39 protein-coding genes and 1 pseudogene are annotated in these 48,344 nt (G+C 41.5%); 26 read left to right on the forward strand and 14 right to left on the reverse strand.

Going from position 1 to position 48,344, the window contains the following annotated elements:
- Window positions 1-54: 54 nt before the first annotated feature.
- The 3 genes and pseudogenes from HWQ44_RS33555 to HWQ44_RS12900 form a co-directional block, all read right to left on the reverse strand.
- Window positions 55-2,278 (reverse strand): annotated as a pseudogene (locus tag HWQ44_RS33555) (CHASE2 domain-containing protein); the annotation flags it as partial.
- Entirely contained in the window at window positions 2,271-3,254 is a 984-nt protein-coding gene (locus tag HWQ44_RS12895; protein WP_366931377.1) for an AAA-like domain-containing protein, read from the reverse strand. The pseudogene HWQ44_RS33555 and the gene HWQ44_RS12895, both read right to left, overlap by 8 nt.
- A gap of 499 nt (window positions 3,255-3,753) precedes the next feature.
- Window positions 3,754-4,353 (reverse strand): hypothetical protein, encoded by a 600-nt coding sequence (locus tag HWQ44_RS12900; RefSeq protein ID WP_292719033.1) that lies wholly within the window; start codon window positions 4,351-4,353, stop codon window positions 3,754-3,756.
- A gap of 335 nt (window positions 4,354-4,688) precedes the next feature.
- Here HWQ44_RS12900 and HWQ44_RS12905 point away from each other — a divergent pair, with 335 nt between their 5' ends.
- Window positions 4,689-5,609, forward strand: coding sequence for a lysylphosphatidylglycerol synthase domain-containing protein (locus HWQ44_RS12905; protein ID WP_292719035.1), 921 nt, complete (start codon window positions 4,689-4,691; stop codon window positions 5,607-5,609).
- 12 nt (window positions 5,610-5,621) lie between these two features.
- Here HWQ44_RS12905 and HWQ44_RS12910 read toward each other — a convergent pair whose 3' ends face one another.
- Window positions 5,622-6,944, reverse strand: a complete 1,323-nt coding sequence (locus HWQ44_RS12910) for a hypothetical protein (protein WP_292719037.1) — start codon at window positions 6,942-6,944, stop codon at window positions 5,622-5,624.
- 1,111 nt (window positions 6,945-8,055) lie between these two features.
- Between HWQ44_RS12910 and HWQ44_RS12915 the strand changes: the two genes are divergently transcribed.
- The 7 genes from HWQ44_RS12915 to hetF all read left to right on the forward strand — a co-directional run bounded on the left by HWQ44_RS12915 (window position 8,056) and on the right by hetF (window position 17,580).
- The gene (locus HWQ44_RS12915; RefSeq protein ID WP_069069200.1) at window positions 8,056-8,268 is read left to right on the forward strand and encodes an NAD(P)H-quinone oxidoreductase subunit L; all 213 of its coding nucleotides are present in this window, start codon (window positions 8,056-8,058) and stop codon (window positions 8,266-8,268) included.
- 24 nt (window positions 8,269-8,292) lie between these two features.
- Complete coding sequence (locus HWQ44_RS12920) at window positions 8,293-8,604, forward strand: DUF3007 family protein (RefSeq protein ID WP_292719040.1); 312 nt, start codon at window positions 8,293-8,295, stop codon at window positions 8,602-8,604.
- Window positions 8,605-8,755: 151 nt separating this feature from the next.
- Window positions 8,756-9,583 (forward strand): tryptophan synthase subunit alpha, encoded by an 828-nt coding sequence (gene trpA / locus HWQ44_RS12925; protein ID WP_292719108.1) that lies wholly within the window; start codon window positions 8,756-8,758, stop codon window positions 9,581-9,583.
- A gap of 236 nt (window positions 9,584-9,819) precedes the next feature.
- Window positions 9,820-10,488: a heterocyst differentiation related protein gene (locus tag HWQ44_RS12930; protein ID WP_292719042.1), complete on the forward strand. Its 669-nt coding sequence runs from the start codon at window positions 9,820-9,822 to the stop codon at window positions 10,486-10,488.
- Between the two features lie 1,326 nt (window positions 10,489-11,814).
- Window positions 11,815-12,549, forward strand: coding sequence for an FHA domain-containing protein (locus HWQ44_RS12935; protein WP_292719044.1), 735 nt, complete (start codon window positions 11,815-11,817; stop codon window positions 12,547-12,549).
- Between the two features lie 169 nt (window positions 12,550-12,718).
- Window positions 12,719-12,874: a hypothetical protein gene (locus tag HWQ44_RS12940; protein ID WP_292719046.1), complete on the forward strand. Its 156-nt coding sequence runs from the start codon at window positions 12,719-12,721 to the stop codon at window positions 12,872-12,874.
- 2,162 nt (window positions 12,875-15,036) lie between these two features.
- Window positions 15,037-17,580 (forward strand): cell division protein HetF, encoded by a 2,544-nt coding sequence (hetF, locus tag HWQ44_RS12945; protein WP_292719048.1) that lies wholly within the window; start codon window positions 15,037-15,039, stop codon window positions 17,578-17,580.
- Window positions 17,581-17,611: 31 nt separating this feature from the next.
- Here the strand turns inward: hetF and HWQ44_RS12950 are convergent, their stop codons facing one another.
- From HWQ44_RS12950 to HWQ44_RS12965, 4 genes are all read right to left on the reverse strand, one after another.
- The gene (locus HWQ44_RS12950; protein ID WP_292719050.1) at window positions 17,612-20,449 is read right to left on the reverse strand and encodes a COR domain-containing protein; all 2,838 of its coding nucleotides are present in this window, start codon (window positions 20,447-20,449) and stop codon (window positions 17,612-17,614) included.
- A 417-nt stretch (window positions 20,450-20,866) separates the two neighbouring features.
- The gene (locus HWQ44_RS12955) at window positions 20,867-21,490 is read right to left on the reverse strand and encodes a Uma2 family endonuclease (protein ID WP_292719052.1); all 624 of its coding nucleotides are present in this window, start codon (window positions 21,488-21,490) and stop codon (window positions 20,867-20,869) included.
- A gap of 85 nt (window positions 21,491-21,575) precedes the next feature.
- Window positions 21,576-22,394: a type 1 glutamine amidotransferase gene (locus HWQ44_RS12960; RefSeq protein ID WP_292719054.1), complete on the reverse strand. Its 819-nt coding sequence runs from the start codon at window positions 22,392-22,394 to the stop codon at window positions 21,576-21,578.
- A gap of 49 nt (window positions 22,395-22,443) precedes the next feature.
- A complete protein-coding gene (locus HWQ44_RS12965) occupies window positions 22,444-23,781 on the reverse strand; it encodes a Mur ligase family protein (protein ID WP_292719056.1) in 1,338 nt (445 codons plus the stop codon).
- Window positions 23,782-24,067: 286 nt separating this feature from the next.
- Between HWQ44_RS12965 and HWQ44_RS12970 the strand changes: the two genes are divergently transcribed.
- From HWQ44_RS12970 to HWQ44_RS12985, 4 genes are all read left to right on the forward strand, one after another.
- Window positions 24,068-24,655 (forward strand): thylakoid membrane photosystem I accumulation factor, encoded by a 588-nt coding sequence (locus HWQ44_RS12970; protein ID WP_292719058.1) that lies wholly within the window; start codon window positions 24,068-24,070, stop codon window positions 24,653-24,655.
- A 176-nt stretch (window positions 24,656-24,831) separates the two neighbouring features.
- Window positions 24,832-25,440 (forward strand): hypothetical protein, encoded by a 609-nt coding sequence (locus tag HWQ44_RS12975; protein WP_292719060.1) that lies wholly within the window; start codon window positions 24,832-24,834, stop codon window positions 25,438-25,440.
- A 136-nt stretch (window positions 25,441-25,576) separates the two neighbouring features.
- Window positions 25,577-25,768, forward strand: a complete 192-nt coding sequence (locus tag HWQ44_RS12980) for a type II toxin-antitoxin system HicA family toxin (RefSeq protein ID WP_292719062.1) — start codon at window positions 25,577-25,579, stop codon at window positions 25,766-25,768.
- Window positions 25,768-25,992, forward strand: coding sequence for a type II toxin-antitoxin system HicB family antitoxin (locus tag HWQ44_RS12985; protein ID WP_292719064.1), 225 nt, complete (start codon window positions 25,768-25,770; stop codon window positions 25,990-25,992). Before HWQ44_RS12980 ends, HWQ44_RS12985 begins: the two co-directional genes overlap by 1 nt.
- Before the next feature lie 235 nt (window positions 25,993-26,227).
- Here HWQ44_RS12985 and murD read toward each other — a convergent pair whose 3' ends face one another.
- The 3 genes from murD to HWQ44_RS13000 all read right to left on the reverse strand — a co-directional run bounded on the left by murD (window position 26,228) and on the right by HWQ44_RS13000 (window position 31,384).
- On the reverse strand, window positions 26,228-27,721 hold the full coding sequence (murD, locus tag HWQ44_RS12990; protein ID WP_292719066.1) for a UDP-N-acetylmuramoyl-L-alanine--D-glutamate ligase: 1,494 nt from the start codon (window positions 27,719-27,721) through the stop codon (window positions 26,228-26,230).
- Between the two features lie 84 nt (window positions 27,722-27,805).
- Window positions 27,806-29,959: a glycine--tRNA ligase subunit beta gene (gene glyS, locus HWQ44_RS12995; protein ID WP_292719068.1), complete on the reverse strand. Its 2,154-nt coding sequence runs from the start codon at window positions 29,957-29,959 to the stop codon at window positions 27,806-27,808.
- Window positions 29,960-30,241: 282 nt separating this feature from the next.
- Window positions 30,242-31,384: a hypothetical protein gene (locus tag HWQ44_RS13000; RefSeq protein ID WP_292719070.1), complete on the reverse strand. Its 1,143-nt coding sequence runs from the start codon at window positions 31,382-31,384 to the stop codon at window positions 30,242-30,244.
- A gap of 182 nt (window positions 31,385-31,566) precedes the next feature.
- Between HWQ44_RS13000 and HWQ44_RS13005 the strand changes: the two genes are divergently transcribed.
- Window positions 31,567-31,710, forward strand: coding sequence for a hypothetical protein (locus tag HWQ44_RS13005; RefSeq protein WP_292719072.1), 144 nt, complete (start codon window positions 31,567-31,569; stop codon window positions 31,708-31,710).
- Window positions 31,711-31,936: 226 nt separating this feature from the next.
- On the opposite strand, the gene HWQ44_RS13010 is transcribed toward HWQ44_RS13005, so the two are convergent.
- Window positions 31,937-32,440, reverse strand: a complete 504-nt coding sequence (locus tag HWQ44_RS13010; protein WP_292719074.1) for a hypothetical protein — start codon at window positions 32,438-32,440, stop codon at window positions 31,937-31,939.
- A gap of 1,027 nt (window positions 32,441-33,467) precedes the next feature.
- On the opposite strand from HWQ44_RS13010, the gene HWQ44_RS13015 reads away from it, so the two are divergent.
- Entirely contained in the window at window positions 33,468-34,133 is a 666-nt protein-coding gene (locus tag HWQ44_RS13015) for a phosphoribosyltransferase (RefSeq protein WP_292719076.1), read from the forward strand.
- 311 nt (window positions 34,134-34,444) lie between these two features.
- Here HWQ44_RS13015 and HWQ44_RS13020 read toward each other — a convergent pair whose 3' ends face one another.
- Window positions 34,445-34,675 (reverse strand): hypothetical protein, encoded by a 231-nt coding sequence (locus HWQ44_RS13020; RefSeq protein WP_292719078.1) that lies wholly within the window; start codon window positions 34,673-34,675, stop codon window positions 34,445-34,447.
- Between the two features lie 108 nt (window positions 34,676-34,783).
- Here HWQ44_RS13020 and HWQ44_RS13025 point away from each other — a divergent pair, with 108 nt between their 5' ends.
- The 8 genes from HWQ44_RS13025 (at window position 34,784) to HWQ44_RS13060 (ending at window position 42,939) form a co-directional block, all read left to right on the forward strand.
- On the forward strand, window positions 34,784-37,702 hold the full coding sequence (locus HWQ44_RS13025) for a COR domain-containing protein (protein ID WP_292719080.1): 2,919 nt from the start codon (window positions 34,784-34,786) through the stop codon (window positions 37,700-37,702).
- A gap of 195 nt (window positions 37,703-37,897) precedes the next feature.
- Complete coding sequence (locus HWQ44_RS13030) at window positions 37,898-38,638, forward strand: hypothetical protein (protein WP_292719082.1); 741 nt, start codon at window positions 37,898-37,900, stop codon at window positions 38,636-38,638.
- Between the two features lie 115 nt (window positions 38,639-38,753).
- A complete protein-coding gene (locus HWQ44_RS13035; protein WP_292719084.1) occupies window positions 38,754-39,815 on the forward strand; it encodes an aromatic ring-hydroxylating dioxygenase subunit alpha in 1,062 nt (353 codons plus the stop codon).
- Window positions 39,799-40,704 carry a ferritin-like domain-containing protein gene (locus HWQ44_RS13040; protein ID WP_292719086.1) on the forward strand — a complete coding sequence of 302 codons (906 nt, stop codon included), beginning with the start codon at window positions 39,799-39,801 and terminating at the stop codon, window positions 40,702-40,704. The genes HWQ44_RS13035 and HWQ44_RS13040 overlap by 17 nt, the downstream gene beginning before the upstream one ends.
- 39 nt (window positions 40,705-40,743) lie before the next feature.
- Window positions 40,744-41,949 carry a P-aminobenzoate N-oxygenase AurF gene (locus tag HWQ44_RS13045; protein ID WP_292719088.1) on the forward strand — a complete coding sequence of 402 codons (1,206 nt, stop codon included), beginning with the start codon at window positions 40,744-40,746 and terminating at the stop codon, window positions 41,947-41,949.
- A gap of 18 nt (window positions 41,950-41,967) precedes the next feature.
- Window positions 41,968-42,267, forward strand: coding sequence for a 2Fe-2S iron-sulfur cluster-binding protein (locus tag HWQ44_RS13050; protein ID WP_292719090.1), 300 nt, complete (start codon window positions 41,968-41,970; stop codon window positions 42,265-42,267).
- Window positions 42,268-42,298: 31 nt separating this feature from the next.
- Window positions 42,299-42,544 (forward strand): type II toxin-antitoxin system Phd/YefM family antitoxin, encoded by a 246-nt coding sequence (locus HWQ44_RS13055; RefSeq protein ID WP_292719092.1) that lies wholly within the window; start codon window positions 42,299-42,301, stop codon window positions 42,542-42,544.
- Window positions 42,541-42,939, forward strand: coding sequence for a type II toxin-antitoxin system VapC family toxin (locus HWQ44_RS13060; RefSeq protein ID WP_292719094.1), 399 nt, complete (start codon window positions 42,541-42,543; stop codon window positions 42,937-42,939). Before HWQ44_RS13055 ends, HWQ44_RS13060 begins: the two co-directional genes overlap by 4 nt.
- Before the next feature lie 229 nt (window positions 42,940-43,168).
- Here the strand turns inward: HWQ44_RS13060 and HWQ44_RS13065 are convergent, their stop codons facing one another.
- Window positions 43,169-44,083, reverse strand: a complete 915-nt coding sequence (locus HWQ44_RS13065; RefSeq protein WP_292719096.1) for a DUF6602 domain-containing protein — start codon at window positions 44,081-44,083, stop codon at window positions 43,169-43,171.
- Between the two features lie 227 nt (window positions 44,084-44,310).
- Here HWQ44_RS13065 and HWQ44_RS13070 point away from each other — a divergent pair, with 227 nt between their 5' ends.
- From HWQ44_RS13070 to HWQ44_RS13085, 4 genes are read left to right on the forward strand one after another with little or no spacing between them, the layout of a single operon-like run.
- The gene (locus tag HWQ44_RS13070; protein WP_292719098.1) at window positions 44,311-45,333 is read left to right on the forward strand and encodes an aromatic ring-hydroxylating dioxygenase subunit alpha; all 1,023 of its coding nucleotides are present in this window, start codon (window positions 44,311-44,313) and stop codon (window positions 45,331-45,333) included.
- Between the two features lie 49 nt (window positions 45,334-45,382).
- Window positions 45,383-46,135, forward strand: coding sequence for a sterol desaturase family protein (locus HWQ44_RS13075; RefSeq protein WP_292719100.1), 753 nt, complete (start codon window positions 45,383-45,385; stop codon window positions 46,133-46,135).
- Window positions 46,132-46,740, forward strand: a complete 609-nt coding sequence (locus HWQ44_RS13080; protein ID WP_292719102.1) for a DapH/DapD/GlmU-related protein — start codon at window positions 46,132-46,134, stop codon at window positions 46,738-46,740. The genes HWQ44_RS13075 and HWQ44_RS13080 overlap by 4 nt, the downstream gene beginning before the upstream one ends.
- Window positions 46,740-48,257, forward strand: coding sequence for a GH3 auxin-responsive promoter family protein (locus tag HWQ44_RS13085; protein WP_292719105.1), 1,518 nt, complete (start codon window positions 46,740-46,742; stop codon window positions 48,255-48,257). The genes HWQ44_RS13080 and HWQ44_RS13085 overlap by 1 nt, the downstream gene beginning before the upstream one ends.
- Window positions 48,258-48,344 lie beyond the last annotated feature (87 nt).

Genomic DNA, 48,344 nt, shown 5'->3' on the forward strand with positions numbered 1-48,344 from the left:
TCAGTACCTCTGCCATAATCCCCCTGTCAATAGGGTTTGAGACGCGCTAACCCTGGATACTACACTCCCACTTGTAACCACCAATGCCAACGCTGACGGAACTAATGGCACCCATCCAGCTTGCAAAAATAAAGCAACGCAGATTACTACTAAGCCAAATAGAGTTATCCCTACCACCACTAGCAAAAGCAGCGGATTTTGCCACCTCCATGCTAAAATACCACCTAATAGCGACCAGCCCCATACCCAAGTAAATTCCGCCCAGTCGGGCCAATACCAAAACAAGGGTCGCCCATCCAACACTGTACTGATGAGTTGACTTGCTATCTGTGCATGAATAAACAGAGCAGGCATTCTGGCTGGTTGATCTTGCAAAGCGCTGTAGGGCGTATAAAAGCCACCTGGAGGGAGATTAGCTGCTGTGGTGCCAATAATCACAAGACGGTCTTTGAATAAACTGGGATTGACTCGACCATTCAGAACATCTGTGAGGGTTACTTGGTCGGCGAGGCTGTTGAGGTGACGGTAATTTAATAATATTTGATAGCCATCTGCATCCAAATATCGGTAGCCACCAGAATTAGGTTGTAAACGTGGAAACAGGGTTTTACCTAATAGAAAATCTCCTTTTTTAGTGAAATCGTATTCAATGCCTTGTTTTGCCAGATAATTAATTGCTATTTGGGCACCAAATGCAAATGATGTTGTACATTTCTTGTCTGTAGAGTTAGCAAATAACAAACTGCGGCGGAGAATTTGGTCGTTTTCGTTGTCAGCAACCACATCGCTAAACCCAACATTATCTATAGGGACATTCGGCGGCGGGGGAATTTCATCTCTACCTAAGCTGCTGAACAAACAGGTAGTGACAAGGTTATCTTGATTTTGGAGATTAGCCGCCAAATTATTGTCTTCTGGTCGGAAAAGATATAAACCAACAATTCGCGGTTGATAAGACTCTATTTTCTTTAATAGCTGATTGATTGTCCGATCTGATAGAAGCCATTTCTCTCGTTTGAGATCCTCATCAGTAATTTTTACTAGCAAAATCCGCCGATCGGGTGCTTCTGATGGACGCGATCGCAACATCTGGTCATAAACTCTTAACTCCCAAGGCTGTAACCATTGGAGTTCACGTATACTTAGAGTCAAAAAAGTTACAGCTATACTTGTAATAACCACTGTCAACATTTTCAACTTAACTGGCAGATGTTCTTTAAGCCACCTGTCATCAAATACTTTCCTGTAGATCAAATTGCGTACACACAAGCTAGCGTGTTCACGGCGGACGATAATACCTGAGAGTTTGAGGTGGGACTTGACCAACGACTGCTCCTCATCCAAGACAATGCGTTTTCCACGGCGGATCTCGCTATAAGTAGTCAAGACAGCGAACAGGTCAGGTGCCCGTTTGGTAAGCATATCCCGCACAAACTGTAAGTTATTGTCTTGTTTACTCATTGCACCAAAGAACGTACTATTTACAACGCGGTCAACTTCGGCTTGAGACCAATTGTTGTTGTCTTGCTCTGTTATGGCCCGGCAGAGACGCTGCGTTGGGATGTCCCCCTGTCCAGTTCAGTACCCACTTGAGCATCTGCTGTGACTGTTCTAGTGGTAAACCCAGTCCATCAGCAAGAGTTAGTGCTTCCTGTAAGTTAAAGTCGGTTAACTCTACGCGCTGTCCAATATTAAAGGGCGTCCGCTTAGAGTCGCGGATTAAATCGCCTGGTGTTGCTACGCCGATAAGGACAAAAGAGAGACGCTGAAATTTAGGTATACGGGCACGCCCATTGTAGAGATATCGAATAGCCGCAAAAAAGTCATCGGTGAAGTCCAGGCTGAGAGTTGTGTCGATTTCATCAACGAAAATCACCAAAGGTATGGCAATTTCAACCAGCAAAATTTCCTCAAAAAACCTGGTTAACCGTTGAGTAATACCCAAATGCTTAAGAGACTGCCACCACACAACCACATCGGTATCCAGCATAAGTTGATCGGCAATGATTGTGAGCAAACCTAGATACCATTCTTCAGCAGTAACCTGTACCCCCAGCTGAGTCAGATCAATAATCATCGACTGGATACCTTCATCAGCTAGTTGTTCGGCAGTCCGCACCATCAAGCTGGACTTGCCTACCTGCCGTGGTGCAAGAATATAAGCGAAAGTTCGGGCACGGCACAGTGCTAAAAGTTCCTCATCGGCTTGGCGGGGAATGTAAATGCCACCGCCAGCTTGCACAGTCCCGCCTACAGTGTAAATGCTTGGATTAGCCACGCAGATGCTCCCAGAAATAATCGGTGTAAAGTTGACAACGGGGAAACACTACACGCCCTTCGCGGCGCACTAAACCTGCACCCCGCAAGCGGAAAAAGATGCGCTCATCTTCACAGGTGTTCTGGCGAATTACTTGGAACATACCGTGAACTAACTCCTGTTTGTTATGTAGCCGGAAGAGGTGGTTACGCAAATGATTGCCAAAGGGGCCATTATCTGCGATCGCATTGGCAAATAGTTCGGTAGGATAGAGGCGATCGCTAGCAACTGAGTAAAGTGCAAGGCGTACTAAATAAGGATGTCCACCCAGCAACGCTATTAATTGCTTTTCTTCACTAGCGTTGAAAGGTGAACCATGACGGCGGTTTAAATCAGCAACCTGTGCTGCTGTAAAATCTTCCAAATCAATTACTAGCCCAACATTAAAGGGGGATTGGTTGAGATTATCAATTAGCTGGTAGGGTTCAGTGGAAGTAACCAGCGCTAAATCCAGTTGCTTCCAGATGGGAGTAGTAGCGCGGCTGTTGTGCCAGCTTCGCAGCATTCCAAAGAAATCAGAACGAAAATCTGTATCAAAGACCCTTTCCACTTCATCCATCGCTAAAACAATAGGGTTGCCAAACTCTTTCAGCAAATAGCGACCGACATAGCGGGTGCAACGCTGACTATTGCCCAAGGGTGTATTCCAATACTCATCAACTTTGTCCGTCATTTCCAGTTCATCGGTTAACCAAGTACAGAACTGGCGAAAGAAAAGGTCAGCATTAGTTAAGGCGGCTTTATCAAACAATTGGAAATCTAGCAAAGCAACCCGCTTCCCTGCATTCACAGCAGTATGAATCGTGCGGATTAACAACGAACTTTTGCCCATTTGCCGGGGGCCTTTAATTGTAATTGTCACACCCTGCCGCTCAATAGTCTGCAAGGTAAGTGCATCAGATGAGCGTTCCATGTAAAAAGCAGATTGCGATTCCATTGTTCCTTCCGGCATTTCCAGCGAGACGGGCTGTGCTGAAGGAAAGGGACGGGGTAGGGGTGACGGCTGACTTATCTGAAGATCAGGATTTTATTCACAGCGCTATCAATTAGTTACACTCTACTACAGCGCAGTTGCAGGCAATTACCGACAGCAGAAAAAAATTGCTCACGGAGATAAAAGACTCGTTAACGGAGTTCAAACACTCATTAACGGAGATAAAAGACTCGTTAACGGAGTTCAAACACTCGTCAACGGAGCTAAAAGACTCCTTAGAAATCTGGTAAAAAAGAATGTAGAGACGTAGCACTGCTACGTCTCTACAAGGGTTCTGAATAAAACATATTTAATTTATAGAGATATCTATTAATAGAGTTCAAGGGAATTAAACCCACGTAAAAACCAAACAAAGCCTGCGTAGACAGGCTTTGCTTTAGTAGCACCAGACTATAAGTCTGTGGGCGCTTTGATATTTTTACAACAGATTGAAAGGCTAATTTCAATCAACGTTTCTGACTGCTCCCTTCACTGCATCGCCTGCATCTTCAGCTGTGCGCTTAACATTTTTAGTAGCATCGTCAGCCCCACGCTTCACATTTTTTGTCACGTCTTCGGTAGCATTCTGGGTATTACCCTTGATATTTTCAATTCCTCGCTGAGTCCCCTTTACAAGACCTTCGCGTAATTCATCAGCGGAGCTGCCGATATCTTCACCCAGGTTTTTTACTCTTTCGCCAAGGGGTGTACCTTGTTGGAAATTTCGGCCATATTGCCCTGGGCTGTCAGCTCCTTTCTGATCAATATTCTTTTGAGCATTTTTCACTAACGCCTTAGCTCTGTCATTAGCTGCCTTTTCATCTATCGCTCTAGGATCTACATCACTAAAGTTATTCATCCCACCGGCAGGAGAATTCAGAGGATAATCTTTTGTGGAATCAGTTCGCTCGATATTAGGTGCTTGAGAACCAGGCTGTGGTGGCTGTGTTGCTATTCCTGGAGCACCACAAGCTTGTGTCAGAAATAAGAATATTCCTGCTAAAAAAACAGTTAAAACTTTCAAGGGACGAATGTTTTTCAGCCAAGTCATTGCTTTTTTCATAGTTTCACTCCTTGCATTTTTGTGACTAGTTAAACTTCAACCAAGATAGCATTTGGAATTAATTTTGTATCCCAAGCATTCAGAAAGAATAATAACTTTAATTAATAGTATGAATAATTAAATAAGTTTTACCTCTAGCGCAAGTCACATTTTAATTAGCGCAAAAGGAATATTTTTATCTAACCCTAGGGAGATATAAACTAAAATAATATGGTTGTCGTCAAAAGAGCTACATCAACCTGTTTGAGACTTCCAAAGCTTTGGATATACAGCTAATGTCCCATAATATTTGAGATATTTAGCCTTTGTTGCTCTACCGTTAAATGACTAAATTCATGAAGCAATTTTTACGCTGGATAATTTTGGGGGGGACGCTGTTTTTTTTAGGAAAAGCTCTGAAGGATAATTGGATTGAGGTGACAGCTATCCGCATTGATGGGGTAGGATGGGCAATTATGGCGATCGCTACAGGGGTAACTTTACTAGCTCATACTTGGGCAGGCTGGATCTGGACTTGGATTCTCCAAGAGTTAAATCAACCTGTATCATCTCCCCAGTTCATCCAAGTTTACCTAAAAACGAACATCGCTAAGTATTTACCAGGTAATATCTGGCATTACTACGGGCGAATTGTCGCCGCCAAAAATGCCAATATTCCTACTGGTGCAGCTACCTTAAGCGTTTTACTAGAACCGCTACTCATGCTAGCTGCTGCTTTAATCATCATTGTCTTATGCAGTAGCCAATTTGCGGCAGTTAATACTACCCTTGTTATACAAATACTACAATTTCTGAGTTTAGCTGTAGTCCTTGGTGCGATTCATCCCTGGTTTTTAAACCCAGTTATTCGCTTTTTATACAAATTGAAAGCAAAAAAGTCTGCTGTCACCACTGAACCAACTGTTCCCTTCAGTCTTAAAAGCTATCCTCTACGCCCTTTGTTAGGAGAAGTGGGCTTTATGGGACTACGCGCTACTGGGTTTATATTAACTATGTTCGCTCTGGGTTCGTTGAATGCGAATCAAATTCCTTTATTGTTAGGGGCTTTTAGTTGCGCTTGGTTGTTGGGGCTAGTTATTCCGGGTGCGCCTGGTGGGTTAGGTGTGTTTGAAGCGACTGCGTATGAACTTTTACGACACCACTTTCCATCTGCCTTAGTATTCAGTGCGATCGCTCTATATCGCCTCATAAGCATTCTAGCTGAAACTGCGGGTGCTTCCCTCGCTTGGTTAGATGAACGCCTTGCGAAATCATGAATCAGACAAAATTCATTTTTGTCTATCTACCTTCATCTGGGAAAACACACGATAACCATCCAGATTTAACTGCGGATTACTGCTTTGCTCCTCTTCTTCCATCTTAATCAAGTTATATTCTACATTCTCTGCATAAATTGCAAAGGTGATATTAAAAATCTCCATAAAATTTATTACCCCCTTGCATTCCTCTTCCGAATATTTTTCGTAAAAACGAATCAGATGAGCAATCCGAGTTTCTAAATGTCTGCGGGAATTTTTACAAATCAAAATAATCTTTAAAAGGATAATCACCAATGTTAGAGAATGACCTTGGTTAATTAATAATATAAATAATGACGAAGGTTCTTCTCCATTTTCTATTGTTAAGCAATCAATCACTCGATTACAGGTTCTTAGGAACAATTCTTTAGTGATAGTTTCTTGATTATAATCTTTCTTCCATAAAGATAAAATCTCTGTAAACTGCTGCTGCAAAATCTCGACCGATTCTTGATTTTCTACAGAAAAAAATAGATATTTTTCTAGATTTATTTTAAATTCTTTCAGAGTTTGATTTTCAGTTTGCTTGATAAATATATGGGCAATATTCTCATGACTAAATACACCTCTTTTTAAGACAATTGCTTTTATTAAACGCAGAGCTTGATCTCCCAAAATACTGGGATTTCTGTAGCGGGCTGTGCTTGATACGGCAGATTGAGAACGAGCAATATACATTGCTAGTTCAAACTTAAATTTGTCTTTTATCTGTTTAGAAAGCTTTCTAGCAGCCTCTTGTTGCTCTCTGGGATTCTTCTGATTAACAGATTGATCAATTAATAAATAGGAAGTGTAGCGATTAGCCCAATGACCTTTAGATGATTCCTCATATTTAGTAGCAAATAATTTCAGATCCTTGTAATCTTTGCTATTGACAAAATTCTCTAGCCAGCTTTTACAAATCTTTACTACTGGATGATTATTGGTCTTGATTTTCAGATTTTCATTAATAAATAAATTAACTAATTCTTGGATATATTTGTCTTTTCGGTTGGTTTTCCAATTATTAACTATGATGTAGCAACACCGCTTAAGTGTATTATATAACTCCTGTTCTTGATCCTCTAAGAAAATGCTGTATATTCCTGGTATATAATCGGAATCCTCTAAATCAAGACCGTCTATAAATAAACCTTTGAATTCCTGTAAAACATCCTCTGGTGGCAATTTTTTGACAATTTCCACAAAGAAGCTATAAACCTCCTCTTGGGCAATTTGCACATTTAGCTGTTTAGAGTTAGACGTAACACAATGGGGATCTTCCTGATTAATTGATAAACTATTAGCGGTCATTTCAGTTATCAGGACAAAAAGGCTTCCTGTTCATATTGTTACCAGCTTAACCTTGGTGAACAGTAGCATCAATCTATTCTTCAGAGATTCAGTCATCTTTTTACACAAATTTGATTAACTAAGACTATAAATAAAGTATTCAAGACAAATTGTTTAATACTTCATCAAATGGTTCGGTGAAATTACTTACTTGTAACCATCAAAGACCATACATAAACATATGGGCGAGTTAATCTATGATTAGATACAACCCGCCCATACCTTCTATCGAAGCCTTTGGGTATTTTAAATTTTTAGTGGGGGTGGAGGGACTTGAACCCACACGACCTTTTACGGTCAACGGATTTTCATTCTCCTGCAATTTTCATTGCTACCTGATGACAATAGCCAGATCAGATTTTGAGAATTGGACTCTCCCTTTACCCTCGACTTAACGTTAGGGTAGCTCCCGTCGGGTCTCTGCACCTTCCGAACAGTTATGAGTTAGGAGTTAGGAGTTAAGAGTTTTAAATTTACTCAGCACTCAGCACTCATGACTCAGGACTTTCTTCGGCTTGGCTCAGGATTGCCATGTCTGTCACCAGATTTAGGTTTCCCTGAGTTTGAGAGCTTCCACTTGAGGGATTTCTCCTTCAAGGCTCAATTATTTAAGTCCGTAGCGTCTACCATTCCGCCACACCCCCGCAGGTGTTTGGCAACTAGTACAACTAGTTATTTTGTAGAGGCAGCAAATACCTCCTCATCTATTCCACCATCAATTGTGTCTTTTGTCCAACTAGATTGAAAATATTTTTTCCAGATTGGGCGATCGCTTAAAAGAGTTGGAAGTCTTCTTTGTTTTTTCGTAATCAATCTGGATGAGTTTTCGATCTTGTCTGACTAGAGCATTTGTTTGCTAGTAGATTTACCATAATAGCATGATATTAGCTTTTGTTATGATGTCCGTTGAATTTCCCATAGTATAAGTAAGTAGAAGTACCCCACCCCGCTAAAGCGCAGCAGGATTCTGAAGAATTCTGGCGCAGTTATGTTGAAAGCATTATGACTATACTTCTCTCTTGTCTGTCTCTTCAGCCTATGATGGAAAACAGATGCTTAAGACTTGAAAGTTATGATTGTCGCCCTGCTATATCTGATTTTGGCTGGAGCTTACCTTCTGGTAATCCCCATTGCTGTATTGCTGTACCTGAAACAGCGTTGGTATGTAGCTAGCTCCATTGAGCGTGTCTTGATGTACTTTTTGGTGTTTTTCTTCTTTCCGGGTCTGTTGGTTCTATCGCCGTTTGTAAATTTTCGACCCCAACGGCGACAAATTCAAGTTTAACGAGATTGGTAGGTCATAACTCTCATGCGACGGATTGACGCGATTGGAATTGGCTTGGGTGTTTTTATTGCCGGCGGCTTGGCTTATCTAGGATTGCAGCTAGTCGGTTTCGATAATCAGAAAGCTGGTATATGGAGCCAAGTCTTATTAGTCAGTGGGTTAGTTGGCTGGTTAGCCACCTATTTTTTCCGGGCGGTGGGACAAAAAATGACCTACCACCAACAGCGGGAACAGTATGAGCAAGACTTTCTGCAAAAGCGGCTAGACGAGCTTACTCCCGAAGAACTAGCACGAATTCAAGCCGAAATAGAACAAGAAGAGCAATCTCAGGTGTAAAGTTATCATTGGTCAGTTGTCTAATTTGTCCTTTGTCATTTGTCTTTTGTCATTTGTAACTTGCCTAAAGCTAATGACCAATAACTAATGACCAATGACTAATGAGCATTGACCAATGACCACTGACTATTGACACTTGACACTTGACAAAATGACTGCGATTTCTGATTGCTTTGAAACCCTTGGGCACAATCGTGAGTGCGCTCTAATTCCGTTTATCACTGCTGGCGATCCAGATTTAGAAACAACAGCAAAAGCCTTACAGGTTCTAGATCGTAGTGGAGCCGACATTATTGAACTGGGTATACCCTACTCCGATCCTCTGGCTGATGGGCCAGTAATTCAAGCTGCTGCTACCCGCGCCTTACAAAGGGGTACGAAGTTAGAGCAGGTGCTAGAAATGTTGGAAGGGATTACTCCTAAATTGCGATCGCCCATTGTCCTATTTACCTACTACAACCCAATTTTGCATCGGGGAATTGACAAATTCCTCTCTTTAATTGCTGCGGCTGGGGTCGCAGGATTGGTAATACCTGATTTACCCTTAGAGGAAGCAGCAGATTTGCTCCAATCAGCTAGTGATATGGGAATTGACGTAATCTTATTAATTGCTCCCACCAGTTCTGCTGAACGGATAGAAGCGATCGCTCGTTCTTCCCAAGGATTTATTTATTTAGTCAGTGTGACTGGGGTTACAGGGGTGCGATCGCAACTGGAAAACCGCGTGTCCGATTTACTCAAACAAATTCGTAGTGTTACTGATAAACCCATTGCAGTCGGCTTTGGAATATCTGAAGCTGAACAAGCCCGTCAGGTAATGGAATGGGGTGCAGATGGTGCGATCGTAGGTAGCGCTTTTGTAAAACGGTTAGCCCAAGGTACACCAGAGCAGGGACTAAATGCGATCGCCGAATTTTGCCAAAGTCTCAAGGCTGCCCTCAAAACCACTAACACCAGCACAAATACTCCTCTTGATTAGACGGGGAAAGTAGATTAAAAAAGTATAACAGTGTAGTTTTTCTATCCTTGCTTGCTAGACAATTTGACCATTATGGTCTTGAATATTAACATCAGATATCATGGTGTAAAAAAACTAGCTGATACAGTCGCTTATAGTTTGAGTATTATGTGAAATTAAGTAGGCATAATTTATGAGTGTGAGAGTGAGTCAGTCACAAATGATTATAGTTACGTCGCAATTGAGGAGCAAAGGCGATGAGTGAGAGTATGGCGTTTATCGGCGGGGTCGCTGTAGCTGGGCTGGCGGCTCTCGTATTGCTCAAAGGAACAAATACCCCGCTACAACCTAACTTTGCTGTTGCTCCGCAAATGCCGGGTACTGTAGTAGCACCGGGAATGCAGCCACAAATGTATTCTCCTTACAACCCTTATGCGCCGCCATCGGCGTATCCTGGTCAGGTTCAGCCATCCACTGCTCCTAATACTGACCAGCGCTTGGAGATGGAGAAACTAAACACGCAGATGCAGCTGGAGCGTTTAAAAAACGATAATGAACAGCTAAAGTTGCAAAATCAACAACTCCAAGGCCAAGTCCAAAATTTCAATACTCAGCAGCAGTGGCAATTAGCCCAACAGAATAACCAACAAAAAACAGCAGCACTCCAGCCGCAAAGTTCTTGGTGGTCTTCACCCATGCTTTGGGCTGTGGGAGGCGCAACTCTCACTATTGGTGGTGGTGTTGTCGTCGCTGGAGTATTGGCTTTGTTCTCACCACGGCAGCGTCCAGCCCGTACTGTACAAGTGATTCATCCCTACCAAGGAAATACGCCGCCCTTGGTTCCAGTCCGTCGCGCTGAGTTTCTGCCTGCTTCTCGAATGGAAGCAAGACGAGTTGAAGCACCAGAGTACGACGAAATGCACTGAGCGGGAAAATAAAATTACAAATAAACACGGATGCACACAGATAATTAATCTGTGTGCATCCGTAGTTTAAAATCATAAACAAAGCTTTTTACAGGGTTTGTATATAGCAGTTTTCAATTGTGTGAAGACAATTGTATCAACTTAAACAAAAATAAAGCATAAAATGTAATCTGAGAACATCAAAAACATCTGCTTTCCCTGCCCTTCAGATGACGCTACCGCTTCGCTACAACGGGGATAAACCCTGTAATGCGCTAGCTCACTAATTGAGCAAATAAAGAAAGAACTATTTTCATTATCGAAGAAAGCCAGAGGGCAGGAGGGAGGAGGTTTTAGAAAAAAATTATTCCCTCTGCAAAGAGAGTTTAAAACCCCTAAATTTATTTATGAAAAAAGATAGAAATATTTTTTTCGCTAGCCGTAGTGTTAAGCCTGGTATATCGTCAAATTTCAGGAATTAGAGAAGTAGGGTGGATATTATCTTCAGAAGGATTACTGTGAATAGGACGCATTCAAGTCAGCACATAAGCAATATTCAAAAAGTTTCAAACACTGCTTTCTCGTATTATTTACAAAAATTTTTGAGCAAGTAATAGAAATAATCTACCAACAACAGAGATTGATAGCAATTGCGCCAAGTTGACAAGCAATGAATCAAAGATTTACACGCATCTGAATTGCTGATAGTTCAACATTAGAAGTACTCGTTAAGTAATTAACCGGATTTAATATTGGATTTGAGACTGTCTTTACGGATGAATCCTTTTTATTGAAACCGATTATTTCGATTAGGAAAATAGTCTCCCTACTTTTTAAATTAACTATTAGTTACATTTTTATTAACAATTTTAAAACGCTTGCTTTCAAAGGATAGCAAGGCTTTTATCTTATCCCTAGTTGGAAAAATTAACCCTGATTATTCGGAAGAAAAACTCGGATTTATCTAGAATTGACCAAATAGATATGATGTTTGGGTTAATCGATAGCCATTGCTCTTGCAAATGTTAAGAAAGATCCAGTTATGTAGCAAAAATAAGCCAATTTTAGTAATTCTTAATGAAATCTTTATGATTTCTATCTGTTACAAATAACAAATGATTATTTACAATAAACAATAAAGCATCGTAATAATTTTTTATAAATATTTCCGTGCTTTTTATGGCTAGAAATAACAAGGAATCTCACAGCCAAAAGTTGTAGAATATGACGTTCTTAAGCCACTCAAATTTTCAGATGGCAGCGGAAAGAAAAAAATCAATTATCCCTGACTTTAGGCTGAAGTAGAATATTCACAACCGAAATCAGGTAGTACAAGGTTTACGTATAATGGCTGACTTTGCACAAACGGAAATAGAACGGCGATTGACTTTATATCAGGTATTCCTCAAGTTGTATGAGCATCACAGCAGCCTTCTAGATGAAATTCTTCAGCTAGAAAACCTATCTCAACCGTCGTTGACGAGAGTGAAGGCATGTTACGTACATGGTGTAGTGGATACTGCTGCTGTTTATTTAATGACTAACTTGTGCGACAATCAGACTCAAAGTTTACGACAGCCACAGCGGATCTGGACGATAGGTCGGAATCGTACCAGTGGTATTTGCATTGCTGATAGTTATATGTCTCGTCGTCACGCTGCTATTCAACATATTGACGATCAAGGTTTTTACTTAATTGATTTCAACAGTACCAATGGCTCCTTTGTGAATGGCGATCGCGCTGTTGGGCCGATCAAGCTCAAAGATGGCGATAGCATCCGTCTAGGGAATATGACTTTTGATTTTTTTGTGAATTATACCTGTCGCGTTTTGCCAACTGTAGCGATGGATTTATTGATGCAGCTTGTGCATCGAAAGAATGACCATCCAGTAGAAATGCTTACTTATTCCCAGAATAGACAAAAACCTCTAACTGAAAAACCAGATTCTAATTTAGAGACTTTCAGAAATTCCAGACTAGTTGAGAAGCATGAAAATTGTGATCAAAACTTCAGTTTAGAACAGAAATCAGAAATTTTAGACCGTTTTTTCAGCAGACAAATACCGTCTAATCCCAGATAAAAAAAATTGCAAGTTCTAGCAGTTTTCAATTGCGTGAAATATCCACAACTTATGGGCACACAACAATATTCATGCATATCAGATGAATGTGAAAGCTAGTAGATGTTGTTGCTCAATTAACTTCATATCTGACCCTTCACCACTAAACTTGGGGATTTGAAGGAAAGATTTGCTTAAATTTTCTCCCCCTGCTTCCCCTACCATTGGTGTAACGCCATTCATTTGCCAACAAGATTATTTAAGTAGTCGGACAGAATTAATTACACAACGTCATTGCGGGAGCGATCGCGGTAGCGTCTCTAAGAGGTTGTTTGAAAAGTTGTAAAGTATACTCAAAACCCCGCTTCCATTCCTCTCCCCGAAAGATCGATAGGCTTTGAAACCCCCATTCCCTTGTAGGGAAGGGGGGCTGGGGGGTTAGGTTTTCGAGGCTTAGATATTACCAAAAAAACTTTTCAAACACCCTCTAAGAGTTGCAAAATGTAGTCCAAGCTTTCCCAAAGGACAGCAATCACAAGGGCTGGGATTGGTTCGCTCGCTAATGACTATAAATATTTTTGTCCATCTACTTATTTATGGGGTTCTCCCCGTTCCTCCCTGCTTCCTTTCTTCTTGTCTGACAGCAGGATTGCTGGTAGACAAAGAGTTAAAGGTGAAAATATAGAAAAAAAATTAAGAATGTGATTAAATATCATAGCAATCATTTTGCAGTGGCATCCCTAGCTGACAATAAAAAAAAAGCGATTCAGGGATTGAGTGAGCAGGTTATGCTCTATCCTGGCAACAGGAGGATACTCAAGGTCTACCAGCAGTAGCAACAACAGTAGTGGTGCAATCCAGTGATGTGGGCAGGGAAATGCTAGGGCGATGTCTAATGACAAGCTGCTACGCGTCTACGCCAAAAAAAAACCCCCAGTGAGCGTTAGCCAACCAGGGGAGTTAGTTATCAGGGTGCATCTACCAATTAATTGTTCTCAGATTGAACACCATATTCCGGACAAATTTGTACAAAGGTCAATTATTTTTTTAAATAAAAAAACCCCAGTTGGTGTTAACCTACTAGGGGAGCGAGTTATCAGGGTGCATCTACCAATAATCTTTTCTAGGGGCAGCCAGTATCTTCCGGAGAAAATGAACTCAATCAGGGTTGATGGCAATGTCTACGACGGACTGTAACGCTCGTGACATTTGATGATTCGCGAACACTTCGCTATGGGTGACGCAACTAGAAAAAAACCTAGTAGGGCATTAGCTAACCAGGGGAGTAAGTTATCAAGGTCAGTTATTTTTTTAAATAAAAAAACCCCAGTTGGTGTTAACCTACTAGGGGAGTGAGTTATCAGGGTGCATCTACCAATAATCTTTTCTAGGGGCAGCCAGTATCTTCCGGAAAAAATGCACTCAATTAGGGTTGATGGCAATATCTACGACGAGATGTAACGCTCGTGACGCTAACTAGAAAAAACCCCCAGTGGGTGTTAACCAACCAGGGGAGTAAGTTATCAGGGTGCATCTACCAACAATCTTTTCTAAAGTAAATGGGTAGCTACCGGATAAATTAGCAGAGGTTGAAGTTGTGACTGTTTGTTTATCAGAGAAAAACCTCAGAGGGGTTAGTTATCAGGATAGACCTACCAATTAGATGATCGGTGTGCTGCTTTACAAAATGGGTGTGTCAAGGATAATTACTGATTTAGGACTTACGCACAAGAGATCCCCAAATATCCTGAAAAAATTGGCTCTTTAGGGTTACCCCTTTTTCAGGGGAGCCAGTGCCTTGATGAAACCGTCTGTTGAGTGGGTAACGCCCAACTGTACTTCTTCGCAGAAAGCGCCCGGTAGAAACTACTCAAAGTGTTCCGACTCTTAAAGCTAGCAAGAGCGTCTTTGAACAGAAGAAGCAACTGGCGTAAGCTGCTTCAGATATAGGTTTCAGGTTGTCAGTGGATAAGTTTTGTGCTTACTTCCTTCATAAAAAACCCCCAGTGGGCGTTAGCCAACCAGGGGAGCTAGTTATCAGGGTGCATCTACCAATTAAATGTTCTAGGTTTAACCACCATGCTCCGGATAAATTTGTGAGAAAATTGATTGTTGTCGTGTGTCAAAAAAAACAAGAGTGGATATTAACTGACTTAGGGGAGTTAAAAATCAAGGGACATCCATCTATTAATCAAGTATTCTAGGGTTAAGCACTATTTTCTGGTAGAGAATATCTGCGTCAGAAGTTGCTGTTGTTTGCCAAAATAAAAAAACCCCCAGTCGGTGTTAGCCAACTAGGGGAGTTGAAGATCAAGGTGCATCTACCAATTAAGTGTTCTAGACCCAAGTAATCCGATCCGGATAAAGTTGTAAAGGCAGGAAAAACCAAAACAGCACCGAATCAGAAACATTCAGGGGCGGGATGCATCTAAATTATCAGAGGAAGCGAAAAATCGACTTGAAACTTTCGCGTTTCAAACCAGATTTAGGAGGCGGACAGGAGAAGTTGTGACCCAGGAATTCCATATTTCCGTAACCCCAGTAGGGCAAAATGACTACTTGGTGCGGACGGAACAAGTCGCGCCTGGGGTACCATTGGCAGAAGAATTGGTGACTTGGCCTATAGCTGATTGGTTGATGGCTGCTGGGCATTTGATGAATGACCCCTTGAAGTCGGTGTTGCAAGGAGATCCATTTACTTCTGGCGGGCATGAAAGCGATATCGCCAGAAACTCTGTAAATTTGGTGGCGTTGGGTCAACAATTTTATAACGCTCTATTTCAAGGCACTCTCAGAGATAGTTGGATTACAGCCCAAGGTATTGCCCAGAACCACCAACAAGTATTACGCTTGCGCTTGGGGCTAAAAGACACTAGGTTAGCTCGTTTGCCTTGGGAAGTGATGCACGCAGGCGATCGCCCTCTGGCTACTGGGCCTTATGTGGCTTTTTCTCGCTTCCAAAGTGGAATTTTAGGGGCTTCTCCTTTGCGATCCCTGCGGGGGGCTACGCCTACGCGAAATATGCCCACACCACTAGAACACTGTGGTATCAAAGTATTGATGGTAATTGCTTCCCCTTCAGATCAAGTCCGCCTAGACTTACAAAAACAGGAAGCTATCAAACTGCAAGCGGAACTTCACCGCATACCACGACTTGCAGAAGGTAGCAATCGTTTTCCAGAAATTGAACTGACCGTATTAGACCAGCCAGGACGGGAAGAACTGACCCAAGCCCTAGAACAAGGCAGATATCACGTTCTCCACTACTCTGGTCATAGTAACTTAGGCGGCAATGGCGGAGAAATTTATCTTGCTAGTCGCAGAACTGGCTTAACGGAAATCTTGAGTGGAGACGATTTAGCTGGTTTGCTCGTCAACAATAATATCCAAATGGCAGTGTTTAACTCCTGCTTGGGGGCATACACAGCTGCATCCGATCCCTCTGGAGATACTGGCGAACGAAATCTCGCAGAAAGTTTGGTGAAGCGCGGAATTAGAAGCGTTTTGGCTATGTCAGAACGGATTCCTGATGAAGTGGCGTTGACGCTCACACAATTGTTTTACCGCAATTTGAGTCAGGGATATCCAGTAGATTTGTGCGTCAGTCGGGTACGCCAAGGATTAATTTCTGCCTATGGTTCTCACCAGATGTACTGGGCATTACCGATTTTATATCTCCAGCCAGAATTTGACGGTTTTCTGAGTCAGGAAAGTGATTTATCCGAAAGTGCGGAGTCGTTAAACCAGTATGGTTCGCCCTTAGGCATAACTTCCACGATGTACTCTGCGATCGCTGATGATTCTGAGATGCCTTTAGGAATGGAAGAAATGATTCCTTCTGGTTTGGCGCGTGACTCTTCTGGGTTGGACTGGCTGGGTGAAGATACTTGGGGCGATCTGGTTGATGAAATTGAGTATGATGACCCAAGTTATGAGGAAGATTCTGCGATAGTTTCGGATTTATTTCGGCAGCTAGATAACCAAAAAGCTTCAACGGAACCGGATCAACAAATTCGCGAAAATAGTTTTCCGGAAAGCCAGATTTCAGAAGAAATGACTTCCCCAGAAGAGGAAACAGATTTGTGGGGAGAAGTTCCACCGCCACCACCTCAAGCGGTTGGGAACTTTGAAGGAGATTGGCAAAATTCTAATTCTTTGCGTAGGCATAGCCCCCCGCAGGCATCGCAACCAGCCCCACTAAGACCTCGTACCCGTCGCCGCCAGCTGTGGCCGATTGTGGGTGTTGTGGGGATCAGTGCATTAGCAGCTGCGATCGGTTTAACTTGGTGGTGGCAAAATCGACCCCAAGCAATGCCTCAGATACCAGCAATTCCCAGCCAGTCTTTACCTGATTCTCGACCGATTCAAAAGCAGCCGAATATCGATTTAGAGACAGCTGCGACTGGAATTGTCACCGCCACCGCTACGGAAAAATTGAGTCAGGGTGACTTGCAAGGTGGGTTATTGGCTGTAGAAGAACTACTCAATCGGGGCGCACTGGCTGCGGCTGAAACTGCCCTAAAACTAATTCCCAATAAACAAGCTGACGATCCATCTGTCAATTTTTATAAGGGACGATTAGCTTGGCAGTCTATCCAAACTGGAGATAATAACTATAGCATCGATGATGCCCGCCGTTACTGGGAAACTGCTGCCAAAGCTAAACCCGAATCGCTTTTGTATAATAACGCTTTGGGATTTGCCTATTATGCAGAGGGCAATCTGAATCGAGCCAATGATTCTTGGTTCAAGGCTTTGAATTTAGCTCTCAAAGAGCAGAACTCGGACTCAACATCTACAAATACGGCAGTCCCTCAAGATGCTTTAACTTCCTATGCTGGTTTAGCTTTGGGACTGTATAAATCTGCACTGAGTCAATCTAGTGGTAAGCAGACACAGTATCTAAATGAAGCGATCAAGTTGCGGCAAACGGTTCTCCAGTCTGATGGAGTAAATTTCCAGGTTGATAAATTGGCTAAAAATTGGCTGTGGACGGAGAAAGCGATTGAAGATTGGCGATCGCTCCTTCAGGAGAAAGGGGAAGAACAGTAAGATGTTCTGGTGTTGATTAAATCACCACATTTTAACCATCTATGAAGCCCTTGGCGGCTGCTATGACAATGCTAACGGCAGGATGATCAACTGCTTTTTCCAGAGCTTCCGATCCTGCTTCTTTGAGAGCATTGAGAATTCGAGCTTTCAGTGTTGGCTTTCGTTCTATTTCTTCTACTGCTTTTACGCCAACAATCGCAGTATTAGAATATTCCTGTGACAGTTGATCTAAAAGTTCTTTAATATCTTTTGCAGCTTGTGCCAAGTTTTGTGAGTTGTTGATTTGAGTACCGATTTTATCACGCATGACTTTATCGCCACCAACGTTATCCCCAGAGCCGGAGTGATTGAATGTTGACATTGAATTATTTTCCTTTTGACGAATTTGATTTTGTTGTTCTTGAACTTGATTTAGGTTGAAATATATATTAGATGGTATTTGCGGAGATTGAGGAGAATTCACTTCAACCCCTAACTGCTGTACAAACAACCCCTCTTTATCCTTATCTATGACATCATCAATTAAGTCCAAGACATCAACCATTTGATAGCTTTTTTGACATTGAATGCGTTCTTGCTGATCAGCTACAAACTGCCGCAATACTTCAAAGGAGTAAAAATTTGGCTCTTGGCTATCTGTACATGTGTCGCAATTACAGGGAATGAACTTGTTGTATTTGAGTCGCTGGTACAAGTCATGAATTTTATCGAGTTCATGTGTAACTATCGTCATCAAATCTCTTTTGTGACGACCTGAAAATCGAATCTTAATCTCCCGCTTGCCGTAATATTCAGTTACCTCTGCCTTCGTCTGATCTTTACTCAGAACAACGCCGCTTTTCCAGACACATTGTTGTTCATTAATAAACTTATGCATGGCAACTATGAACTGGGTGATGATACCCTTGGGCATGAACTCGTAAGTATAACGGAGTATCAGGTTGTTGGTTTCATCCCAGTCATAGGAAGGTTGATTAGCAGATAACAATTGTGGGGCAATATACTTTCCTTGGCTTCCAGGAATTTCGTAGCACAGTTTGAAGTTGATCATCAGGCGTAAAAGTTCATCATGCATCGTAGTGTATTCGTCTTCACACCAGATGTTTGCCAAATCAGACCGTGTGAAACTGCCCAGGTTGCAAATTACCTTTTCATTATCAAGTACTTTGTAGACTGCATCAGTTCCCCACTTGGGTTTAAGAATGACAGTCTTGTTCAAAAGTGGGTCTTCTCGGAAGTGTAAGCATACTCCTAAATCGTGCAGATAGCTGCTCAATTGCAACTTGTCATTTATTTGGTTAAACCCATTTTGCTGGCAGATGTTTAGATATTCATCCAAACCGATGTAATTGCGTGCGTCACTCTCCAAAGCTTCTCGGACTCTAACCCAGGTTTTTGGGAGCGGACTACCAATATGGGCTAGGTTTTTAATGTAATGCTTGATTTTTTCTAAAACTTGTTCTAAACCTCTGTTCTCAGCAAGGTTTGTTAGTAAAGTCTCTTTTAAATTAGTAAACTGCCCCCTTAACTGGAGTTCATTAATCTCCCTGTGGCGGTTTTGCTTCTCATTTTTAATAATTATTAACGGACTGTTATCGCTCAACAGTTCCACCACATTCAGCCAGTAATAAAAATCCGTATCTTCCTTGCGGGTGTCTGCAACTAAGATATAGAGAGAACGCTTGGTGAGGAAAAACTGGTGGGTAGCATGGTAAATCTCTTGTCCTCCAAAGTCCCAGATATTGACTCGAAATTCTCGCCCATTTTGCATTGGGAAATCCCACTGAATCACCTCAATTCCCTTCGTAGAGTCTTCGTCTCGAAGTTGATAATTTTGGTCTTCAATTTTCTTCGCCAGTGTTGTCTTCCCTGCTCCTCCTTCGCCAACAATTAGTAACTTTGCTTCACATAGATAATCTGTATCTTCTGCTTCTAGTTGTCGTAAATAATCCTTAATCGCCGCAATACCTTTTACAACAACTTCTGGCGGTGGCTTTACGATGGGGTTGTCCCTTAAATCCAAAGTGGTGATCTGTTGCAGGCGAGTTATGACTTCTGGTAGCGTCGTTAATTGGTTGTCCCTTAAATATAAGGAGGTAAGTTCTTGTAGGTGGGCGATCGCTTCTGGCAGAGTCTTTATTTGGTTGTAGCTTAAATCCAAAGTGGTGAGTTGTTGCAGCCGGGTGATGACTTCTGGCAGAGTCTTTATTTGGTTGACGCTTAAATACAGGAAGGTGAGTTGTTGCAGACCAGCGATCGTTTCTGGCAGTGTCGTTAATTGGTTGCGGCTTAAATCCAAGAAGGTGAGTTGTTGCAAACCAGCGATAGTTTTTGGCAGTGTCGTTAATTGGTTGCGGCTTAAATCCAAGAAGGTGAGTTGTTGCAAACCAGCGATAGTTTTTGGCAGTGTCGTTAATTGGTTGCGGCTTAAATCCAAGAAGGTGAGTTGTTGCAAACCAGCGATCGCTTCTGGCAATGTCTTTAATTGGTTATGGCTTAAATACAGAAAGGTGAGTTGTTGCAGACGGGTGATGACTTCTGGCAGAGTCGTTATTTGGTTGCCCCTTAAATCTAGGGAGGTAAATTGTTGCAGACAGGTGATGGCTTCTGGCAGGGTCATTATTTGGTTGCCGCTTAAATCCAGGGAGGTGAGCTGTTGTAGGCGGGCGATCACTTCTGGCAGAGTGGTTAATTGGTTGCCGCTTAAACTCAATACCTCCAACCATTCCAGTTCAAACACCTCAGCAGGAATCTCTGTTAATTTTTTCTTGTTATCAGTATTCCAATCATTGCTTAAATCTAATCGTTTAAGCTGTTTCTCTTTCGCTTCACGGATTTTTTCAAGGAAACGTTGAGGCGTGTTTGCCATACTGAGGTTCACCTGTCAACGAAAGTTATATGTAATGCCCCTACTTCGCTGGAGAATCTCGCAACTATTAATCTTCTGTACTAATCCCAACAACCGCCACAGGTTAGAAACTTATGGCTTATGGCGAAAGTCCTCTTAAGAGGGCTAAATTTTTTCCAGACTTAGGTTTTAGTGCACTTGAGTAGCTTTGGCTATTGGTTCCTAGAAGTTCGAGTTTCAGGCGATGCGGGTGCTAATTGAGAATGCTGCAAGATATCAAAGCAACCTACTATCCTGTGTAGCACTACATGAGCGCTAATGATTTTTACGGAATCTAAAAAGAATTTATCATTACCAATGGCTCAGATTTGCTTGTAAACTAGTCTTTAATACTCGCCGATGAGTCTTTGATGGTTCTTTTACTTATTTAGCCGTTTTTTACGCGACTTCTCCAGCTAGAAAAATCTGTTCAGCAGTTAAATTCAACTCTGGGAACGCTGGCGACTGAATGCCGTCATTTCCCCTAAATTGCCTAACTTGATACTCACCTTCAATTAATTGGTAAATCGAGATAGTTGGTTGTTTAGGATTGCCAATAAAGCGCCTAGCACCTAAACCTAAATAGTCTACAATCCAATATTCAGGTATTCCGACCTCTTCATATTTACCTGCTTTGGTAAAATAGTCGTCTCGCCAGTTGGTACTTACCACCTCAATTACTAAAGGAATTGATTCCGCTTGACTTACAGTAGATTCTTTTTTCCACAGAGGTTCATTTACTAAGTTAGAGTTATTCAACAACAGTACATCTGGTGAGTAAGCTGCTTCGCTCTGAGTCGGTTTAATAAAAGCTGTTTTGGGGATGAAATAAGGTAGTTTTAAACGCTTGTATTCTGTAACTATTTCCCCAACTAAAAATCCAACAATCTGTTCATGATCGCCTGTGGGAGGAGCCATTTCAACAATTACTCCGTCATGCAGTTCATAGCGTCGTTGTGAGTTTTCTGGATACCAGGCGATAAATTCATCAAATGTTACTAGTTTACGTAAGGTTTGAGTCATACTTTGCCCTCTTGCTTGATGTCAAATTTGACCCCTCTCCAAACCTCTCCCCGACACGGAGAGAGGCTTAATCAGCGAACTTAGGTTAAACTTTCGCCGCAGCAGTATTTGGTAAACTCACTTTCAATCGCTTAAACATCGCTTCTCGTGCTTGTGTAGCGAGGCTATCGTCAAAAGGTTTTAAGGTAATTTCCTGTTGATACTTTAGCCGCAGTGCTGTTTGAATTAACCAATCGGCGACAAAAGGATTTTTCGGTAACAATGGGCCGTGAGAATAAGTAGCGATCGCATTCTGATAAAATGCTCCCTCAGTTCCATCTTCACCATTATTTCCCAAACCGTACACCACGCGCCCCAAAGCTTCCACTTTTCCCAACTTGGTGCGTCCGCCGTGATTTTCAAAGCCTACCAAATATGGTGTGCTACCAGTCATCTCTTTTAAATCTCGCGCTAGGCGTGAGGCTGTCACTTCAATTACCAAGTTGCCAATACACCGCTTAGTATTTTCACCAGGATGCACAGAAACTAAATCGAGTATTCCCAAACCATCAATCCGTTGTCCCAAGCCTGGTTCATAATAATGTCCCAGTAATTGGGGTGAACCACAAGTAAATACTCCCGGTGTGCCATTTTCGATTTTCTCGCGCATTGCATCAGCTTTTGCACCTTGTAAATCACGCATGACAATTTCTTGCTGACGATCTTGTGCGCCACCACCAACGATTACATCTACAGTTTTAATATCTGCGGCTGTGGAATTTTGATCTAGGGGTAACACTTTCACATCGTATCCCCGCCATTGAGCGCGACGTTCTATAGTAATTACATTACCGCGATCGCCATAAGTACTCATCAGCGTCGGGTACAACCAACCAATTGTTAATTCTAAATTTTGAGAAGTCATAAATTTAGGGAATGGGACGATTACAAATGACCAATGACAAATGACAAATTTAAAGAATTTTCCGACCAGTCAGAACTTCTCGTACTTCTAGCATGGCTGAGTAGGTTGGCAGAATATGCAAAGTTTCATTCTCTGGTGTATGCTCTAATGCAGTAGCGATCGCTTGTCGTAAATCTTCTTCGACTATTAAATTTAAGTTGCTCTCAAGGGACTTTTGGCTGTAACGTAGACGTAGTGCCATATCGTAGACGCGATCGCCACTCACTACTAAAGTCCCGCCGCGTTCGACTAATTTCTCGGTATCCACGTCCCAAATCCAGGATACATCAGTGCCATCGGGCGTGCGATCGTTCAATACCAGCAGTGTGGTTTTATCTGTGCTTTGAGTAACTACGCGAATGGTTTCATTCGTTCCTACAGGATTTTTTGATAACAATATTCGTACTCGTTTACCGTTAATTACTAAATCTTCTGCACGACCAAAGGCAGCTTGAAAGGTATTAATAGTATCTCTGATTGTTACTTCATCAACTCCTAACTCAATAGCCGCAGTTGCAGCCGCTAAAGTATTATATTTGTTGTACAAACCAACTAGAATTTGCGACCATTCACTACTTTCGAGAGTCGGTTTACTTTTTGTAAAACCACACTTAGGACAAGTAAAATCTCCCAAATGAGACAAATAAACACCCTTGTAATCTAGGGAATGTCCACATTTGGGACAATAAATAGAATCAACAGCGTGAGGAATTGCTTCTAGATAATGTTCTGGTTCATTCAACCCAAAGAATAACACCCGTTGGGGTAACTGCTGACCGAGGTTAGATAAAGTTGGGTCATCAGCATTGGGAATTACTACCGTTTCTGGTGGTAGGGTAGAAATAACTTTTGTCCAACGCTTACTAATTGTGTCTACTTCGCCGTAGCGATCGAGTTGGTCGCGGAACAAGTTTAAACAAAGAATAATTCGCGGCTGGAGTGGTGCTAATACTCTTGGTACAATATTTTCATCAACTTCTAAAATAGCGTAATCAGTATTTAGCGTACCTAGTAAGTTGGTGCTTTCCAACAGCGCCGTCATCAAGCCATTTTCCAGATTTGCACCTGTAGAATTATGAGTGACACGAAAACCCTTGCGTTCTAATATCGTGCATAAAAGCAGCGCTGTAGTAGTTTTGCCGTTAGTACCAGCAATTAAAATCACCCCGTTTTTAACTTGCTGACTCAATAATTGTAAGAGTCTGGGTTCAATGCGACGAGCAATCGAGCCTGGTAATACACTAGCAGCACCCAGACGGAGCGATCGCACAATAAACGTCACACTTTTTGCCACTGACACCGCGAAACCCAATCGCAGCCTATCTATGAATTGTATTTTGTTTCCCACATCTGTACCCTAGTCTTCTGGCGGTTGCTGATTAAAAGTGCAAATTTAATCTTGTGAGTTTAGCGAATCCTGGCTGAAAAAGCCAGTCATCGCCATTTTGAATTTTGGATTATGTACTACTTCGCCTTTGTTTTGACTTCTGCGTAGCGATACCAGCCACTTGCGAGAGATAATCTCAGTAGGCGTTATCTTAAAAAATAGTGCGTGGGCGTAATTACATATCCAGCCCAGTTTGCCAAATTCAGCACAAACTCACAACAAGTAGTAGCTTGCAAGGTTCCTTTTGATGAATAGCACAAAGTTTCTTTTTTTACATAAACAAATTACTGGCTGGCGAAGGTGGTTGTCCAAATGCCTGTTGTTGCTTGTAAGTCTTTTCATTATAAGTATGCAACCTGCATCTGCTGGTCTTAATAATGATTTATATGATGGCAACATCTTTGTCGTTTATGCTGGCAATGGTTCATTGGTTCCTCCCAGACAGACACTCGCACAGTCTTTAGCGGAACATAAACCCGTATTTTTGGCCTTTTACGTAGATGACAGCAGCGAGTCCAAAAGATATGCCATTTCTATTTCACGGGTACAGGAATTCTATGGTCGGGTAGCAGAAATTATCCCGATTAATGTAGATACTATCCCGCCTAAACAGACCTACGACCCTACAGAAGTAGGATATTACTATTCTGGGGGTGTTCCTCAAGTAGTGGTGTTTAATAAATCGGGTGAAGTAGTTTTGAATAAAAAGGGTCAAGTAGCTTTTGAAGAGATAGACGATCAATTTCGTAAAATCTTTGATTTATTACCACGCACTGAAACAGCACAGCTAAAGCGGCGAGCTTTTAACGAGTTTAGTAGTGAGTTAGCTAAGTAACTTATGGGGTAGACCAAATTGGTCTGCCCTAATTTTTAGTTATATCTGTTACTACATTGCCGCCGATGTCAAAGCATAATATTGAAATATCTGTCTTAACAATTGAGAAAATTAATCCATAGTCTATAGTCCGTAATTAATGCCCATCGTCCAATAATTAACTAGAGTGTATTCTGATGTCAAAGGTTTACACCACCCAGGAACTAATTCAAATTTTGGCAGCCGAACGCCAAGCTTGCCTCAAAGGAAAACGTCTAAAATTAGAAATAACAGTCTCTGGCAATCCTGTAATTGACCAGTTTATCAGAACTGATGGGTTGCAACAGTTCACTGCCTATCAAGATTTCAAAACTGCAATTCACGAGTATCAGAAAGAAAATCGAGTTTCCGGTATTATTTGGCGAGAAGTGACAGTTAAAGGAAAAAACTTGCACTATCCCGAAATAGATACTGAGTTAATTGCCCTGAATAATGACTTAGAGATATTAAAAGCCGCTAAAAATTCCATCGTAGAATTTTGGTATGAAGTCACTATAGGAATGGATTTATACTTGAGTTTTAATAATAGTAAACAACACCAACAAATTGTCACATCTGATGTAGGGAGAATTGTTCAAAGAACAGAGTGGGCAAGTTTGTGCAAGTGGGAAAATTCTAGCTTTTTGGAAATGATTTTGCAGCTAGGATGGGGTAAACCAGAAGAAGCTTATTATAAACGAGGAAGACCGCGATCGGGTAGTGAATATATTCATGCAGTCAATCCCGGAAATCGCCCTATTGGTTGATTGATATGTAGGGTATGAATACTAAAACCCATGACAAAATGACGGACAGAATTGCGACATAATTGTGTTTACTTTGCTTTCTCAATAAAGCACTCTATCTGTAACAGAAATTTTACCTGTACAGATAAGTAGTAACATGAAAGTACGTGATGTAATCAAGCGACTGGAAGCTGATGGTTGGTATCTTGCTAGAACTAAAGGTAGTCATCGACAGTTCAAACATGCTGATAAAGCTGGTACTGTAACAGTGGCTGGTAAGCCAAACGTGGATGTGCCAATTGGTACTCTGAAAAATATCTGGAGACAAGCTCAATTGGAGGAAGACTGATGCGTTATACAGTTGTGATTGAAAAGGGAGCAACTAGCTACGGCGCTTATGTCCCTGATTTACCAGGTTGTGTCGCTGTGGGTGAAACTTTAGAAGAAGTCAAGCAGATGATTGCAGAAGCTATTGAATTTCATATAGAAGGAATGTTAGAAGATGGTTTACCTATTCCTAAACCTACAAGCATCGCTCATGAGGTTGAAGTTGCAAACTACAGCAAAATATAATTATAGTATTCCAAAAAATAAATGATCCAAAACCCGTCATTGCGTACGCCCTTGGCGTACGCAATGACAATTGGGCATTTTTTTACTTGGAGTACTCTTATAGAAAACTACTAAATTAGTACTAAATAATCCTTCTAGTATTTTGTCAAATTAGTTTTGAGAATTTGTAGTAAGGAGTTTAGTGCTTAGAAAACAAGGACTAAGTCCTTACTACGAACTTGTTAAGAAACGATGCTTATCGACTTTGAACTATGGACTCTTGACTAGAGTTTTCAAGTTCTGGAAATTCTACTTTGGCAGGTTTCCAACCACCTGCCCAAGCAAGGCATAGATGACGGAAGCGATCGCCCCGCACCTCAAAATTTGGGTACTGGTCAAAACTCGCACAAGCCGGAGATAGCAACACCACAGGCGCTTGATACTGCTTGGCTAATTCTGCCGACTTGGGAATTGCTCTTTCCATAGTTTCCACAATATGGTACGTATGATACCCCACCTCTCGCAGACGTTTGGCAAATGCAGGTGCAGCAGAACCAATCAATAGCACAGCAGCAGCTTTGGTTTGAATTTGTGCTAGCCAGGCAGTATCATCACCCGCTTTAGCTTCTCCACCAGCAATTAAAATCGCCGGACTGTTAACAGATGCTAAACCAACTTCAGCCGCATCATAGTTGGTGGCTTTGCTGTCGTTAATGAAATCAATCCCTTCCCATGTGCAGATATGCTCCAAACGATGGGCAACTCCAGGAAATTCCCGAACTGCAAGTGCGATCGCATCACGATTAATTCCCGCTAATCTTGCTGTTGCTACTGCCATCAACAGATTTTGCTGGTTATGTTCTCCCACCATTCGCAAACTAGATACTTTCACAATTGGTTCTGGTGCAGAGGTTGCAGTCAATTTTTCCACAACCCAGCCGTCTTCAATGTAAAAGCCTTTTTCGCTAATCAGAAAATCTTTTCCTCTCACACTTGTCCAATAGGCATCAGGCCAAGCACTTAAACCTAGCTGGCTCAAGTAGGCATCATCACCATTGAACACTTGCAACTCAGACTGACGTAATAATTTGGCTTTGATGTTGTAATAGTTCTCTAAAGTCTGATGGCGACTAAGATGATCCGGTGTGAAAGTCGTCCAAACACCGATCCGGGGAGCAAGAGAACTCGAAGATTCTATTTGATAGCTACTAACTTCCGCAATCACCCAATCAACATGATTTTGGATCGCAGTTCCTGCCCCTCTGCCCCCCTGCCCCTCTGCCCCCCTGCCCCTCTGGGATAGGGCAACTTCACAAGCGGCGTAGCCAATATTACCGCAGGCGGGTGCATTTAATTCTGCTGCTTGGAAAATGGCAGCAATTAAAGCTGTGGTAGTAGTTTTGCCGTTAGTGCCGGTAATTCCTACCCAAGGTAGCGATTGTAAATTTCGCCAAGCGAGTTCCATTTCGCCAATGGTTTCAATACCTAACTGGCGTGCCTCAACTAATACGGGAATATCCCAAGGCACGCCAGGACTAACGACTATTAATTGGGGTAAATTAGCACCATTCAATTCTAGGGATTGTCCTAGTTTCACGGTTATTTGCTCGGCAGCGAGTTCTTGTTGTTGTTCTAGGAGGGTTTTGGAGGTGTTGCCATCACTTAGCTCTACCTCCCAACCTTCCCGTTTCAACAATCTCGCCGCAGCAACACCGGACTTTCCCAATCCAACAACATGAGCTTTGGACATAGATTGCAGCAGAGTGTCCCTGGTTAAGCACTCCCTATAGTAGCGTTTCTTGGCAAAAATTACACAAGTTTTTGTTGACCTACGCTACAGATTTTTGACGATCGCACCGAAGTCAGCTAAAACACGGGCATGATTGCGAACTAGTCCCAGCAGATGTAGTCGATTACGCTTGATTTCTGGATCGGAGTCCATAACTAAAACGCTATCTGGGCCATCAAAGAAGTTACTAACTGCCGGAGCAATTTTTGCTAATGCTGCTACTAACAGTTGATAATTTCGTGTCTGCTGTGCTGCTTCAGTTTGCGGCACTGATTCGATTAGCGCATTATACAAAGCGTCTTCAGAGGGCTTTTGGAATAATTCTTGACGAACTACGGTTGTCGGTTCTAGCTGTTTTGTATCCAAATCGCCTTGGGCGGCTAATCGTGTGGAACGGTTAACGGTTTCGTAGATGTTATCTAAGGTACTGTCGTTGCGGATTTGTTGTAAGTATAAGGCGCGATCGCGGACATCCAATAAATCTTTTAACGTCCGTTCTGTGTATTCTGGGTCGTTTTCTCCCAAAACTGCATTTACTAAGTCGTAATCAATCTGCTTTTCTTCTTGTAATAAAGTGCGGATGCGTTGCAAGAAAAACTCTTGTAATGCTGTGGTTAATGATGTCTGTTCTTTGTGATATTTTGCTGCAAAGTCTATCGATATTTGCTTCAATAAATCATCTAAATTTATTGGCAGATTATCAAACCAAACAATTTTAACTACAGCATTAGCAGCACGGCGCAAGGCAAAGGGATCGGAGGAACCAGAGGGAATTAAACCTAATCCAAAGATACTCACTAAAGTATCTAATCTATCTGCCAAACCAACAATTTTACCCGTGAGAGTTCCAGGTAAGACATCACCGGCTCCCGTTGGCAAATAATGTTGATAAATTGCCTTTGCTACTTCCGCATCTTCACCGCTAGCTAAGGCATATTTTTCTCCCATAATGCCTTGCAATTCCGGGAATTCATACACCATTTGTGTCACTAAATCTGCTTTACATAATAAAGCAGCACGTTGGATTCTTTGGCTTTGGTCTTCCGCTAATTCTAATTGACTGCTAATTTGCTCGGCGATTTTAACTATTCTATCTACCTTGGCACGCACCGAACCCAATTCTTCTTGGAAAGTGACTTTTTCTAACTGGGGTAAAAAGTTTTCTAAAGGCTTAGTTAAATCAGCTTCGTAGAAAAATCTACCATCAGCTAATCTGGCACGAATTACCCTTTCGTTCCCGATAGCAACAATATCTGATTTCTTGGGATCGCCGTTAGAAATGGTGATGAAGTTGGGCAATAATTCTTGCTCAAAACTCCCTGGTTTGAATACAGGAAAATAACGTTGATGAGTAACCATCACTTCAGTAATTACCTCAGTTGGTAATTCTAAAAATTCTGGTTCAAATTTCCCAACAACTGCGGAGGGATATTCTACAAGGTTGGTTACTTCCGCTAACAAATCGGAGTAAATTACTGTATACCCGCTTAAATTCTCTGCAACTGCATTTACTTGCTCTTTAATCAGATTTGCCCGTTCTTCTGGGTCAACGGTGACATAAGCAGACTTGAGGGCGGTAACATAATCAGTAGCCTGGGCAATTGTCACAGGTTCAGGATGCAAAACCCGATGACCTTGAGAAATGCGATCGCTCTGAATCGTTTTAGAACCATTTACTAATTCTAAAGGCAGCACTGTCTCATCTAACAAAGCTACCAGCCAGCGAATTGGTCGCGAAAACCTCGCATCCCCATTCCCCCAACGCATCAACCGCTTACCTTCTAAACCCCAAATCCACTGGGAAATAAGTTCTGTCAAAATTTCCGCGACAGGACGACCGGGAATTTTTTTGAGAACAAAGACAAATTCTCCTTTGTCAGTGGGGCGAAGGAACAGCGCATCCACTTCCACGCCTTGCTTTTTGGCGAAGCCGATAGCAGCAGCAGTAGGCTGACCATCTTTAAAGGCGGCTTGGGCGGGGGGCCCTTTAATTTCTTCTTCTCGATCTGGTTGCTGCGATGGTAGCCCTGTAATCAATACTGCCAACCGCCGGGGAGTACCGTACACCTGGACACTTGCGCCCTTGAGACTGTTTGCTTCCAGGCTTTGGGGAATGCGTTCCTGCCATTGCACTAAAGCATCACTGAGAAAACTTGCAGGTAGTTCTTCTGTACCAACTTCTAATAGAAACGCAGGCATATAACACTGTTTTCAACTTTGCGTAGCTCAACTTTATCAGTTATTCTCAAGCGATCGCTCGTGACTTTTAGCTGAATCGGTCAATGCGAAAACGAGGTGTTGAGTCTTTGTCAACGGGTCGCACCCATGATTCCCCAATTTCAGCCAAGCTTGTTGGGAAGGAATGGGCACTCTGGGACTGGATACTGGGAAAAAGTTTTTTAAAATTTGGTGTCGGTAAAAGCTACCACCATAATTTTTTCGATTCGGTACCCAATCTCCAGTCCCCTTTACTAAGGTTTCTTATTGTGCGCTAGCTACGATTTGATTCCAGGCTTTGACTGCTGTCTGTAAATTCTTTGGTAGGTTATTTTGAGAAATATCGTTGTACTGAACCGTACCCTCTTGGCTGGTGAGAGTGTAGGTAATATAGTCAGCAGCACCACTGGGGGCTGGATAACTCAGATTCTGGAATTTACTAAACTTAGAACGTTGTAGCGATCGCACAAATTGTTGCACTTGTTGCACAGAAACACGGCGAATACTACGTTCAGAATCATTGGCATCACCAATCCGCACGCGAATCAATCGCCCATCTTTGAGTAAAACAGTCTCGTAGGTTCTGCCAGCAAAACCACCACTGGAGATTTGTCGAAATACTATATCTCGATCTAATGGTGGTGGTAACTCGCTGACTGGAATTTGCACAGGGGCTAGTGTATTTTCATTAGCCTTTTGATTCAGTCTGAGTGCGGAACCTGTTTGATTGGTATGATAAACCAAGGTTTGGTCAACCGCACCGACAACCACTCGCCAGCCTGATACCAAAGCTTGGGTACAGAATTCATCAGCATTAGCTAATTCTAAACAGCTATCTCTCCAAGTTTGCTGTTGAGCCTCAATGATGGTTAGCTGAGAGATTGGCTGTTGCAAACGTCTAGATGCGGCTTGCAAAACAGCATTTTTTACAGATGCGGGTAATTTATCTGGTAGATTGTCTGAGGGAGTGTTTGCGGAAGCTAAACGTAGCGATCGCCCATTATTATTGGTGTGATAAATCCAGTTTTCTTTGCCATTGGATACCACAATCCGCCAACCAGGAACTAACGCTTCGGTGCAGAGTTCATCAGGTTGAGGCAGTTCTAAGCAACCATTGCGCCAATTCTGTTGATGATAGTCAATAATTTGCAGTTGTCTGGTTAAAATTCCCTGTCTACGGGCTAAATCTTGCAGTACTGCGTTGGCTACTGGACGTGGCAAGCGGTTTGATTTCAAATTGTCTTTTATAACTTCATTGCTTGTTTCTAGCGATAAGTTTGTAGAAGCGCCTGTAGCATCTTTGATAAGTGTTAAACCGCTTGCAACAGACAAAATTCCCGTCAGAATCAAAGCAGTGAAAATTCGCCCTTGATTGGTATTAAAGTAGTTTTTCAGCATGATTTTCATAGTAATATAGGGATGTTAGTCAAGAGTTATAGAACTCAAAAATAGTATCCAGCCATTTAAGGACAGTAAAATATATAATTCCAGAACTTCAATAGTTGGAATTAGTTTAGTATTTGTCTTCTGAAACAGATATAAAGATAGACGCTGATGTACTGATTATTTGTTCCTTATACAAATTTTGTATGAAGATACACTCAATCAAAACGCCCTTTGTCCTGCATCAATCAAGTGAAAACTCAGAATTTCAGACTTCTCTAGATAGTTCTGCCATCTCCAATCGAGTACAGAAATTCGGTGGCAAAGAAGAATCTATACTGCTGTCCTGAAAAATAGTTTCCAAGATAACCGCATCAAACATGCCACTTCTGTACGAGATGCTGCGCGTAGCTTGTTTTCGCGTAGAGGTAGGCTAACACAACATTTTTTGCTTTATCTTGGTAATCGAGGGTTAGATAAAAGTAATTTTAGAAGAGAATGCGACAGAACTTTAGCTGAGGTTTTGCTCGGCTCAATTTAACGTATACAATATTTTGAAAATAATCTCAGGCAATATTAGGCGCTGATAGCTTGTTGTTCAGATTCAACTAACTGATTGGTAGGTAGATCAAATCTAATAGTACTAGCTGCCCAGTCCTTAAAATCGGGTGCTAGCCAGACTAGCTTGCACAAAATTTCATCATTTACCCACAACACCAAGGGAAACCGAAACTGTTTCCGAAACTCATCTCGCATGATATTGGTACTGATGATTAGTTGGTTAATTGCCACTACAGATTCTAAACCCCGTACCATCAAAGCTTCAGGTTGAGTAGCACCAATTTCAGTTGTAATAGCTGTGTACAGTTTATCAGCCGCAGGTGAGAGCAAAATTTCGTGAATATCTGCTGATGAAAACTCTGTTAACAAATTCAGGACTTGCTGCTGCCTTTGAACACAGTTACAACACGCTAATAACAGTGAAAACTCTCCACCAGAAACCATCATCGCCCTTGCCAGCCTCTTAGTGGCTGCTATGCTGCTAACTGTATTGTTTTCCGAATTACTTAAGCTAATCATTAAAAAATCCTGCTTTTGATTTTAAAAAGAGTTGAGCAATATTCAGTTATTCTACCCTATTAATTTTTACTCAAAAGTGTTATGCGGGTAACTTGGATGACGTTTTCTCTGTAATACTAAGCATTAGATGACGAACAAGCATATTGTGTATTATCTCATATTTACAATTAAGGGGTAATATAAAGCTAGTATTAATACAATGTAAGTAAAAGGGGGCAGGCGAAGAATTAGCAATTGAATTATTACTGTATTCTCATAGATTTTCGCATATACCAGCGATTAAGTAATTATTTCTTAAGATAGAGTTAAAAAAATACTCAGTAAAAGTCTAGCAGTAAAGATTGGGAAGTGGAAGAAAACTTAATTTATAGTAGTTTTCAATTGCGCCCCTACTTAGATATGGGGTTTATCTGCGTCATTTTTCTTCTGTGTCGCCGCTGCGCGTAGCAAGCTTTCAGAGTAGGGGTACGGGTGACGCTATTTACGTCGCTATAGCTTCACTTCACACTAACACCAGAAACCCTCCTACAGTAATAGCTAACCGCATCACCGTGTCTTCTCAACAAGTCACTTTGGGATGGGTATAGAGTTTAAAAAGTAAAAAGAGTGCTACACATAAAGAAATTCAGGGGATTTAACAAGGACGCCTTGTTTCTTGACGGCAGTCTGCCTAAGTGGCTTATCGGAGAGTAACAAATCTTTTTATTTCTTTCTCTAACTACATTTAGTTGCTCTCAAACTATTTTTTCTTTTACCTTTTAAATTTCGCCTTGTTTAGTGGAATGGTATCAGCCCAAGATGCAAAAATCTTTGTCCATTCAAGCTAACTCATCCGTTTGATAGAACTGTAGCTCGAAGATGTCGTTCCGTTAGTCAGAAGACACGGAATATTTAGCTTTCTATGATCAGTTCAGAACATCTGACTATAACAACAAGTTTAGAATTTGCTCCATTCTTTGAGGTAGATAGCCATGCAAAAATGCGTGTAAATATTTAATTTTTTGAAAATAATCAGGAATATCACACCATGCTATTTAAAGATCGGAGGTTTGCAGGTCAACTTTTGGCTAAGGAGTTAACTGCTTATGCCAACCGCCCAGATGTTCTGGTATTAGGGCTACCAAGGGGTGGCATACCCGTTGGCTTTGAAGTTGCCAAAGCGTTAAATGCTCCCTTAGATGTTTTGGTAGTACGTAAATTGGGTGTGCCCGATCAAGAAGAATTGGCTATGGGAGCGATCGCATCTGGTGGTGTGCGGATAGTCAATAAATATATTATCAGCCTGGTGAAGATATCCGATGAAGTAATTGCCAAGGTTGCGGTGCAAGAAGAACGGGAGTTAGAACGACGAGAACGACTTTATCGCGGAAATCGCCCCTTCCCAGACTTACAGGGACGCACAGTTATCTTGGTAGATGATGGTTTAGCTACAGGTGCAACTATGTGGGCTGCTGTTGTGGCTGTGCGAAAACAGCAACCGGCTCAGATTGTGATTGCTGTACCTGTGGCTGCACCTGAAACTTGCCAAGAGTTGGAAACTGAGGTAGACGAAATCGTTTGTGTCTCGACACCAAGCCCTTTCCACAGCGTTGGTCTTTGGTACGAAGACTTTCCCCAAACTACGGATGAAGAAGTCTGCCATTTACTCGCAAAAGCGGCAAAGAACGGCGATCCAATATCTCTCGGTATGTAGATAAGCGGCGTTGCATATTTGCGGGATGATTTTGCTAGTTTTGTGGGATGGGCATCTTGCCCGTCCCTTGTATTTCAGGGCTCTCGTGTCGCCCACCCTACAAGAATCATCCCTTGATTCAGCAACGCCAGATAAGCTTTGATTTTTGGGAATGGCAAGATCAAGTTTCTGAAATAGTCTTAATGGCGAGGCTTTGAGGTCGAGGGATGTCTTTATTTGTCTTGTTGTTCTTGCTCAAACTCAACCAATATCTGCCTGAATCGATTTAGAGTAGAGAGTAACTAAAATACAAAGAAAGGGAAATTCGTGTTCTAAGGTGGAAGCTTCGAGTTCAGAAGTGGAATGGTGAGGGTTAAAGCCGCAATTTCGAGGATCAAAAGTGCAACTTCGAGGGTTAAAGCCGCAATTTCGAGGGTTGGAGGTGGAGCGATCGCTCTTTTTGCTCGACAGTTCGTGTAAAAAGGTACAAGTTTCGAGTTCAGAGGTGGAATGCTAAGGCTTTGAAGTGGAGCGTAGCAGCTTAGCAGCTTGTGATCAGACATTGGCTCAATGCAATCCTTGATACAGGCTACATTATTAATTAGCTCAATTTCTCTGCTGCGCGTCTAAGCAGCAACTTGTCGTCAGGCATCGCCTCTGTAAAACCCGAAATGACTAACGAAGAACTGCTGGAAATTATTGAACAAGCTGTCAGAGACAAGGTGACAGAATTAGACCTTTCTAGCAGAGGCTTAACAACGCTGCCACCGGAAATTGTCCAACTCACCAACCTGCAAACCCTCGACCTATACAACAATAGACTGAGCAGTTTACCAGCGGAATTTGGAAAACTCACTAAGCTGTGCTCGCTTAACCTCACCTACAATAAACTGAGCAGTCTGCCACCGGAAATTGTCCAACTCACTAACCTACAAACCCTCTACTTCGGAAAGAATAAACTGAGCAGTCTGCAAGCAGAAATTGTCCAACTCATTAACCTGCAAATCCTCGACCTCGAAAACAATCAACTGAGCAGTCTGCCAAAAAAATTTGGAAAACTAACCAACCTGCAATGGCTCAATCTCCGCAGTAATCAATTGAGCAGCCTGCCAGCGGAATTTGGAAAACTCACCAACCTGCAAATTCTCTATCTGGACAACAATCAATTGAGCAGTCTGCCAGCAAAATTTGGAAAACTCACCAATCTCCAATGGCTCCATCTCAGCGGCAATCAACTGAGCAGTCTGTCAAAGGAATTTGGAAAACTAACCAACCTGCAATGGCTTAACCTCAGCGACAATCAACTGAGCAGTCTGCCACTGGAAATTCTCCAACTCACCAACCTGCAAACGCTTTACCTCAGCGACAATCAACTGAGCAGTCTGCCACTGGAAATTGTCCAACTCGCCAACTTGGAATCGCTGCAACTTCGTAGAAATCCACTCCCCATTCCACCTGAGATTTTAGCTCCAGGTAATGTGAATGAAATTCTCCATTTCTATTTTCGGGTGCAAGATCCAGCCGAAACCGAACCTTTCTACGAAGCAAAATTCTTGATTGTTGGCGAAGGGGAAGCCGGTAAAACCTCTTTAGCCAAGAAAATCAGCGATGAAACCTACGAACTCCAGCCAAAAGAGAAATCAACCGAAGGCATTGACGTGATCCAGTGGCACTTCACACAGCCCAATGGCAAAGATTTTCGCGTCAACATCTGGGACTTTGGCGGTCAGGAAATCTACCACCAAACACATCAGTTTTTCCTCAGCAAGCGTTCTCTCTATGCCTTAGTTGCCGATACTCGCAAAGAAAACACTGATTTTTACTGGTGGCTGAAGGTTGTCGAACTCTTGAGCGACAAGAGTCCAGTTATCATCATCAAAAACGAAAAACAAGACCGTCAGTGCGAAGTCGATGGGGGGCAGTTACGAGGAGAATTTGACAACTTGAAAGAAATTCTGGCGACCAATTTAGCTGATAATCGCGGTTTGGCAGAGATTAAAAAGGCTATTCAACTTTACATCAGCAATCTTAACCACGTTGGTACACCTCTACCAAAACTCTGGGTAAGAGTCAGAGCCGCCCTAGAGAACTATTCCCGAAATTACATCAGTTTTGAAGAATACTGTACCCTTTGCCGACTCAATAATTTAACAGACCGTAAAGATATGCTGCGCTTAAGCAACTATCTACATGATCTCGGCGTTTGCCTCCACTTTCAAGACGATTCTACACTCAAACACTACGTCATCCTTAAACCGGAATGGGGGACAACTGCCGTTTACAAAGTTTTGGATAATCAAACTGTCAAGCAAAAGCTAGGTTGTTTTACCAAGGAAAACCTCAAAGATATTTGGCAAGACGACAAATATGCCGAAATGCGCGATGAACTCCTGCAATTAATGATGCGGTTCAAACTTTGCTATGAAATCCGCGATCATCGTGACATTTATATTGCACCGCAATTGCTTTCCATTGAAAAAGCTGATTATACCTGGGACAATCGCAACAACCTGATCCTTCGCTACACCTATACATTCATGCCCAAAGGCATCCTCACCCGTTTTATTGTCGAGACGCACCCTTGGATTGAACAGCAAAAACTCGTTTGGAAAAGTGGCATTGTTCTCAACAAAGACCAAACTCGTGCAGAAGTCATTGAAAACTATAATCAACGGGAAATTAAAATCCGTGTAGCCGGAAACCGCAAAAAAGAATTGATGGCTGTGATCACCCATGAACTCGAAAAAATCCACAACTCTTACGAACGTTTGCAATATCAAACTTTAGTTCCTTGTAACTGTGAGACTTGCAAAAATCTGCCTATACCTTATTCCTATTCTCTGGAAAAACTCAATAAGCGCTTGAACGATCGCCGTTATCAAATTGAGTGTGAAAACAGCTATGAAATGGTAGATGTCCGCAAGTTAATTGATGATGTCATGTTTCAAACCGTTAGAGGCGATGGGGAAATCAACCTTCAAGTTGCACAGTTGCAAAGCGAACTAGAGCAAAAGCGAGATGAATCATTGACACATCTGTTTCGAGATAGCAATCAACAGGAAAAACCCAAAGCGATCGCAGACTGTTTAGAGAATGTTTTACCAACACCACCTAATCCGCAAATACCTATGTCTGAAACAGTAACTAGAAATCAAGTTTTCATCAGCTATAGTCATCACGATCAGGAGTGGCTCACCAAACTTCAGAAACACCTCAAACCAATGATTCGCAACCAAAATCTGCTTGTGTGGGACGATACCAAAATCCAAGCTGGTGCTAAGTGGCGTCAAGAAATCGAAAATGCTTTAGCAGCAGCAAAAGTAGCAGTATTGTTGGTTAGCCCCGACTTTTTAGCATCAGACTTTATTGCTGATAATGAGTTACCCCCATTATTAGATGCGGCTGAAGCCCAAGGACTCACGATTATCTGGATACCCTTGAGTTTTAGCAGCTATGAAGAAACAGAAATTGAAAAGTATCAATCAGCACACCCTCCTAATCAACCTTTAGACAGCTTGAACTCTGCACAAGAAAATAAAGCTTGGGTGGATATCTGTAAGAAGATCAAAGCAGCAGCAGTCCCTCAGTAAAAGATAGAGAAGATTTTCTCTCTGTGGTGATCTGTGAAAACGGTGTATTTGGAGAAGGTGCAAGATGTGAATACGAAATTGTAGCGTAAATAACCATTTTGGAATCTGTCACATTACCGCATAAATTTACCATAATGGTCGATAAAGTGTTAATTAAAAACATCGTACAAATCAAATCTAAGTAATTTCCGAACAATGAAGAGTTTGCTGATTCCTGTTCAAAATTTGCAACCAAGCGATCGCATCGCCATGTATGCGTTGCTGCAAAATCACTTCCAAGGTATAACCTGGGATGGATTTCAAATTGATCTAGAGCGGAAAAACTGGGTTTTGTTATTGAGAGATGAAACATCCAATGCACTCAAAGGATTTTCAACTTTGATGTTATGCCAAAAGACTTTTTTGGGAGAAAAAATTAGTGTAGTATATTCCGGCGACACTATCGTTGATCCTAGTGCTTGGTCGAGTACAACACTACCACGTAGTTGGATTGCCGCCATCAATTTTCTGCGTCAACACTATGCAGAAAATAAACTTTACTGGCTGCTAATTTGCTCTGGTTTTCGCACTTATCGTTTTCTCCCTACCTTTTGGCAAGATTTCTACCCGCGTTATGATGTCACAACACCTAACGATGTTAAGAATCTAATGGAGAATTTGGCACGGGAATACTATGGTAACTTATATCAAGAAGCAACTGGTATTGTCCAGTTTCCGCATCCCCAAACTTTACGGGAAGGGCTGATTGAAATTCCATCAGGACGACAAACTAATCCCCATATTCAGTTTTTTGAGCAAAAAAACCCTGGCTATCGCTTAGGTGATGAATTGGTTTGTTTAACTGAAATTAATTATGACAATCTCACCCCTGCTGGACAACGGATGTGGCGGTCAAATTCATTGTTAGAATCTGTGCAAGATTATGTTCTTATTTAATTTTTACTCATACAAATTAAAAAAAATGCGCTAGATAAGGTATTCAATCAAAGCTATTAATCACTTTCTTTACCTACCTCTATATATCAATTTTAACGAGCATCGGTAATATTTTATGCATTCTACCAGCCCACATTCAAACTTTAACAATCCAACCCAATTTGTGGAGGGATGGTATTGGGCATTACCATCGAAAGAATTAAAAGTTAGGAAGGTAAAATCTATAACTTTACTAGGTAGAAATCTGGCAATTTATCGGGGAGTTAGTGGTCAGGTAGTAGCTATAGATGCTTATTGTCCACACATGGGCGCTCATTTAGCAGAAGGGAAGGTAGAAGGTGATGGAATTCGTTGCTTTTTTCATAATTGGAAATATGATAGTCACGGAGTTTGTGTAGATGTTCCTTCTTTGGGTAAACCGCTACCTGTGTGTATTAAAACTTGGCATACGGCAGAAAAATACGGTATTATTTGGGTTTGGGTGGGAGAAGAAAAGCCAAGCTCACTGCCTTTTGTACCAGAATTAGAACAGGCAGATTGTGATTATATATTGGGCACTAAATTTCTCAAAAACTGCCATCCCAACGTCTTACTAATTAATGCAATTGATGCTCACCATTTCAATACAGTACACAATTTGCCCTTAGAGATTGTATTTAATTCCCAAGACCTCAACCCTAATGCTATTACCTTCAGCAACACTACACGGGGAGGGGATGATTCGTGGTTAATTCGCCTGATTCGTCCTTTATATCGCAACGAAGTTACTTATAGTATGTGTTACTGGTATGGCAGTACTGGCACTGTGACGCTAGGGCCGGATTTTCTGCACTTCTACATTATATTTACACTGCGAATGAGCGAAGGTGGTAAAACTGAAGGACAAACAATTCTTGTGACTCCCAAGCGTCCGAGATTTTGGGGATGGGTTTTAAATCGTGGTTTGTTATGGTTATCCCAGCAAGTTGGTAATTACTTTGCCAAGGGAGATACACAGGTATTTCAGACAATTCAGTTTGATTTAAAGACTCCTACTAAAGCAGATCAATCTATTATTGAATTTATTCAGCACATTAATCACCAGAAAGCTTTAACCTGGGCAACTTGGGACACTGTTAATTATCCAAATATTCAAACCCTATCAACACCTAGCTCTGTACATGGATTCAAAATATAACATTGTCGGTTTTGACCTACCACACACAGATTCTGATGACCGTTTACGACGGATATTAACAGCAGCATTATCCAATCAAAATAATTATGCTAATTACTCACAATTAAATTATTGGGATGCTGAATTTTTTAACTTACATCAAGTTAAAATTTTTCAGCAATCTAATATTAATGAAAAATCTGCTATTCTAGAACTTGCCAACCGCAGCCTGTTAGAAGAATCATATTTCATAGAGAAAGCAGGTGTTGGCTACATGGCAAAAATGGTACTGTTAGCAGAAACAGTTGAAGAGCGAATGCTTTATGCATTGTTTACAGCTGATGAAGCTACCCACCTTTACCAAATTAGCCATTTTTTACCAGAAATGGAAGTAACTAGCACGGACGATCCGTTTTTGCGCTTACTATCAGAAGTGGTTGAAAGTGCAGATAAAACAGTTTTGTTGTTTGTGCTGCAAGTCGTTTTAGAAGGATGGGGTTTAAGCCATTATCGGCGTTTAGCAAAGGAATGCCGCTATCCAGTTTTAGCAGAACTTTTTTCCAGTTTTTTACAATCTGAATCCCGTCATCACGCCACGGGAACTACCTTGTTGAATCAAATTACTGTTTCAGCATTTAGTCAAACAACAATTCTTGATGTATTGGCACAGTTTTTGTTTATGGTACAGGTGGGGCCGCAAAGTTTACTAACAGCAGTCGAACAAGTGAAAGGACATCTGACGCGATCGCAAAAAATCCAAATTTTAGAAGAACTAGATACAGAGACTCACAGTGGAACGCGATTACAAATATTGCGATCGCTCATGGGAGGAAAATCAGCCCAGTCTATCCTGCAAAATTTAGAAGAACGCGGAGCCTTTGAACCACTCCCCGCCCATCAATGTGTGTAATAAATATCAATCTTATCTCTGCGTGAAATAAAAAAGGATATGGAAAAAACTATTCATCGCAAATTACAAATTAACCACACTCGCAACAAACAGCAAGATCATACTGCTTTAATGGATGAAGCAGTTACCAATTTTCGCTATGAAGATTGTCAAAACGAGTATTGGAACCCAGAGGAGTTTTCCCTGCTATATGGTACACCGTTATGGGAACAGTCCAGCCAACATCAGCGGATAATTTTGAACCAACTTTACTGGGTAGCTTACTACTCACAAATTGTTTCTGCGGAAATTGCAACTATCTTTTTCAATCAAACCAGTGCAGCCGGACTTTACGCCCAAGAAGATTTTCGCTTAATCTGCGATACATTAGATTTGGAATCCGCCCAAGAGCGATCGCACATTAACGCTTTCCGCACAATTGCCAAACAGGTTGAACAAGCGTTATTTGGGGAACTTATCTTTACCTACCCCATGCGCGGCCCCTTTACGGAAACGATGGTTTATGCTGACACCAATGCTCTAAAAACTTGGTGGAAAAAAATTCAACTTCAATACTTTGGGCTAATTTCTGCGAATAATACTTTTTTGGCTTGTCAGTATTTCACTGTCAGGGGAGTACGGACACTAAATGGCAAGTTAGTACAGCACAAACTCAGCAATTATTATCAAAAACATCCTCATCCTGAAGCTGCTCCAATTCCTGCTAAAGTCTCCTATTATCACTTCATGGATGAAAGTTTTCACTTCAATAGTTCGACAATTATATCTCACGATGTTATCACTTGTCTTAAGCCACCAACTGCTTTTGAGCGACTGGTTGCTAATTTAGGATTGCTAGGATGTCAGCGCGATCATTTTCATTTTTCTGCGGCGATTAACGGGATATTTTGGTACGATCCGGCGCTGTATAGCAAGATTTATTGGGTGTTGCGATCGCCAATTTTTGAGATGAGTGACAAAGATGCTAAAGAAATGATGCGGCGTTGTTTTACGGAAGAGTCGGAAGGATTAAAACGCAGTTTTTCAACTCATCAGGAGGCGATGAAATCTTATCAGGTGTATGTTGAAAAGCTCGATTATCTTTGGAAACGTAATCGGGATATGTCACTGATGGCTACTAATTCAATTTCTCGATATTTGGCGAATCAAAAAAGGGCTTTTCAAGGTTTTGAACATCGAGATAATTTGTTTATTTCTCACGCAAATACGCAGAAGGGTAGAGAGGAATCAGAGAGTTTTGTTTAGATAAAATTGTTTTGTATTATGGCTGATTTTTGTACAATATCCTTTCCAGGAAGTGATTTTATTACTATCACTCTGGAATGTCATAAAAATTTGTCTGAACATCTCACGATTCAGAATTCACCTGTTTTGTTTGGTTGTCGGACTGGTATTTGCGGCACTTGTTTGGTTAAGGTTATCGGTGATATTCCTCCTCCTCAACCTGATGAACAGGAAATGTTGGAGACATTAGCAGCTAATTATCCTCATGCGCGGTTAGCTTGTCAGCTTAATGTTACAGGTAATGTTGAAATTCGTAGGCTGGAAGGTGAATTTAGTTAAACTTAGTTTAAAGACTTAGTTAAATAAAATCATGGAAACTGTAAATATCCATCAAGCTGAAACGAATCTCTCACAGCTTTTATTGCGGGTAGAGCATGGAGAAGAAATCATTATTTCTGATCAAGGCATTCCCATTGCCAAGTTGGTTCCGTTTCGCACCTCATCAAATCGCCGTGATAGTTTAGGACAGGATAAAGGGCGTTTTATAGTGCCAGAGGACTTTAACGCCCCTTTACCAGATGAGATATTGGCAGCTTTTGAGGGCGGTGAGGAGTGAAACTTTTGCTAGATACGCAGTGTTGGTTATGGTGGTTTGCCCAACCAGAGCGTTTGAATGAGGAAGCGATCGCACACATTGTCGATGAAAACAATGAATTATGGCTATCAGTTGCCAGTATTTGGGAAATAGGTATAAAAGTTGCTATCGGCAAGTTGCCACTCCCTGATCCTTTAGACAGTTATATTTCTAGTCGGATGGCACAGTTGGGAATGCGATCGCTAGAAATTAGAGTGTCTCATGCTTTACAAGCGGCTGCTTTACCATTGCATCATCGAGATCCTTTTGACAGAATGTTGATTGCACAGGCTCAGATAGAAGAAATGACGCTTGTCAGTGCCGATTCAATGTTCAATAAATACGATATTTCCCTGATTGGGGCTGCTAAATCGTGAGATTTTACTTCAATGGTTCTTGCTTATAGTGCAACAATTTGCCACTATCTATATTATCAAACTAGCGATCAGACTTGTCAGTTTTGGGAAATGTTGGGTTTCATAACGTCAAACCGACCTACTCACTAGAAGGTTTTAGCTCTTCAGCTGTGTAAAGGCTAAATCGAACGTAGGCAGCTCACCTTTACATCAGCAACAATATCCTTCGACAGCTAGCTCCAATGTATTGTCATGTTGCGTTTGTTGAGTCACTGGTTGGGGCACAAGGATCTGTCTCTTGATATTCAGGTTCTCCAGGTCTGTAAGACATATGAGGTGGAACCCAGACATCGTATGGCATCATGCTATCAAATGGGTAAGAGAAAGCTTCCCATGACTCTGAACCATTTAAGTATTCCCAATAAGCGAATTTGCTGACGTTAATAACTTCAATAGCTCTAGCTAGTAATTTATAGAATTTTAAAAGTAGCAGTTCAGGAGACTGGTTTTCAAGGGAACCGATGGCGTATGCATCCATTGGGTTCGGACAGACTCCATTTTCACAGCAGTATGTAATTAGGTACTGATCAAAGTAATAACAAAGGTTAACCCATTGATAGCGAGGATAATCACGATTGTAGTAGAAGAGTGTCTCTCGCATACTTTTTGAACTTACACATTGATCAGTGACAATCAAGAATGTAAATATTTGATCCAAATGATTGTACCTTTGAGCAATTGGATGACCATCTATAATTGATAAATTTTTATCACCTGCACTTCGATCTAGTTCTTTCACAGATCGAATATTATCGTAAGCCTCTGCTACTATCTTTGTAGAAGTTAACTGAGATTTAACCTCACCTACAGCAACAACTGATTCGCACGGGAAAAACATCTTACCGCCAACAGCCTCAAATGAAGGACACAAGGATGCATCGTAAATTACGATATCTATCTGACGACTAACCTTCCCATGAGCATCAAAAACAAAACCAGTTGATACACCAAAACGTTTGGGTAGATGCTTCCGAAGAAAATCTCGAATTACTTCCTCACGCCCTGTTCCCAGTTCTCCTGGATGTGAAATCAATTTTTGTTGTAATACTATACGCATTTGTTCTGCAACACTCTTGAGCAATTGAGATACATGGAATTCAGCCATCTAGTCCTCCTGATTGTTGCGACCAGACAATTCTAGATAATCTTTAGCTTTACAAGCAACAATGATTACTAAACTACCTACCTAAAATGTATAAGCACTATTACTCCATAAGCTAATTAGAATGTAAAACAATTCTTCCTAAATTTGCCTGTAGATACACCAAAAGAGATACAGCAATATTTACTTCAGACATTGCCATAATTTAAATACGATCGCTCCCACCCACCATGCAATTTGCAGATTTCTGGTATATTGTCGCACTCAGCGAACAGTTACAACCTAACAAGGTATTACCACGAACCGTTTTAGGAGAATGGTTAGCGATATTTCGCGGTGAAGATGGACAACCCGTAGCTTTGCGCGATCGCTGTTTACACCGCAATAGCCGTCTATCATCAGGTAAAATCTGTAACGGTGCTTTACAGTGTCCCTATCATGGTTGGGTATATAACGGCGTTGGAAACGTGATTGCTGTTCCAGCCGAAGGTGATGATTTCAAACCTTCGCCACAGCGTCGAGCCAAGTGTTACGCTACCAAAGAACAGGATGGCTATGTTTATGTACGGTTAGCTGATACCCCAAGTATTGATCTTGAACCATTTTCTATGCCTCACTACGGACAAACAGGATGGGAGACGGTGCGGGTAATTAACCGTTTTGCTAATAATGTTACTAATTGTGCAGAGAACTTTATTGATATTCCCCATACGGCTTTTGTTCATCCTGGTGTTTTCCGTACTTCCCGCCAACAAAAGTTAGAGATGACTGTAGAACGCTGGAATGGTTCGGTTTTGGTGGAGTATCGCAACGAAAACAATAATTTGGGATGGTACAGCCGTTTTCTGAATTTGCAGGGTGCAGAGATTAAACATAGCGATCGCTTTTATATGCCAAACATTACCTCTGTAGAGTATAAGATGGCACATAATCGCCATTTGTTCATTACTAGTCAATCTATTCCAGAAACCGATAATTCAACTCTGGTTTACACCGATGTCACCTATAACTATGGTATTTGGAATAAGTTAGCACGTCCTTTTGTGCGGTGGACTGCTCAACACATTATCCGCCAAGACGTGGAAATTTTGGGGATTCAGGGGGAAGTGATCGCTAAATATGGCACACAATTTTATAATACCCCTGCGGACACAATTCATATATTTGTAGAGTCAATTATGGCAGCTATATCTCGTGGAGAAGATCCGCGTTTATTGCCAAATCAATCAGTAAAAGTCACATTTTGGGTTTGAAAATAATTCGTAATTCGTAATTAATTAAAATCGGTGTGAGCAATCAGAAGTGGGAATACAAAACTTTTCACAACTACTAATTTTTGGCTCTTTTATCGGATTAGTTGGTTGGACTATTATCAATCAGGTTGGACGAACTCAACTTCAAGCTAAAAGTCGTGAAGATTGGTTGCTAGATGGTATTGGATTAACGATTCAAGGAATTTTGATTCCTTTACTACAAGCTACTTTAGTTTATTGGCTTTCTCAATATTTACTACCAACTCAACAAGGATATTTAAAAGTATCATTAGTTCCAGCTTTTATTATTAGTTTTGTTGTGGTTGATTATTTTTATTATTGGAATCATCGTTTATTACATACTAAATTATTGTGGAAAGTTCATCAAGTCCATCATACCGTTACTCAGATGGATGTATTAGGAACTTCTCGCAACACACTTTGGACAAGTTTGTTAATTATTTATTTATGGATACATACTTTATTTTTATATCTGTTAGCCGATCCAACAGGTTATTTACTTGGAGTAAGTCTAACTTCTGCCTTAGATTTATGGCGACATAGCAGTTTGATAATTCCTGAAAGTAGCTGGCTTTATCAATTTTTATCTTCTTGGCTAATCTTACCACAGGATCATGCTTGGCATCATTACCGGGAAGTCCACAATTATAACTATGGGGCTAATCTGAAAATTTGGGATAAGTTACATGGAACATATTATGACAGCAAAAACTTGCCATCTATAATCGGAATTCCTAGCTCATTAAACTTGTTCCAAAAACTTTTCTTTCCATTCTCATGACAGTTCTAAGTAAAATTCTTTCGTTTTTTCCCACCTTTATATTATTGCTAACTGGCGCAGCAATAGTCTACCTCGCCTATTCACCCAACATTTTCAGCATTCTGGCGGTGTTCCTTTCTATTTATGGGCTACCAGTGCTAGTTTATCGCTTGCATGAATGGGTTTATCCTGTGCGGGAGGGGATTAGTTATCTACAAGGTAAAGAGTATAGTCCCTGGTGGGGTAGTCATCAAATCCAGGTAATTTATATTGCAATCCCGGTGTTGGAAGCAGTGCTGCGACTGATTCCGGGGGTATTTTCCTGTTGGTTGCGATTATGGGGTGCTAAAGTGGGGCGAGATGTATACTGGACAACAAGATTGGAGATTGCCGATCGCAGTTTATTAGAAATTGGCGATCGCGTCGTTGTCGGACATGGTGTCGGTATATATTCTCACATCATTAAACCCCGCAAGCAAAATTTAATGTTGTATGTCAAAAAAGTCAAGATTGGCAGCAATGTCTTTGTCGGTGCTGGATCTAATCTTGCTCCCGGTGTAGTCATTGGCGATGGCTCTTATTTACCAGCAGCCACCAAGCTTTATCCTAATCAAAAGGTGCAATAATGCGTCCGATTATTAAGCTTTTTGGGCAAATTCTCGCACCAACGGCGAGGCGATTTCATCAAGCTTTGGATAACCCAGAGTTAATGCAGACATCTGTACAAAGGGAGATTTGCGATCGCCTAATCAAGAGTGAGTATGGTAAAACTTTAGGAATTCATTCTGTAGACGATTGGCAGCGTGTACCAATCGTAGATTACGATGCACTCGAACCCTGGTTAAATCAGAAACAGCAGCAAATTTCCCTGACTCCCGAACCCATTTTGTTCTATGAAAAAACCTCTGGTAGCAGTGGGGCGGTGAAATGGATTCCTTATACTCAATCTTTGCGGCGATCGTTTAATCAGATGTTCTGTGTATGGGCGCACGATTTGATTGTACATGGCCCGAAATTTTCCACAGGCAAGATTTATGCTTGTATCTCGCCGCAATTAGATGTAGCTGATAGTCAAAGTTTACAGAACGATTTAGATTACTTAGATGGCTGGTTGCGTTGGTTTTTACGTCCTTGGTTAGTGATGCCAAATAAACTTAATCGGCTACATGATGCGAATTTGTTTAAACATCAACTGGCTTTGGCATTATTAGAGGCGGAAAAACTAGAAATAATTTCTATTTGGAGTCCTAGTTTTCTGCAAGTACATTTAAAATATATTCAAGAAAATCAGGATTTATTGCGAACGGAATTACACAACCGGATTTCACCTCATCGCTTGCAACTCCTGTGCGAAATTAATATTCCCTGGATGCAACTCTGGCCACATTTGAAGTTGATTTCCTGCTGGGATAGCGCCAATGCAGCAGATCAAGCGCAAGGATTAAGATTACAGTTTCCAGGTGTATTAATTCAAGGTAAAGGATTGTTAGCAACCGAAGCCCCAATGACGATTCCGTTGATTGTTGCTGGGGGATGTGTGCCAGTTCTTAATGAAGTATTTTTTGAGTTCGAGGATGAGACTGGTTGCCTGTCTGGTTTACATGAACTCAACACTGGCAAGGAATACACGATAATTTTATCGCAGAAAGGCGGATTGTATCGTTATCGAATTGGCGATCGCATCCGGGTAACTCATTACTATCGCCATACTCCCTGTTTAGAGTTTCTCGGACGACATCAAGCCGTTAGCGATTTAGTGGGCGAAAAGTTGCAAGAAACCTTTGTAAACAATGCTCTTATTAAGTTGAACTTGCAAGAAACTAATTTTAAAAGTTTGATGCCCATTGCCGATCCTCCACACTATATTTTATTATTAGATTCGGCAAAAGAAACTCCAGAAATTATCGCTCAACAACTCGATCTGGCTCTATCAGAATCGTATCATTACAAGAGAGCGAGAGCCATCGATCAACTTGCACCACCGCAGGTTTTAATCTCTAGTCAAATTCCTGAAATATTAGTTTCCCATCGTATCCGCACTGGAAGTGTTTGGGGAGGTATTAAGCATCCAATTCTGGCAACATCACCCATTAGCACTGAACTTTTACAAGAATTGAACTGGAGATTGGAGACTAGGGACTAGCTATTTTTGAAGCGCTTGCTGAAAGGGCGCTCATATCGTGTCCGGTTCAAGACTTATCATTAAGACAGCAGGGGAGCAGGGGGCAGG

The organism is Nostoc sp. JL34 (assembly GCF_017114945.1).
Classification (GTDB): Bacteria; Cyanobacteriota; Cyanobacteriia; order Cyanobacteriales; family Nostocaceae; genus Nostoc.

What these genes read in the sequence shown, in the direction of transcription:
- HWQ44_RS12895 (WP_366931377.1), bottom strand. Translation starts at nt 3,254, where the DNA reads ATGGAATCGCAATCTGCTTTTTACATGGAACGCTCATCTGATGCACTT.
- HWQ44_RS12900 (WP_292719033.1), bottom strand. Translation starts at nt 4,353, where the DNA reads ATGAAAAAAGCAATGACTTGGCTGAAAAACATTCGTCCCTTGAAAGTT.
- HWQ44_RS12905 (WP_292719035.1), top strand. Translation starts at nt 4,689, where the DNA reads ATGAAGCAATTTTTACGCTGGATAATTTTGGGGGGGACGCTGTTTTTT.
- HWQ44_RS12910 (WP_292719037.1), bottom strand. Translation starts at nt 6,944, where the DNA reads ATGACCGCTAATAGTTTATCAATTAATCAGGAAGATCCCCATTGTGTT.
- HWQ44_RS12915 (WP_069069200.1), top strand. Translation starts at nt 8,056, where the DNA reads ATGATTGTCGCCCTGCTATATCTGATTTTGGCTGGAGCTTACCTTCTG.
- HWQ44_RS12920 (WP_292719040.1), top strand. Translation starts at nt 8,293, where the DNA reads ATGCGACGGATTGACGCGATTGGAATTGGCTTGGGTGTTTTTATTGCC.
- trpA (WP_292719108.1), top strand. Translation starts at nt 8,756, where the DNA reads ATGACTGCGATTTCTGATTGCTTTGAAACCCTTGGGCACAATCGTGAG.
- HWQ44_RS12930 (WP_292719042.1), top strand. Translation starts at nt 9,820, where the DNA reads ATGAGTGAGAGTATGGCGTTTATCGGCGGGGTCGCTGTAGCTGGGCTG.
- HWQ44_RS12935 (WP_292719044.1), top strand. Translation starts at nt 11,815, where the DNA reads ATGGCTGACTTTGCACAAACGGAAATAGAACGGCGATTGACTTTATAT.
- HWQ44_RS12950 (WP_292719050.1), bottom strand. Translation starts at nt 20,449, where the DNA reads ATGGCAAACACGCCTCAACGTTTCCTTGAAAAAATCCGTGAAGCGAAA.
- HWQ44_RS12955 (WP_292719052.1), bottom strand. Translation starts at nt 21,490, where the DNA reads ATGACTCAAACCTTACGTAAACTAGTAACATTTGATGAATTTATCGCC.
- HWQ44_RS12960 (WP_292719054.1), bottom strand. Translation starts at nt 22,394, where the DNA reads ATGACTTCTCAAAATTTAGAATTAACAATTGGTTGGTTGTACCCGACG.
- HWQ44_RS12970 (WP_292719058.1), top strand. Translation starts at nt 24,068, where the DNA reads ATGAATAGCACAAAGTTTCTTTTTTTACATAAACAAATTACTGGCTGG.
- HWQ44_RS12975 (WP_292719060.1), top strand. Translation starts at nt 24,832, where the DNA reads ATGTCAAAGGTTTACACCACCCAGGAACTAATTCAAATTTTGGCAGCC.
- HWQ44_RS12980 (WP_292719062.1), top strand. Translation starts at nt 25,577, where the DNA reads ATGAAAGTACGTGATGTAATCAAGCGACTGGAAGCTGATGGTTGGTAT.
- HWQ44_RS12985 (WP_292719064.1), top strand. Translation starts at nt 25,768, where the DNA reads ATGCGTTATACAGTTGTGATTGAAAAGGGAGCAACTAGCTACGGCGCT.
- murD (WP_292719066.1), bottom strand. Translation starts at nt 27,721, where the DNA reads ATGTCCAAAGCTCATGTTGTTGGATTGGGAAAGTCCGGTGTTGCTGCG.
- glyS (WP_292719068.1), bottom strand. Translation starts at nt 29,959, where the DNA reads ATGCCTGCGTTTCTATTAGAAGTTGGTACAGAAGAACTACCTGCAAGT.
- HWQ44_RS13000 (WP_292719070.1), bottom strand. Translation starts at nt 31,384, where the DNA reads ATGAAAATCATGCTGAAAAACTACTTTAATACCAATCAAGGGCGAATT.
- HWQ44_RS13005 (WP_292719072.1), top strand. Translation starts at nt 31,567, where the DNA reads ATGAAGATACACTCAATCAAAACGCCCTTTGTCCTGCATCAATCAAGT.
- HWQ44_RS13010 (WP_292719074.1), bottom strand. Translation starts at nt 32,440, where the DNA reads ATGATTAGCTTAAGTAATTCGGAAAACAATACAGTTAGCAGCATAGCA.
- HWQ44_RS13015 (WP_292719076.1), top strand. Translation starts at nt 33,468, where the DNA reads ATGCTATTTAAAGATCGGAGGTTTGCAGGTCAACTTTTGGCTAAGGAG.
- HWQ44_RS13020 (WP_292719078.1), bottom strand. Translation starts at nt 34,675, where the DNA reads ATGTCTGATCACAAGCTGCTAAGCTGCTACGCTCCACTTCAAAGCCTT.
- HWQ44_RS13025 (WP_292719080.1), top strand. Translation starts at nt 34,784, where the DNA reads ATGACTAACGAAGAACTGCTGGAAATTATTGAACAAGCTGTCAGAGAC.
- HWQ44_RS13030 (WP_292719082.1), top strand. Translation starts at nt 37,898, where the DNA reads ATGAAGAGTTTGCTGATTCCTGTTCAAAATTTGCAACCAAGCGATCGC.
- HWQ44_RS13035 (WP_292719084.1), top strand. Translation starts at nt 38,754, where the DNA reads ATGCATTCTACCAGCCCACATTCAAACTTTAACAATCCAACCCAATTT.
- HWQ44_RS13040 (WP_292719086.1), top strand. Translation starts at nt 39,799, where the DNA reads ATGGATTCAAAATATAACATTGTCGGTTTTGACCTACCACACACAGAT.
- HWQ44_RS13045 (WP_292719088.1), top strand. Translation starts at nt 40,744, where the DNA reads ATGGAAAAAACTATTCATCGCAAATTACAAATTAACCACACTCGCAAC.
- HWQ44_RS13050 (WP_292719090.1), top strand. Translation starts at nt 41,968, where the DNA reads ATGGCTGATTTTTGTACAATATCCTTTCCAGGAAGTGATTTTATTACT.
- HWQ44_RS13055 (WP_292719092.1), top strand. Translation starts at nt 42,299, where the DNA reads ATGGAAACTGTAAATATCCATCAAGCTGAAACGAATCTCTCACAGCTT.
- HWQ44_RS13065 (WP_292719096.1), bottom strand. Translation starts at nt 44,083, where the DNA reads ATGGCTGAATTCCATGTATCTCAATTGCTCAAGAGTGTTGCAGAACAA.
- HWQ44_RS13070 (WP_292719098.1), top strand. Translation starts at nt 44,311, where the DNA reads ATGCAATTTGCAGATTTCTGGTATATTGTCGCACTCAGCGAACAGTTA.
- HWQ44_RS13080 (WP_292719102.1), top strand. Translation starts at nt 46,132, where the DNA reads ATGACAGTTCTAAGTAAAATTCTTTCGTTTTTTCCCACCTTTATATTA.
- HWQ44_RS13085 (WP_292719105.1), top strand. Translation starts at nt 46,740, where the DNA reads ATGCGTCCGATTATTAAGCTTTTTGGGCAAATTCTCGCACCAACGGCG.